This is a genomic window from Megamonas sp. Calf98-2, from assembly GCF_900110235.1.
In the GTDB taxonomy this organism is placed as follows: Bacteria; Bacillota; Negativicutes; order Selenomonadales; family Selenomonadaceae; genus Megamonas; species Megamonas funiformis.
Genome location: NZ_FOCY01000002.1, coordinates 1 through 57,671, shown reverse-complemented (window position 1 = coordinate 57,671; position 57,671 = coordinate 1). Strand labels below are relative to the sequence as shown.

The window sequence follows — 57,671 nt, the reverse complement described above, 5'->3', positions numbered from 1 at the left end:
AGTACCTATCTTTCAAAGAAATTATAGTTGGCAAAAAAGCCAATATGAACAATTGTGGTTTGATATTTTACGTGCTAGTAAATTTAAAGAAAAACAAAATCATTTTATTGGCTCTATTGTATATATTGATATGGGGACACCAGCGGGACGACCTCAACAATTATTATTGATTGATGGTCAACAACGTTTGACGACAATTTCTATTTTATTATGTGCAATAAAAGATTATGTGCAGAAATTTAATTTAGAAACTAAACTCATCAATTTAGCAAAGATAAAAAATCAATTTTTATATAATAGCGATGAAATAGATGAAGACAAATACAAATTATTATTGAATGTACAAGATAAGGAAACGTATATAAAATTAATAGATAATACGATATTTACAGTGAATAAGCCTGCTACAAATATCATTAAATGTTATGAATTTTTTTATGAACATATAGAAGATTTTATAAAACAAGATGGGCAAATTGATGAAATTTATGCAGGTATTTTTAAATTGAGTTTAGTGTCAATATCTTTGGATAAAGATAGCGACAATCCTCAAATGATTTTTGAAAGTATGAATTCCACAGGTAAAGATTTATCGCAGACGGATTTGTTGCGCAATTATTTATTGATGGATTTGACTCCAGAAAAGCAAACTAGATTGTATAAAACATATTGGAAACCTATGGAAGAATTATTTGGTGAAGATATTTATAAAAATGATGTAAATAAATTTGATTATTTTATACGTGATTTTTTAATTTTAAAGAGTGATACAGGTCATATTTGCAAGATAAATAATGTATATGAGAATTTTAAGCGTTATTATTTAGATAATAATTGTGAGAAATTCGCAGTTTTGAAGGATTTATTTACTTATGCCAAATATTATGCTTGCATTGATTTATTGCAAGAAAATGATAATGAGCTTAAACTATATTGGCAAGAATTTAAGAAACTAGATAATCATGTAGTATATCCATTTTTATTGAAATTGTATGATGATTATAGTCGTCAGATATTGATTAAAGAAGATTTTAAAAAGATTTTGCAAGTAGTGATAAGTTATTTATGGCGTAGAGCTATTTGTGAAATACCGACAAATTCACTTAGCAAAACTTTTGCCACTTTATATCAAGCTGTGGATAAAGAAGATTATGTAAATAGTATTATCAAGGCTTTTGTATTTAAATCAAGTTATAAACGATTTCCATCTGATTATGAAGTTCGAGAAAAATTGCAAACGAAGGATATATATCATTTTCGCTTGCGTAAATATTTATTAGAAGCGTTAGAAAATTATTATCATAAAGAGCCCATTGATTTAAATACAGCAAATTACACAATAGAACATATTATGCCTCAAAATATAGAACATAATCTGTCATGGCAACAAATGTTAGGCGAAGATTGGCAAGAGGTGCATAGCTTGTATTTGCATAGCTTGGGCAATTTGACGATAACGGGATATAATGCAGAAATGAGCAATAAATCTTTTGGGGAAAAAGTAAATGGTGAAAGTGGATTTAAGCATAGTCATTTAAAATTAAATGAAAGCATTGCTCAATGTGATGTATGGAATAAAAAAGCTATTCAACGAAGAACAAATATATTGACGGATATAATTTTAAAAATATGGAAATATCCAGAGTTTTGAAGTATTGTTAAGATAAATATTGATTTAAATAAATTAATGAGGTGATTTTATGAAATATTGTCCATACTGTAATCAAATGGTTTCTCCAGTGAAAAGACCATCATGGTTTTTATTTATATTTTTATCAGTAATTACTGGTGGCAGTTGGATTTTTATCTATGCTATATATTATTTTTTGTTTAAAAAAGAACAATGCCCTATTTGTGGTGGAAAAGATTTAAGGAAGAGATAGAATATATAAGCCCTAGAAACTTTTATTTATTAGATTTTGGGGCTTATTATTTTTAGAAGGTGAAATGATGCATGACATATGGAATCCATGGCATGGCTGTCTTAAATATAGTGAAGGCTGTAAAAATTGTTATATGTATTATCTAGATAAGATAAGAGGTAATAGTGGAGCCTACATCTATAAAGTAAAGGCAAATTTTTATTATCCATTAGCTAAAAATAGACAAGGCGAATATAAGATAAAAAGTGGTGAACAAATAAGGGTTTGTATGACATCAGATTTTTTCTTAAAAGAAGCTGATGAGTGGCGAGAAGAAGCATGGAGAATAATAAAAGCTAGAAGTGATGTTATATTTATATTGATAACAAAAAGAGCAGAAAGAATAAGAGCATGTTTACCTAAAAATTGGGGCGATGGTTGGGAAAATGTGTTTTTGCATGTAACTTGTGAAAATCAAAAGCGTGCAGATGAGAGGATACCTATATTATTGAATTTGCCATTTAAACATAAAGGGATAATTGTTGCTCCATTTTTGGAAAATGTAAGTATAGAAAAATATTTAAAAGATGGAGAAATTGAACAGGTAATTTGTGGCGGAGAAAATTATAATGGTGCTAGAGTTTGTAATTTCGATTGGGTGAAAAACTTGCGACAAGAATGTGTAAAAGCAAATATTACATTTTGTTTTATAGAAACAGGAACAGTTTTTATGAAGGATAAAAAAATATACAATTTGCCTTCAAAGGAATTACAAAGTAAGATGGCTTTTAAATCTAAAATGAATTATCAAGGTAAAGAAATAGTATTTAAATTATATGACCAATTTGGGAGATTATTAGACAAGGAAAAGCTGTATAAAAGAAGTTTCAAACTAAAATGTAATGAATGTGCTAGTAAACTTATCTGTAATGGTTGTAGTGAGTGCAAGCAAGATTGTAAATAAAAAACCTAATCTCTAGAATAATTAGAGATTAGGTTTTAAATTAATGACTTTTTTCGTATTCAGTTAAAACTTGTTCAAGAATTTCAGCTGTAGCTTTTACTGTATTTAAACAATGTACTTCTTGAGAATAATGTTTTGCTTTAATTTGACAGCAAAGTCTTGAAGAAAAATGATTTTGAAATGCTCTAACTAAGTTTAACATTATAGGCTTTAAGTGAGTAGTTTCATGAGCTCTTGTTTCAATATATTTACTTGAGATAACACATGCTGAACCACTTAAAGCTCCACATACATCACCAACATGAAAACCACCGCCAAATGCGCCTGTCATCTTTAGAGCATTTTCATCAAGATTTAAACTATAATATTCATTGCCTGCACGAATAAGACTTTCTGCACAATTATAACCTTGTATGTAATATTTTTCTGCTATGTCTTTTAACATAATATGATTTTTTCTCCTTTATTAAAGATATATAATACTATATTATAACATATATTTTTAAATACTAGCAAAATAGTATATAATAGGCATATAAAATGAAGTGAGGTCGTAAAATGGATAGAATAATTGAAATTTGTTGTGGCAGTTATGAAGATGCCATAAATGCTTATAGAGGTGGAGCAAAAAGAATAGAATTAAATTCAGCTTTGTATTTAGGAGGACTTACGCCAAGTATAGCTACTTTAGAATTGATTAAAAGAAATACAGATTTAGAAGTTATTTGTATGGTAAGGCCAAGAGGTGCTGGTTTTTGCTATAGTGATTTAGAAAAAAAACAGATTTTTGCCGAAGCAGAAGCTTTATTAGAGCGTGGTGCTGATGGATTAGCTTTTGGCTTTTTAACTGAAGATAGAACAATTGATTTAGAATGTACACAAAAAATGGTAAATATAGTACATTCCTATGAGAAGACAGCAGTATTTCATAGAGCCTTTGATTGTGTAAAAGATGAAAAAACAGCGATAAATGAATTAATAAAATTAAACGTAAATAGAGTATTAACTAGTGGATTGAAAGCAACAGCTATAGAAGGCAAAGAACTGATTAGAAGTTTACAAGAAACAGTAGGAGCAAAAATAGAGATTTTAGCAGGTAGTGGTATTAATAAAGATAATGCAAAAGATTTAATAGAATATACAAAAATAAAGCAGATACATTCATCTTGTAGGGCATGGCAAGAAGATAAAACGACTTTTGGTGATTTTGTGAATTATGCATTTGCTCAAGGTGAAAATAAAGCTTGTTATGATTATGTAGATGAAAATTTAGTGAAAAATTTAATTAAAGCTGTTAATGAATAATTTTTTTAAGTTAGGAGAATGATTTTGCAGTTAAAATGGGAGAGTTTTAATTATAATTTGAAGAGAGATTTCAAATTATTTATTTTTGTTTGGTTATATTTAAATTTATTACGTGTAATTTCATTGATAACGATGAAAAGTTATGCTGGTGATATAAATTTAAATGATATTTTGTTGACTATCTATTATGGGGCAAGAATTAGCTTAAAAACGGCAGGCGTACTTATGCTATTTACATTTATTTTTGTTACATTAATAGGTTGGTTGATAAATAAGCATTTAGATAAATTGAGATTAGGATTATCAGCAGTATTTTTATTTATATTGAATTTTTTATTTGTAGCAAAATATTTTTATTATAGGGAATTTCATACTAATTTTAATGAAATGGTATTTAATGCTGTAAATGATGATGTAAAAGCTTTATTTTATACAATGATAGAGCAGTATTATTTATTGGAAGGTACAGTAATCATTATTTTATTTACAGCTATGGTTGTATATATATTGAAAAAGTATCTTGCTTGGCAGTGGATAAAAAAATCTTTTAAATTTGAAAAAAGTTTTGTATTTAAAATATCAGCGATAGTATTTACCTTAGTTTTTGCTTTATTTGTACGCTTTGGTGCTAGTTTTTCTTATGCAAAATCTATTCATTGGGAAAACTGTGCAAAGACAAAGGATACTTTTCTTAATGAGATAATTTTAGATGATATGCAGGCTATCTATCGAGGATATTCTATAAAAAAACGTATTGATAATGGCATGATTTATGGCGTGCATAAGGAAAATATTGCTCAGAATTTAGAGTTTTTAGCGAAAAATAGTGATGCTTATCGTCTGCAAAAACAAGACTTAAGTCAAATTGATAGTAATTTAGTATATCAAGCTCATGGTAATATAATTGATAAGAAACAGCATATATTTATTATAATCGGTGAAAGTTTTGCTCAATGGCCATTATTAGATGAATATGCAAATCTGCAATTAGGCGAAAATGTGCGAGCTATTATGCAAAAAGATAATGCAACATATACACATAATTTTATGCCTAATGGTGCATTTACACCTATGGCAGTAAATGCTATTATTTGTGGTTTATCTGATGTAAATATATATCCTAATCATCAATATGAATCATATAAGCAGGTATATGCTACATCTTTCGCACCACAGATAAAAAAATTAGGATATAAAACACAGTTTTGGTATGCTGGTTTTAGTGGTTGGGAAAGAATAAAAGATTTTGCTTTGGCACAAGGATTTGATGAATTCCATTGTGCTTCAGATTATCAATATCCATCAGGTAATGTATGGGGTTGTGATGACGAATTTATTTTTGATAAGTTAAAGCAAGAAGTAGCTCAAAATGATGAACCTACAGTATATGTGATTTTATCTGTATCAAATCATGCGCCTTATAGCGTAGATTTAGCAAAAGCAGGTTTTCCAAAAGAAGAAGTGCGAGCTAAATTACCTGCAGATGTACAAAATAATGAAGATTTATTGAATAAATTAGGTCATTATTGGTATACAGATAAAGTGATTGGCAATTTTGTTGAAGATATTGAAACAACATATCCTAAAGAAAATCTATTTGTGATTACTGGTGACCATGCTGATAGAACAAATATAGAAGCAAAACCAACATTATTTAATAGATATACTGTACCATGTATCATTTATGGTGATGGTATTACAAAGAATATATTATCAGATGAAGTGGCTGGCGGTCATATTAATATTGGGGCAACTATATTTGAATTGATAGCGCCACAAGGTTTTGAATACTATAGTTTAGGTAAATCATTAACAAGAGGAGCAAATGTAGGCTTTAATGATAGTGTTTGGCTTAATACTGTAGATATAGGTAAATTAGATGGAAATGAACCAATAGAAGTAGAAAAAACTTTAGAAGCATATAGAACAATTTCATGGTGGAGAAGTATAAAAGGTAATTTAATTCCATAAAAAATAGCCATTTTCCAAATTTCTAAATGAGAGATAAGGGAAATGGCTATTTTTATTCAATGAGAAGACCTTTATTTTTATATTTTTCTTTTAATATTGGTGAAATATTATCATCTGTTAATAATAAATCAACATTATCTAAATTTAATACTTTTTGTTTTGAACGTTTGCCAATCTTACTAGAATCCATTATGGCAATTACTTTTTCTGAACGTTGAGATAATAATTTAATAATACCTATTTCAGACATGCGAAAATCGGTGAAGCCATCTTTATAATTTATAGCATTAATAGATAAAAAGGCAATATCAGGAAAATATTGACCAAATTCTTGTTCGCAAGTAGTACCATAAGTTGATTTTTCTTGAGAATCAATAATTCCGCCAATAGAAACAATTTTTATTGCTGGATTTTGAATTAAAATATTAATGGCTGCTAAATTATTAGTAATGACAGTGATATTATCTTTTTTAAAAACTAATTCTTGGGCTAATATAGTATTAGTTGTTCCGGAATTTAAAGCAATGATTGCATTGGGTTTAATATAAGCTAATGCTTTTCTTGCAGCTTCTCGCTTTAATTTTATATTGAGAACTTCCCTACCGGTAAAATTGGATAAAGACGGCAATGAATCAGGTAAACAAGCACCGCCACGTATACATTTTATTAGACCACTTTGTTCCATAGTTTTTAAATCACGGCGAACAGTATCAACAGAAACATTTAATAAATCTTTTAAATCATTGATTTTTACAATAGCTTGTAATTGTACTTGTTGCAAGATTAATTCTACACGTTCATTATAAAGCATGAAATAATCACCACTTAAGATAAAATAAGATTTTGCTCAAATAAATATAAATAAATTATTTTAAAGTACGTTGTTTTAAGACTTCATAAGCTAAGATAGCAGCAGCATTGGAAGCATTTAAAGAGTTTACTTTGCCACGCATTGGGATTTTGACGATGAAATCGCAAGCATTTTTTGTAAGACGGCTAACACCACGACCTTCACTGCCAATAACTAAAACGAGAGGGCCTGTCATATTAGCATCATAATAATTTTCTGTACCGTCCATATCTGCTCCAGCTACCCAAAGACCTTTTTGTTTTAATTCTTCTAAAGTTTGTACTACATTACCAATGCGAGCTACAGGAACATATTCTAAAGCTCCAGCAGAAGTTTTAGCTACGATAGAAGATAATGGGCAACTGCGATGTTTAGGAATTAAAATACCATGAGCACCAACAGCGTCAGCAGTACGTAAGATTGCACCGAGATTGTGAGGGTCTTCTAATTCATCTAATAAGATGATGAATGGATCTTCATTGCGTTCTTTAGCAAGATTTAAAATATCGTCAAGTTCTACATAATCAACGGGAGCTGCATAAGCTGCAATACCTTGATGACGTTGACCGCCACAGATTTGGTCAAGTTTTTCAGTATTTACATTTTGTACAATGATACGGCGTTCTCTAGCAAGTGTCATGATTTCAGGCATAGAACCACCATGTGCGCTATCTGCAATTAAGATGCGATTGATAGAACGACCACTTTTTAAAGCTTCGCGAACAGCATTGCGACCAAGTAAGATATCTTCACTGATTTCTACTTTTTTAGGTTTAATTTGTTTTGTATCATTTATTTTTTTCTTCGGACGAGGACTTACTACAAATTTATTTTTTTTATCTTTTTTAGGTTTATTTTTTGTTGGACGCATGATAATCTCCTTTTTATTAATATTTTATAAATTATTCTTCACGTAATTTAAGCATTTCTTTAAATTTACCACAAGTCATAGCACCTTCAGGGCAACGACCAGTGCGAACACAAGTTGCACCTGCATTTTTGAATAAAAGTGGAGCTACTTTTTTAACTTCAGCAAGCATTAAATATGCCATTTGACGAATTTCCCATTGAGCACGATTACAGCAACGAAGAGAGAAGAAATTGAGAAGAGAACGAGCATTAAATGTTGCTAAAACTTTTGTTTCTGTAGCATTAGCTAAAACATAACGAGCATCTTCTTTAGGAACATCCATAGCTACTAATTCATCATAAGTTTGGCGAATTGTATGCATTAGATTTTCAAATTTTGCCTTAGCTTCATCATTTTCAGCGATTGATGGCGGTAAAATATATTCAAAATCATGTTCACTTACATAACGCTGAGATTGTTGAGAATAAGAAGCAATACGATGGCGCACTAATTGATGAGTGAGCACGCGAGAAATACCTTCAATAGCAAATGTAAAAGTAACATGTTCCATAGTGGAAGCATGACCCATGCTGATAATTTTTTCTACAAGTTTAGTAACTTGTTCATCAGTCATTTTTTCGGATAATTCCTCTGCACCAGCAGGAGAATAACAAAGACGAGCTGCCATAGCTACAGTACGCTCTGGTTCAGCAGTATATTTCATAAGTTTAACTTTAATCAAAGTAAAGCACTCTCCTAATATAAATTAAGTAAATTAATTATAACTAGTTTTAAAAATTTTCACAAGTAAAATGCAGTAAAAAAAGAGCAATACTAATAATTTACATTTAACAATTAGTATTGCTCTTTGAGTATAGAATTAAATTCCGTTTAAATAATCTGTTACAGATTTAATAGCATTGGCACCATCAGAAGCAGCAGTTAAAACTTGACGTAAATCTTTTGTACGTAAATCACCAGCCACAAAAAATCCTTTAGCATTTGTTTTACCTGTTTCATCAGCAATGACATAACCAGCATCATCAGTATTGACAAAATCAGGTACTAATTGATTATTAGGTATCATGCCCACTGCTACGAAAATTCCATCTACAGGAATATCTACAATTTCGCCAGTCTTTTTATATTCGATTTCAATAGCAGAAACTTTTTTATCCCCTTTGATAGATTTTGGCAAAGCAGATTTTACAAATTCTACATTTGGCATAGCAAAAATTTTCTCTTGGGAATGTTTATCTCCACGCAATTCATCACGACGATGGATTAAATAAACTTTTTCACAGATTTTGGCAAGGAATAAAACATCTTCAAGAGCAGTATTTCCGCCACCGATAACAGCAGTTGTTTTATTGCGATAAAAAGCACCATCACAAGTAGCACAATAATAAACACCACGACTTAAATATTGTTGTTCTCCAGGAACATTCAAAGTGCGAGGATTAGCACCAGTAGCCAAAACGACAGATTTAGTTAAAATAGGTTCTTGACCTTCGATTTCTACAGTATATGAATTATCCTCATTTTGTTTAATAGCAGTTACAGTTGCTTCTTTAATTTCAGCACCTAATTTTTCAGCATGTTCTTGAAGTGCCATAGAAAAAGAAGCCCCATCAATATTAGGCATACCAGGATAATTATCTAAATCATTAGTAGTAACAATCTGACCACCACTATAACCAGCCTTTTCCAAAACAACATAATTCAAAGCCGCACGAGAAGCATATATAGCAGCAGCAAGACCAGCAGGACCACTGCCAATAATAACAGTATCTAACATAAAATCACCTACAATACAAAATCAATATTTCTTATAAAATAATAATTATTATCCATTAATTAAATTATAATATAAAAAACAACAAAATGTCTACAAAAATATTGCAGAAAAAAGAACAATAATATATAGTAAAAGGAAGAGATAGAAGTAAATAAGCAAGCTTAGCAAATGTCTAGATGAAAGAAAGGAATAAAAAATGAAAAAAAAATCTCCTCGCCTACAATTAAATATAAGATTAACCCCAGAACAAAATGAACTAATAAAACAAAAATTAGAACAAACACAAATATCAAAAACTCAGCTAATAATAGACAGCATAAACAACAACCCAATATACATAATACCCAACCTAGAACAAACAATATCGCAAATAAAATACCTAGGAAATAAAGTAAACGAATTATCTAATAAAATAGAAACAAAAGATGAAAATACAGAAAAACTACTACAAGAAATCCAGCAAGGATGTGATGAATTTTGGCAATTATTAAAGTCGTTAAAGCAGGAAAAACAAAAGCGAGTCTAAAATCAGCTCTAAATTATATTGCTAATGAAGAAAAAATAACCACAATAACAGGGAAAAAATTAATAACTCCATTGAATTGTTGGGGTTCATTAAAAAATATATATGATACAATGATAGCAACAAAAGAGCTATATCGAAAAGCAGTAGATAATAAAAATAGTGAAATGTATAAACATTTTCAGCAATCATTTAAGCCAAATGAAATAACTCCAGAAAAAGCCCATGAAATAGGAAAAAAATGGGCAATGCAAAATTTTGCTCAAAATGGTTTTGAAGTATGTATATGTACACACCTAGATACAAAACATATACATAATCACTTTATCATCAATTCAGTAAATGCTATAACAGGAAAGACAATAGAAATACATGCCAATAAAACTTTAGAAAAATTAAAATATAGTTCTGATGAATTATGTAGAAAATATAATTTATCAGTTATTGAAAGAGATATATTTGCTCAAAATAAAAATCATGAATATAATATGCGTAAAAAATATAGCTTTTTAAGAGAACAATTTAGAGATTTAACGTGGCAGAAAACAGTTTATGATAAAATAATAGATATTTTAAATAAAAGTAGAAATAAAGACTTTAAATATTTTGAGCAGGAATTATTAAAAGTTGGCATAAAACTGGAGCATGAACGTTTAAAGAAAGATTTTATCTTTAATTATATTGATGAAAATAGAAAAGTTAGTGATAAAACTTTAGCTAAAACTTTTCATGATGATAAAATTCTACGTAGTAATATTGAAATGATATGGGGAAAAACTCTTCAATATGATTTAGATAAAAAAATATATTTATCCGAAAAAAAACAAGGATTTTATAATTTGATAGAGAATTTAATAAAAATAATTGATAATATAAATAAATTAAATATAAAAACTAAAATAGAGTTTTATATATTTATGGAAAAACAAGGTTGGTTAATAAAAGAAACTCAAACAGGTAAAGCTTTTTATAATCAAGAACATGATAGGTATTTATACGATAATACTATTTATAAAATTTTAGAAAATAAAGCGTATTGTTTGAAATATATAGAACAAAATTTAATGTAAAAGGGGCTTTACTAATGGGAGTAGCAATGAAAGGTCATTTATTGGCACTATTTACAATCATCTGTTGGGGAACAACATTTATATCCACTAAAATATTATTAGTAGATTTTTCGCCAATTGAAATATTATTAACAAGGTTTGTAATCGGTCTTAGTATTTTATATATAATCAGACCAGAACCTTTGAAGTTAAGGCATGAAGAACATCGTTTATATTTGGTAGTGGCAGCATTATCAGGAATTACTTTATATTATTTGATGGAAAATATTGCATTGACATATACATATGCTTCAAATGTTGGAATTATTTCATCAACAGCTCCTTTTTTTGCTGCTATTTTAGCTAGTTTTACATTGCGAAAACATGCAATAACAGGGCCTTTTATTGTAGGATTTATAATTTCAATGATAGGTATAGTATTTATTGCCTTAGAAGAAAGTAGTTTGAATATCAATCATAAAGGCGATATCTTAGCTTTAGGAGCTGCTGTTTTATGGGCTGTTTATGCTGTAGTATTAAAGAAAATTTGTGCATTTGGCTATGATATGATAGTTATCACAAGAGAAATTTTTCTTTATGGCGTAATTTTAATGATACCACCAGTTATTTTTATGGGTTTTAATATTGACTTAATTTATTTATTGGAACCAGTAAATTTAGCAAATATGTTGTATTTAGGAATTGGTGCTTCAGCAATTTGTTTTTTGACATGGAATTTCGCTACGAAGTATTTAGGTGTGGTAAAGACTACAGTATATATATATGCTAGCCCAGTGGTAACAGTAATTACTGCTTATTTAGTATTAAATGAGCCAATAACTTTATATAAATTAATAGGTATGATATTGGCTATTGTTGGCTTAGTCATATCACAAAGATGAAGAAAGCTCTCAGATATTCTGAGAGCTTTTTATTATAAGCCTAGATTTTCGCCTACTAGGATAACTTTTATTTTTTTTTCTGGACGACAAATACGAGTAGTAACTATATAAGCACAGCAACTATCACTATATAAGCAATCATGACAAGAACCAGTTTGATTACATGGTGTTTTAGCATTAGGAAAACGTTGCACAACGCTAGGAGCAGCTATATTTCTAGCACGAGCATAAGCATCATCTAGAGTTTTTACTACTTTATTCATACCGGCAATTATAATTACATTTTTAGGTCCATAAATCATGGCAGCAACACGATTGCCGTTACCGTCGATATTTACTAATTGAGCATCTTCACTGATAGCATTAGAGCTCATAAGGAAAGTATCACAAAGTAGAGCTTTACGCATGAGGTCAAGTCGTTCTTCTGGTGATTTGGCACTATCGCGGTCAATTACTTGATAATGTTCTTTTACATAGGATAATAAATTAATTTCATCAATAGAAATAGAGCCTCCCCATGAAACAACATCTTTTTTAGGGATTAATTTAATTGCTTGGGCTAAAGCTTCTTCTTTGGTGCTACAGTAATAAGCTTCAAAATGACGTTTAGTTAGAGCTTTTACTACATTAGGGCCTAGTTTGTCATAACGCAATTGTTGAGGTAAATTTCTAGCCATAAAATCATCTCCAATATAAATAGTATTTACTTATATTATAATATAAAATTTCTTTATCAAGGATATATAATAATGAAGAAAAATAAGTACTTAATTAAATTGATATTTACAAAAGAGATTTAAATCTATATTATATTAAATATATAAATATTAATAATAAAGTTTATTAGTAATAGATTGCGGAGGTTAATTATGGGTAAAATTATTTTAACAGGAGATAGACCTACTGGTCGTTTACATATTGGTCATTATGTAGGTTCTTTAAAAAGACGTGTAGAATTGCAAAATTCTGGAGAATTTGAAAAGATTTTCATTATGATTGCTGATGCTCAAGCACTTACAGATAATGCAGATAATCCAGAAAAAGTTCGTCAGAATGTATTAGAAGTAGCTTTGGATTATTTAGCTTGTGGCATTGACCCTAAAAAATCTACAATTTTTGTGCAATCACAAATCCCACAGCTTTGTGAATTGACATGTTATTATATGAACCTTGTTACTGTATCTCGTTTACAGAGAAACCCTACAGTTAAATCTGAAATTCAAATGCGTAATTTTGAAGCAAGTATTCCTGTTGGCTTTTTAGCTTATCCAGTAAGTCAGGCTTCTGATATTACAGCTTTTAAAGCAACAACTGTACCAGTTGGTGAAGACCAAGAGCCAATGATTGAACAGACAAGAGAAATTGTTCGTCGCTTTAATATGTTATACAATACAGAAACTTTAGTAGAACCAGATATCTTACTTCCAGATAACAAAGCTTGTTTACGTCTTCCTGGTATTGATGGTAAAGCTAAAATGAGTAAATCTTTAGGAAACTGTATTTATTTATCTGATGAAGCTAATGTCATTAAACAAAAAGTAATGAGCATGTATACAGACCCTGATCATATTAAAGTTTCTGATCCAGGAAAAATAGAAGGTAATATAGTATTTATTTACTTAGATGCATTTTGCAAAGATGAATATTTTGCTAAATATTTACCTGATTACAATAATTTAGATGAATTAAAAACTCATTATCAACGTGGTGGTCTTGGTGATGTTAAAGTTAAAAAATTCTTGAATGCTGTATTACAAGAAGAATTTGAACCAATTAGAAATCGTCGTAAAGAATATCAAAAAGATATTGCTTATGTATATCAGATTTTAAAAGAAGGTTCTGAAGTAGCTCGTGAAGTGGCTCAACAAACGTTGCATGAAGTAAAAGATGCTATGAAAATAAATTATTTTGATGATATTGAATTATTAAATCAACAGATTGATAAATACAAAGAAGTTAAATAATTATTTTAGGAAAACTTCCCATAGAATTTTATTTTTTAGATTTTATGGGGAGTTTTTTATTTTTAATAGCAATAAAATAACTTTAATAATAAATGCATATTTTTTCATTTTTTTCGATAATAAATTTAAAGTATTACTAAAATATAATAAAATAAGAATGTCTTTTAACAGAGTACTAGATTGTAAAATATAACTTTACATTAAGTTTATGCTGTTAATGGATATAAATAAATTGTTAACTTGTGAAATTGATATTTTCTTCTTAATATGGACATTATGATAAATAAAAATATAATTTTTAAGAAAATAATCTGTATTTATTAGATTTTTGTTTGCTTTATATAAAATTTTAGTAAAAACAAGAGCTTTTTACGTAATTTATGTAAAAATAAAAATGTTTTTAATGTGTATTTAGTATTGCACTTTGTACAATACTATTGTACAATATATCATGATTTTATAAAAAAGGAGATTTTATTTATGAAAAATCATGATTTCATGAGCCATGAATTAAAATTGCCTGAACTTACACTTAGAGGGGTTATACTTGGTTTATTTATAACAATAGTATTTACTGCATCTAATGTGTATCTAGGATTGAAAGTAGGACTTACATTTTCTTCTGCTATTCCAGCTGCAATTATTTCTATGGCTATCTTGCGTATGTGCAAGGATTCTAATATCTTAGAAAATAACCTTGTACAGACTCAAGCATCTGCTGCTGGTACATTATCCGCAGTAATTTTCGTTATTCCTGGTTTATTGATGATTGGTTATTGGCAAGGCTTCCAATTTTGGCAAACTTTAATGATTTGCGCATGTGGTGGATGCTTAGGGGTATTATTCACTATTCCACTTCGTCGTGCAATGGTAGTTAATACAGATTTGCCTTATCCAGAAGGTCGTGCTGCTGCTGAAATTTTGAAAGTTGGTAGTGCTAGCGAGAAAAAAGGCGTTACTGGCATGAAAGATATTGTAAGTGGTGGTGTTGTCGCTGCACTTATCAATCTATTTTCTAGTGGATTTGGATATCTTTCCGCTGAAATGATGAATTGGATTCATTTGGGCAAAAATGTAGTAACTTGTCTTCCATTAGGTTTTTCTCCTGCTTTATTAGGTGCAGGTTACCTTATTGGTCTTGCTAGTGGTTTAGCAATTTTATTTGGTTTAGTTGTTACTTGGTTAGGTTTTGTACCATATTTCATGTCTATATCTGATATTCCAGTTGGTGTAGATATCGGTGAAGTAGCTACTAGCATTTGGTCTTCTAAAATTCGTTTTATGGGTGCAGGTACAATTGGTATTGCTGCTATTTGGACTTTAATTACTTTATTAAAACCTATTTTAGATGGTATTAAAATGTCTATTAAAGCTGTATCTGATAATAGTGTATCTAACGATAATTTACATCGTATGGATACTGATATGACACCAAAAAGTATTGGTATTGTATTCGTATTAATTATTATTGGTTTAATAGGTGTATTCTATTCTTTCTTAGCTGGTGGCAATTTATCCACAGGTATGACTTTGTTGTACATAGTAGTTGGTATTATTGTTGCTGTAGGTATGGGTTTTTTCGTAGCTGCTGCTTGCGGTTACATGGCAGGTCTTATCGGTACTTCTTCCAGTCCAATTTCTGGTATTGGTATTTTAGGTATCATTGTTTCTTCCCTTGTAGTATTAGCATTAGGTAACCTTGCAGGTTTATTCAGCTCTGAATATGGTACTTTATTTGCTACTGCATTTGCTATTTTTATCACAAGTGTTATTACAAGTATTGCTGCTATTTCCAATGATAACTTACAGGATTTAAAAACTGGTTTACTTGTTGGTGCAACTCCATGGAAACAGCAGGTAGCTTTATTAATCGGTTGTATCGCTGGTGCGATCGCTATTGCTCCTGTACTCAACTTACTTTATGAAGCATATGGTTTCCCAGGTGCAATGCCTCGTCCTGATATGGATCCCAATCAGGTATTGTCTGCTCCACAGGCTACTTTGATGGCAACAATTGCTAAAGGTATTTTCAATAATAGCATGGATTGGTCATATATTCTTTATGGTGTAATCTTTGGTATTATTATTATCATCATTGATGTATTCTTGAAAAAATCTACAAAAAATCTTAGCTTACCACCTCTTGCTGTAGGTATGGGTATATATCTTCCTCCAACTTTACAGATGCCACTTGTAGTAGGTGCTGTACTTTCTTATGTAGTAAATCGTTATTTACGTAAACGTGCAGAAGTTCGTAGCCCTCAGAATGTTGCTAATGATGTAGATACATGCAATCGTCGTGGTATCTTATTTGCCTCTGGTATGATCGTTGGTGAATCTTTAATGGGTGTATTACTTGCTGGTGTTATCGTTGTTTCTGTAACATCTGGTGGTAGTGAAGCTCCACTTCGTATGGTAAGCGATAGCTTTGGTGATACAGCTCAATGGCTCGGCTTATTAGTAAATATTTTATTAATTATTGAATTTGCTCGTCGTGTTATCACTGCGAAATTAAATAAATAATTAGTGTAATAAAAAACGACATCTATGATAATTTGAGTAGAAGTCGTTTTTTTATTGTTTAATTGTAGGATTTCTTTTATAATGTTTATATGTATTTTTTAGAATTTTAGGGAGCAAAGAAGATGAATTTTGATTGTAAAAATACGATTATACGACATAGAATATTTAAGAAATGTTATAATGAGATAGCTAAAGAGGAAACAAATCGTATTTTTTGCCGACATGATATGGGTCATTTTTTAGATGTGGCTAGATTGATGATGATTTTAAATGTAAAAGAAGATTTAAAAATTAGCGATGATATGATTTATGCGACAGCTTTACTACATGATATTGGTCGTCATATTCAATATCGTCAAGGAATTGGTCATGAAATATCTAGTGCGCAGATTGCTCCTTTAATTTTAGATGATTGCGATTTCACTGTAGAAGAAAAAAATCAAATCATTGAAGCTATTTTAAAACATAGAGATAGTAAAACTAGTGAAGAAAAGAATTTAAATGGGTTATTATATCGAGCTGATAAAATGAGCAGGGCTTGTTTTTGTTGTCAAGTTGAGCCTATTTGTAATTGGAAAGATGAAAAGAAAAATTTAAAATTAAAATATTAATTATTTGAGGTATTTTTTATGAAAATTGGTAGTAGAGAGTTTGATTTTGGTAGACATACTTATATTATGGGAATTTTGAATGTAACACCTGATTCATTTTCTGATGGCGGTAGATTTAATTCTTTAGATAAAGCTTTATTTCATGCGCAAGAAATGATAAAAGAAGGTGTAGATATCATAGATGTTGGCGGAGAGTCAACAAGACCTGGTGGATATACGCTTTTAAGTGATGATGAAGAAATATCACGTATTGTTCCTGTTATTGAAAATTTAAAAAAAGAGTTTGATGTGCCAATATCTTTAGATACATATAAGGGAAATGTAGCTAAAGAAGGAATAAAAGCAGGTGCTGATTTAATCAATGATATTTGGGGCTTAAAATATGATGATATTTTAGCAACAGTTATAGCAGAAAATAATGTAACTTGCTGTTTGATGCATAATCGCAAAGATACAAATTATAAAGATTTTTTGACTGATGTAGTGAAGGATTTACAAGAAACTATAGATATTGCTCAAAATGCTGGAATAAAAGAAGATAAGATAATTTTAGATCCTGGTATTGGTTTTGCTAAAACATATGAGCAAAATTTAATTATGTTAAAAAATTTATCTAGTCTACACAAATTGAATTTTCCTTTATTATTAGGAGCTTCAAGAAAATCTGTGGTGGGATTAACTTTGGACTTACCTGCTGATGAGAGAGTAGAAGGTACAATTACTACATCTATTATGGCAGTGTTAGCAGATTATGATTTTGTACGAGTTCATGATATAAAAGAAAATTTAAGAGCTATAAAAATGGCAGAAGCTATAAAATATGCTGGAGGTAATTTTTGATGGATATAATTCGCATTGATAATTTAGAAGTATATGCTTATCATGGAGTATATGATGAAGAAAAAGAAAAAGGTCAGTATTTTTATGTTAATGCTGAATTATATACAAATACAAGAAAAGCTGGCATGAATGACGATTTAGACGCTTCTACTAATTATGGAACAGTATGTGATTTTATTCATGATTTTATGACTAAGCATACTTATGATTTGATTGAAACTGTAGCTGAACAATTAGCACAGGCATTATTATTAGAATTTAAATTAGTAAAAAGTATTTTATTGGAAATTAGAAAACCACATGCACCTATCGAAAAGGAATTTGAGTCCGTATCTGTAGAAATTGAACGTGGTTGGCATGAAGCTTTTGTAGCGTTTGGCTCTAATTTAGGAGATAAAGAGAAATTTATAGATGAAGCTATTGAAGCTTTGAGCAATTTACCACAGATAAATATAGTAGCTATTTCAGATAAAATTGTTACAAAACCATATGGAAATGTGGAACAAGATGTATTTTTAAATGGTGTTATGAAGATAGAAACACTTTTACCAGCAGATGAATTGTTACAGATTTTGCAAAAAGTAGAGGAACATGCAGGTAGAGAACGTAAAATACATTGGGGACCTAGAACTTTAGACTTAGATATAATTTTTTATGATGATGATATTATAAGTGAAGATGATTTGATAGTTCCGCATCCAGATATGAAAAATCGTGATTTTGTATTAAAACCATTAATGCAGATTGCTCCGTATAAATTACATTCGGTATATAGAAAAACTATCAGTGATATGTATGCTGAATTGATGGCTAAAAAACAATAGTAATAAAAAAGTTGTAATCAAATGATATATAATCAAGTGATTACAACTTTTTTGTTATTTAATAAATTGTTTAATTGTTTGTTCGACTAATTCTAAGTCTACAGTGGTATTATAACAAGGACCATTAGGTCGGATATTTAAAACTCCAGCAGCTGGTAGCGGATATACGTCTTGTATGCCACTTGTTAAATCACGTTCACAAGCAATAGCTAATAACATTTTAGGGCGGAGTTCTTTGGCGATTTTACGAGCTAAAGTTCCACCTGTTGCCACACGGAAATGAAAACCCATTCTATTTGCCATATCGATTAATGGTCCAATAGTACATTGATTGCAATGCTTACAATTATTGATATCATGAGTTATTTTGTGTGGGCAAGTTGCGAGTTGTAGACAGTGTGGGGAGATAACTAATAAGTCTTTAGCTTCTACTTTGATGTTTTTATGTGTGAGTATATAGTTATTTAAGGCAATAAAAGAACGTTCAATTTCACGTCGTCCTATGCCGAAGATTTTTCCCCACAATATGATAATAGGGAAAAGAAAATTGATAAAATTGAAGATATATTTATCAAGAAAAGAAAAGACTTTTATATTTGCTATGTTGAAAATCATATTTAGAATGAATAGACAACAGAAAATAAATAAAATGCTAACAAAGGTAAAGGCAATAAAAGCTAAGTCTAAGACAACTAGGCGTGGATAACATAGCCAGATAATTAAATAGGCGAGAAACATTATACTAAATAAGCTAATAGTAGCTAATTTTATAAATAAGCGTTTTTTAGTATTTTTTAAAATATCATTATACATATAGTTTATCCTAATCTTTCGTGTAGTGTAAAATTGGTAAAAATTAGTAAGAAAGCGAAAATAGCTAGGCTACTTTCGCTTGTTACGTTTAGATAAAAGATACATTATTTTCAAGTTCTTGTTTATGACCGTTTATATATGAACTTGCTGGCATTTTTGCTTTATTAGGTGGTTGGATTTCAAGAAGTTCAATAGCACCTTCACCTGTAGCCACAATAATACTTTGTTTAGTTAATTTTATGATTTGACCAGGATTTCCAGTTCCTGTAGTTACTCTTGTTTGCCAGATTTTAAATTTCTTATTGTTTAAAGTAGTATAAGCGACTGGCCAAGAATTCAATCCGCGTACTAAATTATGGATATCTTGGGCAGATTTTGTCCAATCAATGCGACAATTATCATTGTTTAACATTTTAGCATAGCAAGATAAATTGTCATCTTGTTTTTCACGAGGAGTTTTATTTTCTTCGATTAATTGAACTGTTTGCAATAATAAATCAGCACCTTGAACCATTAATTTGTCATGAAGTTGTTCTGTAGTCATATCTGGAGTGATTTCAGTAGTAGCTTTTAATATCATATCGCCAGTATCTAAACCAACGTCCATATACATAGTAGTGATACCAGTTTCTTTATCGCCACTGATGATTGACCAGTGGATTGGAGCTGCACCGCGCCAACGAGGTAATAATGAACCATGTACATTTACACAGCCAAGTGGCGGTATATCAAGTATTTCTTTAGAAAGAATTTGACCAAAAGCAACAACGATAATTAAATCAGGCTTTAATTCGCGAAGCTTGGCTACACATTCTGGTGTTTTGATTTTTTCTGGCTGATATACTGGTAAATTATGTTTTAGAGCATATTCTTTGACAGGGGACATAGCTAATTTTTGACCACGTCCTTTTGGTCTGTCTGGTTGTGTATATACAGCAGTTACATTGTAGTGTTGATTTAAAATATCTAAGCAAGGTACAGCAAATTCTGGAGTACCCATGAAAACAATATTTTTTATTGGCATGGAAAACACCTCTTATTTTTGAGCTTTATGAAGATTATTGGCAATATCGATAAATAATCTTCCATGTAAATGGTCTATTTCGTGTTGAAGGCAACGTGCAAGAAGTCCTGTAGCAGTAATGCGATGACGTTTTCCACGACGATTTAAATATTCAACGCTTACTTTAGCAGCACGTTCTACTTCACCATAAATTTCTGGTACACTTAAACAGCCTTCAGTGTCTATCTCAGTGCCTTCTTTGCGAATAATAGTAGGGTTGATGAGTTCTAAAAGTCCTTCACCTACATCTATAACTACTACTTGGATAGATTGACCAACTTGTGGTGCAGCAAGACCTACACCATTAGCTTTATACATAGTTTCTGCCATATCATCAAGTAAAGTACGGATTGTTTTATCAATTCTTTCAATTGGTTGAGCTTGTTGTTTTAAAACAAGGTCACCAGCTTTTTTTATATCTAAAATAGCCACGAAAATTCCTCCTATAAATTCAAAATTAACTGATATAAATTTTAACATAGGAAAGAGTATAAAGCAAAGATAATAGTATTTATGGTATAATAAGAAATGTCAAAAAATTGAATTGGAGAATAATAGCTTATGAATAGAAGTAGAACATATTTGACACCAAATCGACATGAAAAATACATGGTAGTAGATGGCTATAATATAATAAATGCATGGGAAAGTTTAAAGAAATTCATCAATGATGATTTAGATTTTGCTAGAGAAAAATTAATTCATCTTTTAATGGAATATGGACAATATGAAAAATATGATATTACTATAGTTTTTGATGCACAATATACTAATGCGGAAGAAAATGTTGAAGAAAAATCTAAACATTGTAAAGTAGTTTATACAAAGGAAAAAGAAACAGCTGATAGTTATATTGAACGCAGTGTATATGAAGCTACTAAATATTATGGTAGAGAAGTATATGTAGTAACTTCTGATGGAGCAGAGCAGTCTTTGATTTTAGGAGCAGGAGCATATCGTATTTCTGCAAATGAATTATGGCGAAGAATAAAACATAGCAAAAAAAATATTCGCGATGAATATACAGGTGAGCATGTATTGCCATTGAGAAGAAGTGAAATCGGCTCAAGAATAAATGATGAAGTTATGGCAAAATTAGATGAACTCAGAAAAAGAAAAAGTTAAATGAAATAATTTAGATTTAATAATATGATGATAAGTTATTGTAAATAGTAGAAATTATTTTATAGAGATATTTTTTGTATAAATGTATAAAATCTTGCATAGATAAATTTTCTATGCTATACTAGTTAAAGAAGTTAATTTGATTATTCCTTAAAGAGTGGGTAGACGCCCACTCTTTACTTTATATTGGGGATAATATTACAGGAGGTGTTTCGATGGCAAATCGTGTGGAAGAAGCAGTTGAAAAAATTGCTGAAGAAATTTTAGCTAATACTGATTATGAACTTGTTGATGTAGAGTATGTAAAAGAACGTGATTGGTTTTTACGTGTATACATCGATAAAGAAGGTGGCATTGGCCTTGATGATTGTCAGGAAGTAAGCGGCCTACTGGATGAAAAGCTTGAAGAATTAAATATTATCAATGACCGCTATATTTTGGAAGTGTCTTCACCAGGACTTGACCGTGCGTTGAAAAAAGAAAAAGATTTTAAACGCGAAATGGGCAAATTGGTGGATATTACATTATATAAGGCTATTGATGGTGAAAAAATGATAACTGGTAAATTAACTGGTTATACAAAAGATATTATTACTATTGATGAAACTAGAGAAATAGCATTAAAAGATATTGCTTTAGTTAGATTGCATATTGATTTTTAAATTAAGATTAAGGAGTAAATGTAATTAAATGGCAACCAAAGATAAAGGCTTTTTAGATGCGTTAAAAGAAGTTGGACAGGAGAAAGGCATAGCACCAGAAGTATTATTTGAAGCAGTTGAAGCAGCATTAGTATCTGCTTATAAAAGAAATTTCAACACTGCTTCTAATGTGCGTGTGTATTTAGAAAGAGCAACTGGCGAATTTCATGTATACGCTCAGAAAAAAGTTGTAGAAAAAGTGGAAAATAAAGTTACAGAGATTTCTTTATTACAAGCTCAAAAACAATTTGGCGAAAGCATTGTTTTAGATGATGTAGTAGAAGTAGAAGTAACACCTGCTAACTTTGGACGCATTGCAGCTCAAACTGCAAAACAAGTAGTAGTACAGCGTATTAGAGAAGCAGAACGTGGTATTATTTATGAGGAATATTCTAACCGTTCTAGTGATATTTTAACTGGTACTGTACAGAGAATGGAAGGTCATAACGTATTTATTGACCTTGGTAAAACAGAAGCTGTACTTGCACCATCTGAACAGATCAGCACAGAACAATATAAACATAATGATCGCATTAAAGTTTATGTAGTAGAAGTAAAAAGAACTTCCAAAGGTCCTCAGATTTTAGTATCTCGTACACATCCTGGCTTATTGAAAAGATTATTTGAACTTGAAGTACCTGAAATTCAAGAAGGTACAGTTGAAATTAAATCTGTAGCTCGTGAACCAGGTATGCGTTCCAAAATAGCGGTATTTTCTGCAAATGAAGAAATCGATCCAGTTGGTTCTTGTGTAGGTCAAAAAGGTTTACGTGTTCAAGCTGTAGTAGATGAACTTCGTGGCGAAAAAATTGATATTGTAAAATGGAATGAAGATCCAGCAAAATATATAGCAAATTCTTTAAGCCCTGCAAAAGTTGTATCTGTTGCAGTAAATGAAGAAAAGAAAATGTCTAGAGTAATCGTACCAGATTATCAATTATCTTTAGCTATTGGTAAAGAAGGACAAAACGCTAGATTGGCTGCAAAACTCACTGGTTGGAAAATTGACATTAAGAGCGAAACTCAAGCTGCAGAAGAAGGTTTTGATTCAGACGATATGAACATGGTTAATGTTGTAAGTGAAGAATCTTTTTCTGTAGATTAATAATAGGGAGCGATAAGTAATGAAAAAACTTCCTGTTCGTTTATGTGTGGGTTGTCAAGAACCTCATAATAAACGTGAAATGATTCGTATAGTTAAAAGTCCAGAAGGTGAATTCAGTGTAGATTTCACAGGTAAAAAATCTGGACGTGGTGCTTATATTTGTAAGAATATTGAATGTCTAAATACAGCAGTGAAACAGCGTCGTTTAGAAAAATCTTTTAAATGTCAGATAGATAATTCAGTATATGAACAGCTAAAAGAGGAATTTGCCAAACTTGATGAATAATAAGGTTAAATTAATAAATATTGTAAGCATTGCATGTCGTGCTGGTAAAGTTATGTCTGGAGAATTTGTCATTGAAAAAGCTTTAAGTAGTAAAAATAATATTAAATTGATATTATTGGCAAATGATGTTGCTGATGCGACAAAAGCTAAATATGAAAAAATGGCAAAAAATAGTAAAGTTTTGTTGAGATATACAGAACTTACAAAAGATGAGATGGCAAATTCTATTGGGAAAACTGATAGAGCAGCTATAGCGATTTGTGATGAAGGCTTTAAGAAAGCCATTTTAAAGATATTGGATAATTGAAAACCCTGGGGGTGGCTTAATGTCCAAATATAGAATTTATCAATTAGCTAAAGAGTTTTCTTTAGATAGTAAAAAAATAATTGATATTTTAAATAAAAATAATGTTAATGTTAGTAACAACCTAAACTTGGTTGGCGAGAAAGAACGTGAGGTTATAGCTAGTATCGTGAATAATAAAGATAATAATAAACAACAAACAGCAAAAAAAAATAATCAGCAGAATGTAAATCATAAAAATAATAATTCTGCAAATAATAATAACAACAATAATAAAAACAAAAACAATCAGAATAATACACATCAGAACAATAATCGCAATAATACTAGAAATAATGCTAGTGCAAATGAACATAAAACAAAAAATACTCCAGTAAATAATACTGCTAATAATAAAAATCGTAACAATAAAAATAATCGTCCACAAAATAACGATAAAAACAACAATCGCAATAACAATAAGAAAAATAATAACAACAATAATAATTTTAATAATAAATTTGCTGGCAATAAAAAGAATAAAGGCAAAAATACTAAGCCTGTAGTGGAAAACAAACCACAAGAAATCATTCGTCCAAAACATATTAAAGTTGGCGAAACAATTACAGTTAAAGAATTAGCTAGTAAAATGACATACCCTGTAACAGATGTTATCAAAAAATTAATGTTACTCGGTACAATGGCTACAATCAATCAGGAACTTGATTTTGAAACAGCTTCTTTGATTGCAGAAGAATTTGGTATTGCTGTAGAAGAACTTCCACCTGAAGTTGATTTAACAGAAATCCCAGAATTTGAAGATGACCCTAAAAACTTAGCACTTCGTCCTCCTGTTGTAACAGTAATGGGACATGTTGACCATGGTAAAACTTCTTTACTTGATGCTATTCGTAAAACATCTGTAACATCAAATGAAGCAGGTGGTATCACTCAGCATATCGGTGCGTATCAAGTTATGTGTAATGGTCAAAAAATTGTATTCTTAGATACACCAGGTCATGAAGCTTTCACAGCTATGCGTGCTCGTGGTGCTCAGGTTACAGATATAGCTGTACTTGTAGTTGCAGCTGATGATGGTGTTATGCCTCAGACTTTAGAAGCTATCAACCATGCTAAGGCAGCAAAAGTGCCAATCGTTGTAGCTATCAATAAAATGGATAAACCAGGTGCAAATCCTGACCATGTAAAACAACAGCTTGCTGAACATGAACTCATTCCAGAAGAATGGGGCGGTACTACAATCATGGTACCTGTTTCCGCGAAGAAAAAAGAAGGTATTAATGACCTTTTAGAAATGATCTTATTAGTAGCAGAAGTACAGGAACTCAAAGCTAATGCTAATCGCGAAGCTCGTGGTGTAGTAATCGAAGCACGTCTTGATAAAGGTCGTGGCCCTGTAGCTTCTGTACTTGTACAAAATGGTACACTTCATATCGGTGATTTTATTATTGCAGGTACTGCTTGTGGTAAAGTTCGTGCAATGATCAATGACCGTGGTGAAAAAGTTAAAAAAGCTGGTCCTTCTATGCCAGTAGAAATCTTAGGTCTTGCTGATGTTCCAGAAGCTGGGGACGAACTTGCAGCATTAGATGAAAAACTTGCTAAAACTATTGCTGAAAAACGTATTGAAAAACAGCGTAATGAACTTATGCGTTCTAAGAAAGTTTCTTTAGATGATTTATTCAATCAGATTAACGAAGGCGATATCAAAGAATTAAATATCTTGATTAAAGCTGACGTTCAAGGTTCTGTAGAAGCAGTATCTTCTTCACTTTTAGGTCTTAATAAAAATGAAAGCGAAGTTCGTGTAAGTATCGTTCACTCTGGCGTTGGTGCTGTAACTGAATCTGACGTAATGCTCGCTTCTGCAGCAAATGCTTTAATTATTGCATTTAACGTACGTCCAGATGCAAATGCACGTAAATTAGCTGATACTGAAAAAATTGATATTCATACTTATCGCGTAATTTATGAAGCTATCGATGATATTCAGGCAGCTATGAAAGGTATGCTTGCACCTAAATATAAAGAAGTAATTCAAGGTAAAGTAGAAATTCGTCAAGTTATGAAATTCTCCAAAGCTTTAGTTGCTGGTTCTTATGTACTTGAAGGTAAAGTATGTAACAACTCTAAAATCCGTATTATTCGTGATAATATTGTATTATACGAAGGTCAGATTGAATCTTTACGTCGTTTCAAAGATGATGTAAAAGAAGTAGCAACTGGTTATGAATGCGGTATTACTATTGATAATTATCGTGACTTTAAAGAAGGCGATATCCTTGAAGTATATGATATGGAAGAAATTCCACAGAAATAAGGAGTATATTAATGGGAAGCGTTCGTATAGAAAAAGTACAAGAATTGATTAAACAAGAAGCTAGTGAAATCATCATGAGAGAATTGAAAGACCCTCGTATCGGTTTTGTAACTATTACAGAAGTTGATGTATCTAGTGATTTACACAATGCTAAATTATATGTAAGTATTTTAGGCAGTGATAAACAAATCGAAGATACATGGAAGGGCTTAAATTCTTCCTTAGGTTTCATTCGCAGAGAATTAGCGCATCGTATTCGTTTAAAATTTATTCCAGAAATTAAATTTTTCATGGATACTTCACTTCAATATAGTGCACATATTCAAGAATTATTGATAAAAGTGCAAAAAGATGAGGAGCAAAAATAATGGAAGTAACACTAAAACAAGCTGGTGAATTAATTGAAAAAGCTAATAAAATAGTGTTATCTTCTCATGTAAATCCTGATGGTGATAATGTTGGTTCAACTTTAGGGCTATATCATGCCCTAAAGGGAACTAATAAAGATATAAAAATTTTATTAGATGATGATTTACCAGATAATCTCGGTATGATGGAAGGTTTAGATTTATATCAAAAACCTCAAGATGGTGAGATTATAGAGTGTGATTTACTTGTGATTTTAGATGTTGATGTTGACCGTATCGGCAGAGTAAAAGATGTAGTAAAAGCACCTATTTTGAATTTAGACCATCATATATCTAATACAAAAGTATCTGATTATTGCTATGTTGATGCTAAAGCGGCAGCTACAGCTCAAATTGTCTATAGTTTAATAAAAAAAATGAATTGGCAATTTAATTTAGAAGCAGCTACATGTATTTATACAGGTCTTTGTTCTGATACAGGATTTTTCTGTTATAGCAATACGACACCGTATACATTAAAAGCTGCTGCGGAATTATTAGAAATTGGTGTAAAACCAGATAAAATTTCTGAAGTATTTTACCAACGTTCTTTTTCTAGTGTAAAGGCAGCTGGAAGAGCTATAGATACTATTGAGTTATATCATGATGGCAAAATTGCTTTGATGATTATTGATAAGGCTTTAAAAGAGTCTGCTGATAATACAGAGGGCTTTGTTAATTTTGCTAGAAATATTCGTGGTGTAGATGTAGCTGTAATGATTAAATATGCTGATGATGGAGTAACTAGAGTAAGTATGCGTTCAAAATCAGTAAATGTCAGTGAGATTGCTCAATCTATTGGCGGTGGCGGTCATATTCGTGCAGCTGGTGCGACTGTATATAAAAATCTTATGGAAGCAAAAGATATCGTACTTAATGCTATTATCAAAGGAATGAATAAAGAAAATGCCTAATGGATTTGTAAATGTTTTGAAGGCACCAGGAATAACTTCACATGATATTGTATCTCATTTACGTAAAGTTTATGGATTGAAAAAAGTTGGTCATGCTGGGACTTTAGACCCTGCTGCTGCTGGAGTTTTGCCAGTGGCACTTGGAAAAGCTACAAGAATGCTTGAGTATATGGACGATGTAGATAAGTCCTATAAAGTAGAAGTAACTTTTGGTCTAAGTACTGATACTGGTGATGACACTGGAAAAATCATTGAAACGATGGAAAATTATATTATGCCTACAGATGAAAAAGTAAAAGAGGCATTAGAAACATTTCGTGGTGAAATAAAACAAAGACCACCAATGTATTCAGCTATTAGAATTAATGGTGAAAAAGCGTATAATTTGGCTCGTAAAAATATAGAAGTAGAAATGCCAGAAAGAGATGTTGTCATTCATGATATTAAATTTCAAGAGATGACACAAAATGGTTTTATTTTTGAAGTAGTTTGTTCTAAAGGTACTTATATTCGCAGTTTATGTATGGATATTGGTAAATATTTAGGAATACCTACAGTGATGAGTTTCTTAATTCGCACTCATGTGGGAGCATTTAAATTAGAAGATGCATTTACTACGGAAGAAATAGGTTTATTACCACATATGGCGCTATTATCAATAGATTTTCCGATAAAGCATTTACCAAAATATGTTATTTCTGATGAAGAAGCAGTAATGATTAAACAAGGTAAACAAATTGCTGTTAAAGAAGATGAAGAAGTAACAGAAAAATTTATTCGTTTATATAAAGATAAAGAGTTTGCTGGTATAGGTCGTTATGTATTTAGCGAACATAAGATAGCACCACATAAGGTAGTAGTATAAAATGAGAAATATAAGAGTATGAATGATAAGAAATTCATACTCTTTTTTCATAAAGATGATATTTATTATATGATATAATCTGATATAGATAATAAAATATAAGGAGAATTATTTTGCAAGAAAGATTACAAAAATTTTTAGCTCGTACAGGGATTGCTTCTCGTCGTGGAGCAGAAAAATTAATTACAGATGGTAAAATCCGCGTCAATGGGGTAGTTGTTACTGAATTAGGTACGAAAGTTGACCCAGTGAAAGATAAAGTTTCTTATAATGGAAAAATGCTTAAAGTAGAAGCAAAAAAAGTTTATTATATGCTCAATAAACCAAAAGGGTATATCTCTAGTGTAAAAGATGAAAAAGGTAGAAAAACAGTTGTAGATATTTTATCTGATGTAGAAGAAAGAATTTTCCCTATTGGTCGTTTGGATTATAATACAGAAGGTTTATTATTACTCACAAATGATGGCGAATTTATGAATAAATTATTGCACCCTAAGTATGAAATTGGCAAAACTTATGTTGCAAGAATAGATGGCATTATTAATATGGAAGATTTGGATAAATTAGCAAATGGTGTGAAATTGGAAGATGGTAAGACTGCACCTGCTGATGTGTATTTAGATTCCATAAATAAAACTTTGAAAGAATCTCGTGTGGAAATCACTATTTATGAAGGGAAAAATCGTCAAGTTCGTCGAATGTTCAAGGCTTTAGGATATGAAGTTAAAGCTTTAAAACGCATAGCTTTTGCAGGTCTTACTTTGAGTAAATTAAAACGTGGAGAATATAGAAAATTAACTGAAACTGAATTATTGCGTTTGCGTAAAAAAATAGGAGATAAATAATGCGTAAAGTTATTGTTGTTGGCGGTGGTGCTGCTGGACTCATGGCGGCTGTCAGTGCTGCACAAAATGGTGCAGAAGTGATGTTATTGGAAAAAAATAATCGCTTGGGTAAAAAATTATTAATTACTGGTAAAGGTCGTTGTAATGTAACAAATACAGCACTATTGCAAGAGTTTGTAAAAAATATTCCTGGTAATGGTAGATTTTTATATAGTGTATTTAGCAAATTCTTTAATTGGGATATCAGAAGCTTTTTTGAAGAATTAGATGTGCCATTAAAAGAAGAACGCGGTGGACGAATTTTTCCTGTAAGTGATAAAGCCATTGATATTGTAAATGCTTTTGAAAAGATATTGCATAGATTAGCTGTACAGATAAAGTTAAATGAAAGTGTAAAATTTTTAAAAGTAGATAATAATAAAGTAACAGGTGTAATCACTGAAGAAGATAAATTATATGAAGCCGATGCTGTTATTTTAGCTACAGGTGGCTCATCTTTCCCTGGAACAGGTTCAACAGGTGATGGTTATCGCATGGCAAAACAGATTGGGCATACTATTGAAGATTTATTTCCAGCACTTGTACCTTTAGAATGTGAAGAAGATTGGGTAAAAGATTTCCAAGGCTTATCACTTCGCAATGTAAATTTAAAGGTATTAGTTGATGGTGATGTAAAAAAAGAAATGTTTGGTGAAATGTTATTCACTCATTTTGGTGTAAGTGGGCCAATTATTTTGACTTTAAGTCGTGATATTGCTAAATGGTTAAGAGAAGGAAAAACTGTAGAATTATCTTTAAATCTTAAACCTGCTTTGACAAAAGAACAGCTTGATAAACGAATTTGTAGAGATTTTGAAAAATATAGTAGAAAACAAATAAAAAATGCTTTAGGCGATTTATTGCCAAGCAAGATGATTAGTACAGTGATTGATTTAGCCTTTATTGATGAAAATAAATTTGTAAATCAAATAAGCAAGGCTGAACGTGAAAGATTGGTTGACTTATTGCAAGATATGGTGATGACTGTTACAAAGACAAGACCTCTTAGCGAAGCTATTGTAACAGCTGGCGGTATTTCTACAAAAGAAATAAATCCTAAAACTATGGAGTCAAAACTAATTAAAGATTTGTATTGTGTTGGCGAAGTAGTAGATGTGGACGCTTTTACAGGTGGATATAATTTGCAAGCAGCTTTTTCTATGGGCTTTGTTGCTGGTGAAGCTAGTAGTTTAGAGTAATATTTTTTAGTAAATAGTTTTTTTGAAAAAAATTTCATGCTATACTATAAATTAGATAGGATTTATTTAATTTTATAGTAAGGTGGGATTGAAGCTCGATGAAAATATCAACTAAAGGTAGATATGCATTGCGATTGATGTTAGATATCGCATTAAATGATGCAAAAACACCGGTTCGAATAAAGGATATTGCTGAACGACAGCAGATTTCAGATAAGTATCTGGAACAAATAGTATCTAGTTTAAATAAGGCAGGATTTGTAAAAAGCTTGCGTGGACCGCAGGGCGGATATCGACTGACTAAAAAACCAGAAGAGTATACAGTAGGCATGATTTTACGTTTGATAGAGGGAAGTTTAGCCCCAGTAGCTTGCCTTGATGATGATATCAATAATTGTACACGTGCAGATAGATGTCCAACATTAATTCTTTGGGAAAAATTATATGATGCTATAAGTGAAGTTGTGGATAATATTACTTTGGCGGATTTAATTAGTTGGCAAAAAAATATGAAGTAGAGGAAAAAGATTAATTAATATGCCTACTAAGGTAAATTAATTAATCTTTTTTTGTAATTAATTTTATTGTGGAGAATAAGGAGGGTATCTTAATGTATGATGAATATATAGAAAAACAATTGGTAGAAATCAGTAAATGGGAACAGCAAAAACCCAGCGTAGTCAATACTGGCATGAATAAGATTTTTTCGCCTATGAGTAAATTTACAAGAAAAGTAATTCCAGAGGTGGTAGTGGAAAAGGCAATATATCATGCTCATGATATTGGTCAAAAATTGGCAAGTAAAAATGATATTTTGAAAAATGCTGGTGTAAATACTATCGAAGAATTACGTCATAAGGATTTGGCTTTATCTGATAAGTTAGCTAGTAATGTGCATAAATGGGCGATAGGTTTTGCTGGTTCTGAAGGGTTTGCTACTGGGCTTGGCGGTACAGCAACAATGGTAGCTGATGTGGGGGCTGTTATAGTTTTAGCTTTTAGAACTATTCATAAGATTGCTATGTGTTATGGATATGAAGTGAAATCAGCTGAAGATAAAGAATTTGTGTTGAATATTTTGTCTGTATCAGGTGCTAATGATATGAAGGAGAAAAAGGAAGCATTATTAGCATTGAAATCAGATTTTTTACAAAAGAAAATAATTGAAGAAGTTTTAATGAGTAATTTAGTCAAAAAAGTCGCTAAACAATTGGGTATTAATTTGACTAAACGTAAGTTGATGCAGATAATGCCGATTATAGGAGCAGGCATAGGTGCAGCAGTTAATGTTTCATATATAAATGATATTGCATGGACAGCTCGTCGTTCGTATCAATTAAAATGGCTTGCTGATAATGAATATATAGATGCTAATAATTTGAATAATATTTAAGGAGTTTTAATTTAATGAAACAGATGAAAGTTGGTATTGTAGGAACAGGTTTAATCGCTTCTTTGATGGCAAAAACTTTGAATGGATTAAATGATGAAAATATAAAAAATTATGCAGTAGCTTCAAGAACTTTGACTAAGGCAAAAGCATTTGCAGATGAATATAAAATAGAAAAAGCATATGGTTCTTACATGGAATTAATTCAAGATGAAGATATTGATTTAATCTATATTGCTGTACCACATAATGAGCATTATCGCATAGCTAAATTATGTATAGAAAATAAAAAGAATGTTTTGTGTGAAAAACCTTTTACTGTAAATGCAGAAGAAACAAAGGATTTATTAGCTTTAGCTAAAGAAAATAATGTACTTATTACAGAGGCAATTTGGACAAGATATATGCCTTCACGAAAATTAATAAATGATGTCATTGCTTCTGGAATTATAGGGCAAGTAGATTCAATTCAGGCAAATTTAGGTTATCCACTTAAAGATGTGAAACGTATGATTTCTCCAGAACTTGCTGGCGGTGCTTTGCTTGATGTAGGTGTTTATACCGTTAACTTTGCCTTGATGGTATTTGGCAATGATATAAAAGATATTTTTGCAAAAGCTGTGATCTCAGATAAAGGTGTAGATTTGACAGATAGTATAACAATCACTTGGAATGATGGGAAAATGGCAGTTCTTCATGCTTCTATGATGACACCAACAGATAGATGTGGTTTTATTTATGGAGAAAAAGGTTATATTTGTGTAACTAATATCAATAATCCTGAAGCGATAAAAATTTATGATGTAGAACATAATTTAATCAAAGAAGTAGAAATACCAAAACAATTAACAGGATATGAATATGAAGTTTTAGCTTGTGCTAAAGCGATTGATAAAAATGAATTAGAATGTGAAGCAATGCCACATAAAGAAACTATTTTCGTCATGGAAATATTAGATAAGATACGCAATCAATGGAATATGAAATATCCTTTTGAAAAATAAATAAGTAGAAAAAGAAAACGCCTTATGATTAAGGCGTTTTTACATTGATAAATAATTTTAATGATAATTTAATCAAACTAGGTGAGTAAGTTTATTGAGCTTAAGATAGATAATTTGTATAATAGAGTTTAGATAGGGTATAGATTTAAGAGGTGAAAATATGATGGATAAAATTATAGATTGTCATATGCATTTTTCAGCTAAAGGGATATTTAATAAAACAGCTGAAAATATTGGTTTAAAATGTACCTTAGAAGAAGTACAAAATGAATTTAAGAAAAATAATATAGTTTTAGGTATTGGTATGGGTGTGGATATTTGCGAAGAAAATAATCTTAGTAATCCACAGATAATATATCATGGAAAAGAAAAATTTCCGCCTTTTTTAGCACAATGTTTAGGTATTAATGCATTGGCTATTAATAAGGAAAATCTTAAAGATACATTAGATAGTTTTAAGCAAAAATTAGAAGAAAATTCAACGGTTGGATTAAAGATTTATACAGGATATCAACCATATTTGGCTACAGATAAGAAATATAGAGATTTTTATAAATTAGCACAAAAATATGATGTACCAGTGGTTTTTCATATGGGCGATACAGCAAATTCAATGGGAAAATTAAAATATTCACAGCCTTTGATTATAGATGAAGTAGCGGTTGATTTTCCTAAGGTGAAATTTGTAATTGCTCATTGTGGAACTCCATGGGTGGCTGATGCAGTGGAAGTAGTAGCTAAAAATAAAAATGTATATATGGATTTATCAGGCTTGATGGAAGGCAAATTTAAAGCTAAAAAGCAGATAAAAGAATTTAAACCATATTTAAATATATTTAGGACATGGTTTAATTATTTACATGATTATCAAAAATTGATGTATGGCTCTGATTGGCCTTTAGTAAATATGAAAGAGTATATTAAAGTAATACAATCAATAATACCTAAAAAGGCTTATGATGACGTATTTTATCATAATGCTTTGAAGGTTTTTGATAGATTACCAGAATATTTAAAGAAACAGGAGAAAAAAATTTATGATTAAATTAAAGCTTTTAATGAAATCAATGTTTTTAGTTTGTGTATTGATGTTATCTATGGTAGGAGTATCTAGTGCAAGTGTATCCGTAACATCTGATAGCAAGTATTTTGATATTTCCTCAGGTTGTTTTGCACTTGAAGGAAATGTTTTAGTAAAGACTGATACAAGAACTATAGGAGCAGATAAAGCTCGTGTCAATTTAGTAACTAAAGAAGTATGGGCAAATGGCAATGTATATGTGGAAGAACCTCAAGAAGAAATAAAATTTAAAGGTGGCAGTGTCTATGCTTCTGATGAATTAAAAACAGCGATTATAAAAGGCGATGCTATTTTAGAAAGACCAGATATAACTATTCAAGCAGAAAAATGTTCCTTCAATTGGCGAACTAAAATAGCAGAATTTAGTGGATTAGTAGAAGTACATCAAGATGGTAAAACAAATGTATATGATGTAATTCAATATGATGTAATTAATAATAAAATTATTGATGCAAAATAGTAAAAAATATATTTGATAAAAATAAAAGGCACTTATTAGTGCCTTTTTTTGTTAATTTAAATGTTCTTGATGATAAATTTCTAAATCCATGATAGCATCATAAACCATTTCATGAGTGATTTTGTATGGTACATGAACAATATCATTTGTAGTCATTACTTTATCTAATACAATATCGAGTTCTTCTTTAGTGCTGATTTCAATATCTTTTAGACAAGTTGGTAATTTAGCTTGGCGGTTAAATGCATAAACTTTTTCAAATTCAGTTTGTTGTTTATCTAAGAGTAACATTACAAGTACGCCATAGCTTACAAGCTCACCGTGAAGGTGTTTTTCTCCTTGAGGAAGCATAGTGCAACCATAATATATAGAGTGAGCAAGACAACTATTGTAATCATTTATAACAAGTACTGAAACAAGACCTGTACTTACGATTATAGTTAATACTACTTGTTCTAAAGCTTCACTTACTTGATGATTTTTAGCAGAAGTCAAAGCTTCAAGACCATATTGTAATAGAGTATCAGAACAATTTTTGCTGATTTGTACACCTAAAGCATTTGTATGGCTCATTTCATCATTACGAGAGGAAAAGCCAGTTTCATATTGTTTGGATAAAGCATCACCGATACCAGCCCAGATATATTCATAAGGAGCTTCAGTGATTATTTTTGTATTGATAAAGCTATGTAGAGGGCTTTTTTGAGGAAAATATAATTCTTTGAAGCCATGAGTTTCATCATCATAAATTACGCAAACAGCTGTTACAGGAGAGCAGTTAGAAGCTATTGTTGGAAAGGAAAAAACAGGCTTATTTTCCATATCGCAAAGAGTTTTACAAGTATCAATAGCACGACCACCGCCTACAGCAAAAACCATATCTGCTTTTTGAAATTGAGGATTTTGGGCAAGTTTTTTTATATTAGCATAAGTAGAGTCGCCACCGTACCAGATAAAATCAATTATTTCAATATTAGAATTATGTACTCCAGCTAAAAGAGCATCTTTAGCTTTAGAAATTGCTGTTTTACCACCGATAACTACAGATGTTTTGCCATAAGCACCACAAACTTTTGGAATTTGATTGTAAACATCACTGCCTACACTATATGAAGGTAAAAATACTGTATTCATAAATAAAACCACCTTATAATATAAATAATATCTTTAATATTATTATTTAAAACTTTTTGTATTTGCAAAGTGATTAATAGTTTATAACTAAAAAATAAAATTGTCAAGTTGTAAATTATATAATTAAAAAAATAAGTATGATATAATAATATAAAAAATTATATTAGGCGGTGATTTTATGGGTAAGGATAAAGGTTTGGAAAAATTTTTAAAAGAAGCAGAAGTTTTATTTGATGGTAATACATATAAGTTGAATATAGAAGAAAAAAATCAGATACAAGAAGCATTAGAAATGGCTTTTTGGGACGCAAAAGAAAGAAATAAACGAAAGAAAAAATAAATTATGCGAAAAAATATAAAATTAAGAGTGAAAAATTTAGTTAATAAATATCAAACAGCAGATCCATTTGCATTGGCAAAGGAATTAGATGTAAATATTTTATATGTGCCACTTCCTGAAAAGATACGTGGAATATTGGTGCGTGTTTTGCGAAAAAAGACTATTTTATTGAATGATAAATTGAATTATGAAGCTCAAAAAATTGTAATTTGTCATGAACTTGGTCATGTGCGTATGCATTGGCATGCAGGTTATTTTTTTCAACATGAAGGAATATATTATTCTCCTGCTCGTTATGAATGTGAAGCAAATGAGTTTGCTATTCATTTGTTGAATTATTCTAGTGATTTTATTTATGATAAAGATTATATATTAGAAGTATTGGCTAAGGAAAATCCTAATCCATATGAAGTGCATAAAATCATCAATGCTTTGATGCAAATTGAAAATATTTAAAAATACTAGCTAAAATGATAGCTGGTATTTTATTTATCAGATGATTATTAAATAGATTTTCCTAAATCTTCAGCTTGTTTTAATTGCTCTGGTTTATTTAAAATATCGCCAATATTCATATTTCCTCCAGCATAGACAATGCCTAGATTTTTCCAACCTAAATGAGATATTAATCCTTCATAAAAAGCTTTAACTGGTGTAAAATTATCAGAGGTAATTCCTTCTGAAGCCATAAGTAAAATACATTCTTTTTGTGGATTTTCATAATTTGGATTTAATTCGGCTATAGCGAATAAACGATCAAAAGCACATTTTAGTTGAATTGTGATGTCCCAATAATACATAGGAGAGGCTAAGACTATGATGTCTGATGTCTTGCATACAGGATAGATTTGCGACATATCATCTTTTTGTACACAAGGAGAGTCTTCGTTTTTATCTCCATTACAACAACCAAGACAGTCATGAATATTCATTTTTTGTAAATCAAAGCAAGTAACTTCATGACCTACAGTTTCTGCTCCTTTAGTAAAATATTTGATGAGTTCTTTTGTATTACCATTTATTCTGGGACTTCCATTTAAAATACAGATTTTTTATGCATAAATTTACACCTCCAATGTTTATATTTATAATTATAACAGTGTAGATTATTTGCTTGAAGTACGCACATTTTTGTTAGATACTAACCAAAAGGAGAGTTTTGATGTTTAAAAATTATATTGAAAATGCTAATTTTGAAGATACAGGTTTTAGTTATACATTATCATTAATACGAGCCATTATCAAGAAGTGTAGTAATATTACTTATAACGTTTTAGTTATACATTATCATTAATACGAGGCAAGTATAAAATGGTTATTTTATATTGTTTGATGGAATTTAATATTGTCAGATACAATGAATTAAAAAGATATATATAAACCATCTCACATAAAACACTTGCAGTATCTTTGAAAGAATTGGAAAAGATGGCTTGATAATACGAAAAGAATATCCACAAATGCCACCTAAAGTAGAATATAGTTTATCAGATAGTGGAAAATCGCTTATGGAAATTTTAGATAGATTATGTGTATGGGGAGAAATACATAAAAATAATTTCTATACATAGAAGGTGAAATAGAAAGCTCGGTAGTTATTAAAAGACTACGGGCTTTTTTTAGTTTTAGTTGCATTATATATTGTTTCAGTGATAAATGAAATTTTTCGTGAAATATGCGAGTTAGATAATTAGGATGAATGCAAAATTTTTTAGCGATAGCTTTTAGGATTAATTTTTCTGCATAGTTGACAAATTTTAAATCATTAGCAAGAGATTTAGTTTGCATTTGATTTTCAGATAGATTAATATCCTCAAATAGTTGTGCGAGAATGAGGAACAAGAGGCTATTGGCTTTTAAATAATGAATGACATTATTTTCTTGAAGATTAATAATTTCATCAATTAGTGTTTTATATTTTGTTATATCTAAATTGTGAATGATGTAAATATCATCAGTTTTTATCATCATTTGATAGATATAGTTTTGAGAATTAATCCCTAAAAAACTAATCCATGTATAGCACCAGGGATTAGTAGCTGAAGCTTTGTAATAAGAAATTTTTCCTGAAGGAATTAAAAAAGCATCTCCTTGTTTTAGATTAAATGTTTGTTCATTGATATGAGGTGTGCCTTCACCACTGAGGACAAAATGGATTAATTGGTAGTTTCTGTATTTGGGACCATAACTGTAACTATGTTTACATTTTTCATAACCAGCACTATAAAATGATAAATCTGATAAAGATTTATAGTGTATACTATGTTGAGTTTCTTTATATTCTTTCATAGATAATATTATAAAATAACGTATTGCGAATAGAAGAAGGAACATATTTTTGGTATAAAGGTTGAATAAATTTGTACCAATTTAATAAATGGGATTGAAATTTTAAAGTATTTAGCTTACAATGAGATTGGTTCAACATTAGATACACTTCTTTGTGATGAAATACTTAGAAATGTACTCTTGTTGAACTTTTTTTGCAAGTAAAAATTTTAACTAGCACAATACGTTAAAATATAGCAAAATAAAAAGATAGAATACTTTGGTGAATTACACTTTTGTATTCTATCTTTTTTATTTAGATTAAAAAATAATATTAATTTTATTTAGCAAGTAGCGCCACCGACTAAATGTTTTTGTGCTTTTAAGTTTTCTTGCTTACGAGATAAGAGGTCATCTGCTAACAATTGTGCTTCTACGTTAGCAAAACCTAATCTATCAATTGTATCGGAGAAACGTTCGCCAGTGATACCTTGTTCACGGAATAAAAGAATAGCTTTTTCGACAATGGCTAAAACTTCTTCTTTAGATGTGAAGATTTTGGATAATGGTTGACCTTCTTTTACGCGTTTGCCCCAACGACCACCGATATAAACGCGATAGCCATCTGTATAATTATCAAAGCAATGGAATGGGCATTTATTTACGCAAAGACCACAATGATTGCAATGTTTTTCATCAATAGTTATTTTTTTGTCTACGACATTTAATGTTTTCATTGGGCATCTATTCATTGGTTGACAAATTTTACAACCATGACATTTTGCATAATCAATTTGAGGAACGCGTTGACCGATGATACCAATATCATTTAGATTTGGTTTTACACAGTTATTAGGACAGCCCCCAACTGCAATTTTGAATTTATGAGGGAGTTTTACATCTCTATATCCTTTATAGAAACGTTGATGAATTTCTTCAGATAAAGCAAATGTATCAATTAAGCCATATTGGCAAGTAGTACCTTTACAAGAAACTACAGGGCGAACTTTTGAGCCTGTACCACCTGTTTCAAGTCCTGCATTTTGCATTAGATATTCGCGTAATGGTTCAATATTATCATATGGAACGCCTTGAATTTCCACAGTTAATCGGGAAGTCATTGTTATTTCGCCACTGCCAAATTTATCTGCTGCTTCAGCTATAACTTTACTTTCTTGAGCTGTAATTTTACCATTTCTAGTAATTACACGACCATTGAATTTATCTTCTGTATTTTTGTCTTGAAGGAAACCTAGAGCTTTTACAGCTTTTATTTCTTCAGGTGTTAATTTAGATGTAGTTTTTACTTTTACATCATTGAAGAAAAGACCACCTTCAAGGGAAAGTGTATTTGTATAACCTAGATGTCTTAAGCGATTTTGTAAGAAATATGCACGTTTACCTTTAGCACATACTAAAAGGAGTTTTTCGTCTTTGCCGATACCTTCTATAGGTGCATTTACTTTTGCTAAATCTACATACTTAGCACCACGAATACTAGGAGCTAAACCAGCATCAATTACACGATAATCTTTTGCTTTGCCAGCTAGATATTCAGCAGGAGTGATACTGATTAATTTATTGCTTAATTTATTTTGCATAATATGAATTGTTTGTACAAATGGATGAATAGCTGTGGAGAATGGAGGAGCATAACAGAAATCCATACATTCACATTGTTCAATAGTAGCATCTAAGGAAATAGCTGTTACAGCGATATCTACCATTTTGTCTACAGCACCGCTTCCAAGTGCTTGGAAACCTAAGATTTTATGTGTGGATTTATCTACGATTAATTTGGTGATGAAAGAGCTTGCATCTGGATAATAATGAGCTTTATCATCAACGACTGCCATTACAGTTTCTACATCGTAACCAGCATCACGAGCAACTTTTTCACTAAGACCTGTTCTTGCACAGTTTAGTTCTGGAAGTTTTACAATACCTGTGCCTAATACACCAGGATAATTTTTAGGTGTATTATTTAAAATTTGAGCTAAGAGTCTGCCTTCTAAGTTGGCACTAGAACCCATCGGAGACCATTGAGCAGAATGCGTCATTCTGTTGGAAACCATAGCACAATCGCCAATAGCGTAGATATCAGGTAAATTTGTTTGTAATTGTTCATTTACAAGAATAGTTCCTTTGAACATTTCCATACCTGTGTCATTTAAAAAGGCAGTATTTGGTCTGATACCAACAGATAAGATTACTAAATCTGCACTTAATTCACCAGCGGAGGTTTTGAGTGCAGAAACTTTATCATCACCTAAAACTTCTTGAGCAGCAACGCCAGTTAATACGCGAATACCATGTTTTTGTAAATGTTTTTGTACATAACTAGCAATTTCGGGGTCAATAACATTAGGCATGATTTGTGGAGCAAAATCGATAACTGTTACATCAACTTTTTGAGCTAGAAGATTTTCAGCAACTTCAAGACCGATAAAGCCACCACCAACAATAACAGCTTTTTTTACTTGATTGTTAGTAACATAATCTCTTATATTTACAGCATCATTAGGAAGGCGCAAAGAGAATACACCTTGTTTTTTTATACCTTCAATAGGTGGAGTGATAGGTGAAGCACCAGTAGCAATAATTAATTTATCATAAGCATAAGAAGCTTCTTCATTAGTGATTAAATTTTTAGCGATAACAGTATGATTATTATTATCCACAGCAATAGCTTCTACATTAGTTAAGACGTTTACACCTGTCATAGCAGCATATTTTTGTGGAGTATTAACAATTAGACTAGAGCGGTCTTCGATAAATCCTCCAATATAATATGGTAAACCGCAACCAGCATAAGAAATATCACCATCTTTAGCAATGATTGTGATATCTAAATCACGATTTTCTCGTTTTAATTTTGCAGCTGCTTTCGTTCCGGCTGCAACACCGCCGATAATTAGTATTTTCATAAGCGGATACCTCCAATAGAATATATACAATTTATTCTAAAATATAGATAGATTAAATTATATTTATTTTAGCACTTATATAAGTAAAAGTATATGAAATTATTTTAAAATTTATAAAATTTTTGTTAAAAGTAAAAGACATAAATATTATGCCTTTATAGATAGTAATCATTTTTATTTAATTTTGGTGATGAATTGTTCAGGTATATAATTTAATAAACGACTAGGTCTACCTGAACTGGAGAGAAATAAAGCTTTTTTGGCACGAGTGATGGCTACATAGAAAAGACGTTTTTCTTCTTCAGTAATAGAGCCATTGCGTGTGCTGAAATATGATGGAAAAATATCATCATTCATGCCAGCTAAAAATTCATAATCAAATTCTAAGCCCTTTGCCTGATGAATAGTTATAATAGGAATTTTAGGGTGAGAAGAAGTAAGAGCATCTAAATCCGTATTAGATAAACTAGCATATTGTAATAATTCTTTGATGCCATTTGTTCCTCGATGTGAGTTGAGTTCTGCTTTGGCTAATCTAAATAAATTGCGAATGTTTTCTAAGCGAACAGCTCCATCTTGAGTTGCATTAGCTTTATAGATATTCACTAAATTAAATTCTTCAACGATTTGAGCGATTAGATTTTCTAAAAGTAGATTGTCATTTAAAATATTATGCAGTTTTTGGAAAATTTGAGCTACATGAATGAATTTATTTTTTTGTTTATTGATTAATTCACTACGTTTTTTAGCTGTAGGAATAATTTTATCTTCGAGTAATCTGTGTAATAATTCCCATGTGGCAAAAACATCATCTAAAGAATTATGATTAGATTTTGTTTCAAATTGAAAATGATTACTCAGAAATTCAAGTTTATGATTAAGTAGATTAGGATAAAAACGACGAACTAAATCTAAGGTATCAAAATTTATATTAGAGAAATTTACAGGTTTTAAGTTATGTTTTAATAGATTTTGATTGAGAATATCCATATCATAACCGCGAATATTATGACCTGTGATGATAGCATCTTGGATAAATTGACAAAATTCTTGAAGGACAAGCTTAGGATTTTCGCCATGAGTTTGTAAATATTTATCAGAAATATGATGTACTTTTTCAGAGTCGCCAACAGGTTTATCTGATTTTAGATAACGATTGAATTCAGCTATTTTTTTCCCTTTGCGAATTTTGATGGCAGATAATTGAATTATATTGTCTGCAAAAATATCTGTCCCTGTACCTTCAATATCAAAAACTATGATGTCTTTGGATAAGTAAGCTGAAATCAAGTCAGAAAAAGGTTCATAGTTTGGATTTTGGAAATTTGCATTGATGAAGTCAGATAAACGCAATCCATTTTGAAGATATTCAGCAGAAGATATTTGCTTGATAGTGCGAATACCAATATTAGGGATTAAATTTATTAATATGCGTTGTAGGCTAAGGTAATCATTAGGATTGATGAGATATTTCATAATGGATAGAACATCTTTTATTTCTTGACGTTTGAAAAAGCGGATATTATCTATTTGAATGAAATGAATAGGTTCTTCTTGATTTTTTTGATTATAAATATTGGCTAGATAATTTAGATGTAATGTTAAGTTTTGTAGATAATTGTTTTGACGAACTAAAATAGCTATTTGCGTAGGTGTTTTTACTAAAGGTAATAAATTTACGATATTTTGAAAAATCCATTGGGCTTCGTTAGCTAGAGAGTTTGCTTGTTTTAATTCTATTTTATGACCGAGTTCACTACTTTTAGAAAGTAGATTTTTGGCATAGGAATGAAGGATAGTTTCTTTGCAAAAAAGATTTATCAAGGTATTGTATGCCATTTCTAAAAGTAATTTTGTAGAGCGATAATTTTCATTGAAATTAATAATTAAGGGGTTATATTTTTCAGTGAAGGCAGTTAAGATTTTTTGAGGATTAGAGCCACGCCATTCATAAATAGTTTGAAATTCATCGCCACAGAGCATGATATTATTAGCAGGAAAGAGCTTTTCAAGCATAGTATATTCAAAAGAACTAGTGTCTTGCATTTCATCAATCATGATATATTTGTAGCGTTTTCGCCATGATGAGCATATATTTTCGTCTTGAAATAAGCGATAAGCATTGGCGATTAAATCTTTATAATCTAAACCGTGCATTTGTTGTAGAGCCAATTCATAGTTGATGATTATATTTAAACCATCAAATTGAAAAAATTTCGTTAAATTATCATTTTGTTGTTGATTGAATGTTTTATTGAACTTCAAATGCTGATGATAAATAGTAGTATAATCGGCTTCGATATCTTCAGTATAGATATGCTTTAAAGCTCGTTCTTGCTTTAATTGCTCAATGCAATTTACGATATATTGAATATCTAAGGCTCTAGTTTTAGGAAAATTGGTGATAGTTTGTCTGATTAGTGTTTTTTGGTCTTCATCATCAAAGATGACAAATTCTTTAAATATTGTTTGTGCTTTTTTGGCGGTAGTGGTAATCACTTGGTAAGCAAAGCCATGAATGGTGCGAATGGTGATTTTATTTGCTGTTTCAAAATCTAATTGCGAAGTGATGCGATTTTTTAATTCTCGACAAGCTTTATTAGTGAAAGTTAAGCAGAGAATTTCGTCGGCATTGGCACGATTTTTATTTAAAATATTAGCTACACGATAAGAAAGTACATTTGTCTTGCCTGTGCCAGCTCCTGCACTTAAGAGTATATTTTGATTTAATTCATTGATTACTTGTTGTTGTTTTTTATTGAAAGTAATAGACATGATAGACTCCTGATAAATTTATGTATATCTGTAGTTTAACATAAACAAAACCCCTTAGCATAATAATACTAAGAGGTTTTTAATTACATAGTTAAATTTCTATAATATGAAGTTATAAAGATACTAAATCCAATGATACCGGAAATAGAACCTATATACCAATAATATTTTATTTTACTAAGTGTAGTCAATGAAGATAATAAAATACCTATTTGCAAAAAGATTAAAGCATTACCAAAGTTAGTAGAAATCTCTTTTGTCAATAAATGACGTTGTTCTGCTTCCTGAGCTTTAGCTGTTAAAGTGATTTCTTCTTGCTTATATTGAGCAATTTCTTGTTCATAGATAGATTTTTTAGCTAAAAGTTCAGTTTTTAAAGCATTATCTGTATCTTTAAGTTTAGCAAGTTCAATTTCAATAGTATAAAGTTCAGTTTCTAAAGTTGTTTTCTTAATCGTTTTTGCTTGGTAGTTTGACCAGTGGTTAAAAGCTTCATTTTGAGTAGTTACTACTTGGTTGCCTAGACTTGCAGCTTTGAAAGAAGCTAATGTGCCAACAGCGGCTAAAATCAAGGTTGTAATTGCTACTAATAATTTTAAAGTTTTTGACCATGGCTTGTGGATAACTTCTTGTTTATATTCTGCTATAAAGTTATCATCTTCATCATTTAAATTAGTTTGTTGTTTCCTATCGGGGTCCATAAATCATCTCTTTCTTTTGTTTATAAATTTAATACATAGTTAATTATAACTTAAAACGATAAGAAATAGCAATGTTTTTATTTGTTTATAATTTAATTTTAATTTATTTACTTAATAATTTTTTTTCGGCAGGAATAATGATTTCTTCATAACGGTCTACTTTTTTATTTAAACGTTCTATTACTATATTCATAGCATCAATTTGTTTTTGTAAGCGGTCGCGTTGTTCAATTAAGATATCTTTGCGAGCTTCTGCTGTGTTTTCTTGATAAAAGAGGTGAACATAATCAATCAATGCTTCGATTTGAACGCCAGCAGAACGCATACATTTTATGAATTCAATCCAATTACATGATTCTTGGTCAAAATCACGAATACCATTTGGTTTGCGTGGTACAGGTGGAATTAAACCAATACGTTCATAATAACGAATAGTATCGGGGCTGAGATCGTATTTTTGACTTACTTCTTTAATAGTCATATTATCACGTCCTTGTTAAGTTTTATACTTAAGAATATAATAGCATTTGAAGTAAACTCTAAGTCAATAATTTTTACCTTGAAAGGAAGTTTTTTATTTTTCTAGGTGTCGCACTTCATTATACAATCTATCATAAAAAAATGATAGTGATAGTGTAAAAGAAAAAGCCTAGTGAAAATTCACTAGGCTTAATTTGTTTATTTAATTTTGTTTAATATGAGATGTTAAATTACATCATACCAGGCATTCCGCCGCCCATGCCAGCACCAGCCATAGCAGCAGGATCAGCTTTTTCAGGTTTATCAGCAACGATTGTTTCAGTTGTGAGAACCATAGCAGCGATACTTGCAGCATTTTGTAATGCACTACGAGTAACTTTTGCAGGGTCAACGATACCAGCAGCAATCATATCCATGTATTCGCCAACTAAAGCATTGTAACCAACGCCTACACCAGCGGATTTTACATGTTCAACAACTACAGAACCTTCAAGACCAGCATTGTTTGCGATCTGACGAACTGGTTCTTCAATAGCACGTTTTACGATTTCAACACCAGTTTTTACATCGCCTTCAGCTTCAATGTTTTCAAGAGCAGGTTGAATATCGATGAAAGTAGTACCACCACCAGCAACGATACCTTCTTCAACAGCAGCACGAGTAGCATTTAAAGCATCTTCGATACGGAGTTTTTTATCTTTCATTTCAACTTCTGTAGCAGCACCGATTTCAATTACAGCTACGCCACCAGATAATTTAGCAAGACGTTCTTGTAATTTTTCTTTATCGAAATCGGAAGAAGTTTCAGCGATTTGTTTTTTGATGATTTCAGCACGAGCTGCGATTTCAGCTTTGTCGCCAAAACCGTCAACAATTGTAGTTTCTTCTTTGGAAGCACGTACTTGACGAGCACGACCGAGGTCTTCAAGTTCTACGCTATCAAGTTTACGGCCAAGTTCTTCACTGATTACATTACCACCAGTTAAGATTGCGATATCTTCGAGCATAGCTTTACGACGATCACCAAAACCAGGAGCTTTAACAGCAAGAGCTTTGAATGTACCACGAAGTTTGTTAACTACGATAGTAGCAAGAGCTTCACCGTCGATATCTTCAGCGATGATAACGAGTTCTTTACCTTGTTTTACAACTTTTTCAAGGATTGGGAGAATGTCTGCGATTGCAGAGATTTTGCGGTCAGTGATAAGAATGAAAGGATCATCCATAACAGCTTCCATTTTATCTGTATCAGTAACCATGTATGGAGAAATGTATCCACGGTCGAATTGCATACCTTCTACAACAGAAAGGTTAGTCTGCATACCTTTGGATTCTTCAACAGTGATAACACCGTCTTTACCAACTTTTTCCATAGCGTCAGCAATTAATGCACCAGTTTCTTCATCAGCGGAAGATACGGAAGCAACTTGAGCGATAGCTTCTTTACCTTCAACTTTTTGAGCTTTTGCTTTGATTTCTTCAACTAATGCAGCAACAGCTTTTTCAATACCTTTTTTGAGAACCATTGGGTTTGCACCAGCAGCTACGTTTCTCATACCTTCACGAATCATAGCCTGAGCAAGTAATGTAGCAGTAGTTGTACCGTCACCAGCGATATCGTTAGTTTTTGTAGCAACTTCTTTTACAAGCTGAGCACCCATATTTTCGAATGGATCTTCAAGTTCAATATCACGAGCGATAGTAACACCATCGTTTGTAATAGTTGGAGCACCAAATTTTTTATCTAAAACAACATTTCTGCCTTTTGGGCCAAGTGTAACTTTAACAGCGTTAGCGAGTGCATCAACGCCTCTACCAAGAGCTTGACGAGCTTCTTCGCCAAATAATACTTGTTTAGCCATTTATAAAGAACCTCCTAGGATTATACATTAAAATTGTAATTAATTAGTTTCTGTTAATTATTCAACAACAGCTAAGATATCGCTATCTCTAACGATTAAATAATCAGTACCATCAAATTTTACATCAGTACCAGCATATTTAGAGAAGATTACTTTGTCGCCTACTTTTACATCAAGAGCAACTTTTTTACCTTCTACATATTTACCTTCGCTAACTGCAACAACAGTACCTTCTTGTGGTTTTTCTTTTGCTGTATCTGGTAAAACGATACCACTTGCAGTTTTAATATCGCCTTCAGAAACTTTAATAACAACTCTGTCGCCTAATGGCTTAATCATTGTATATTCCTCCTATGCGTAAATAGATTTTATAACTAATTTTATATTGTTAGCACTCTTTATTAGTGAGTGCTAACTCACAATTCATATAATAAACAATTTTACAGAAAAAATCAATAGTTTTTGCGAAAAAATTTGATTTTTTGTCTTATTTAATTTATGTTATAATTTATTTTATCTATTTGTATTATAAGGTGGTTAGGGTATGGCTAGTATTAGAGATGTGGCTAAATTAGCACAGGTAGCTCCAAGTACAGTATCGTTGGTATTGAACAATAAAGGGTATGTGTCAGATGCTTCGAGAAAAAAAGTATTAGATGCAATAAAAAAATTAAATTATGTACCTAATGAATTAGCAAGAAATTTATATCGTAATAGTACAAATATAATTGGTATTATTGTACCTGATGTAGCACATCCTTTTTTTGGGGCTTTTATTGGTGCATTAGAGATAGCACTTTATAAATATAATTATAAAATAATGGTTTGTTCAACGATTGAAAGAGAGAATGCGGAACATGAAATTGTAGACATGTTAAGAAGACAAATGATAGATGGTATTATTATGGGTTGCCATTCTTTAGAAGTTGATTTATATGATAATGTCAATAAACCTATTGTGGCTTTTGATAGAATTATTAATAATAAAATACCGATTATTCGTTCAGATCATGAGAAAGGTGGAAGATTAGCAGCTCAAGCAATGTTAAAGGCTGGTTGTAAGTATCCTCTACAAATAACAGGTATAAAAAATACTTCAATGTCAGCATATTTACATCATAGTGCATTTAAAGATGAATTATCTAGAAATGGAATTGAAGTGATAAATTATGAAATGGAATGGAATAAATTTGACATGAACTATTTTAAGAGAGTTGCTGTCGATGTATTTGAAAAATATCCCCATATTGATGGTGTATATGGTGCTGATATGGTGGTTTGTGCATGCTTAGGTGAAGCACGTAAGCGAAAATTAGACATACCAAAAGATATAAAATTTATAGCATATGATGGAACTTTTATAACAGAAAGTAGTTTTTATAATATAACTGCTATTGTTCAACCTATAAATATATTAGCTCAAAAAACTGCACAAATGATAGTTTCTTTGATAAAAAACGAAAATATAGAAAAAGAGGTAATTATGCCAATATCTATACGATATGGTGATACTTGCTAAGATAAAAGGAATAAATCCTTTTATCAATATAAATATCAGAAAATAAATTCTTTTTTGTTGTTTTAAAAAAATGTTGATTTTTTAAAAAGATAGTGATATTATTATTTCAGTAAATATAAAACGCGTTTGATATAGAGTAGATTTTTATATTTCCAAATATTTTTAATCAAAAATCGAATCGGTTTTATAAGATTGTTATAATAGGAGTGAAAAAATTGAAACATACTGAAGCATTATTAAAAGCTGAGAAATTTCAACAAAAAATGGAGAAAATTGCACAAAATGATTATTGGAGACCACAATATCATATAGCTGCACCAGCAAATTGGATAAATGATCCTAATGGATTTTGTTTTTATAAAGGTGAATATCATTTATTTTATCAATATCATCCATATTCTAGTCAATGGGGTCCTATGCATTGGGGTCATGTAGCTAGTAAAGATTTGGCAGATTGGGAGCATAGACCAATTGCTCTTGCACCTACTGATGAATATGATAAAGATGGTTGTTTTTCTGGTAGTGCAATTGAAAATGATGGTAAATTATATTTATTATATACAGGTCATGTAGACTTAGATAATAGTAATGGTGGCAATGATAGAATTGAAACACAGTGTTTAGCTGTTAGTGACGATGGAAAGCATTTTGAAAAAGTAGAAAATAATCCTGTAATTAAAGCTTTACCTGAAAATTTAAATATAAGAACAGAACATTTTCGTGATCCTAAAGTTTGGAAACATGGAGATTGGTATTACACTGTAGTAGGCGTGCAAACTAAAGAGGAAAGTGGGCAAGTAGTTGTATATAAATCTCAAGATTTAATTAATTGGGAATTTTTGAATATTATGGCTACATCTAGTGTAAAAGAAAATTTAGGATTTATGTGGGAATGTCCAAATTTTGCAGAAGTTAATGGTCATGAGGCGTTAATTTTGTCTCCACAAGGTGTGAAATCAGAAGGTAATAAATTTTTAAATGTACATCAATCTGGATATTTCTTAGGAAAGATGGATTATCAAACAGGTATATTCCATAGAGATAGTAAGTTTGATTTATTAGATTATGGTTTTGATTTTTATGCACCACAGATAATGCAAGATGAAAAAAATAATCGTTGTTTAATGATTGCTTGGCTCGATATGTGGGAAAGTAATATGCCAGAACAAGAAAATCATTGGGCTGGTATGATGAGTATACCACGTGTATTAAAAGTAGAAAATAATATGATTTATAGTAAACCTGCTGATGAATTAAGTAAATTGCATAAATCAAAAGTTCATCATGAGCAAATAATAAAAGAAGCTACTTCCTTTGATGATGTAAATGGCGATTGTTATCAATTAGATATAGATTTTGATTTAGAAAAGGCTCAAGGATTTATATTAAAATTACGAGTTTCAAATACAGAAGAGACGGTAATTTCATATGATAAAGATACTAAAATATTTAAATTAAATCGTGATAAATCTGGTTGTGGAGTTAAAGGTGAACGTGAAGTTTCCATCGAACCGGTTAGAGAAAAGATGAATTTACAAATTTTCAGTGATCGTTCATCATTGGAAATCTTTATTAATGGTGGTAAACGAGTTTTAAGTTCCAGAATTTATCCATCTAAGGAAGCAAAAGGAATCGTATTTATACCAAATGGAAACATAAAAACAAATGTAGATTTTTATGAAATTTAAGGAGCGTTTATAATGAAAAATTTAATTTATTGGAAATTAAGTGCATTCTTCTTCGTATATTTTTTCTCATGGTTAGTATTTTTTGCATTTTTACCAATATGGTTTGGTCAAAAAATTCAGTTAACTGGTATGCAAATAGGTACAATTTATGCAGGTAATGCTATCTTTAGTATGGTATTACAGCCTTTTTATGGATATCTTTCAGATAAAATAGGAATGAAAAGATATTTACTATTTTTCATTGTTATTTTAGTTGCTTTAACAGGTCCATTCTTTGTGTTTGTCTATGAACCATTGTTAAAAAATAACTTTTATGTTGGTGCAGTTATCGGTTCTTTTGTATTAAGTCTTGCTTATTATGCAGGTGTTGCAGTTATTGAATCTTTTATTGAAAAATGCGGTCGTATCTATAATTTTGAATTTGGTCGTGCTCGTGCGTGGGGTTCTCTTGGTGCTGCTGTTGGTGTATTTTGTGCAGGTCGTGCATTTAACTATGATCCTGATCTAATTTTCTGGATGGCTTCTTGTGGAGCAATTGTTTTACTTTTAATATTGTTAACGGTACGTATTGATGAAAGTAAGGCTGATTTCATAAAATCTGAACCAATTAATTTAGCAAATGTAAAACACTTATTCAGTATCAAAGATGTATGGCTCTTTATGATTTTCATTTTAGGTTCTGCTTGTGTATATGGCGTATTTGACCAACAATTTGCTATTTATTATGCTTCTTTATTCCCAACTGTTGAACAAGGTAATGAAACTTTTGGCTATTTAAATTCCTTACAGATATTCCTTGAAGCTGGCGGTATGTGTATAGCACCTTTTATTGTTAATAAAATTGGTCCAAAACATGGTTTGATTTTAGCAGGTTCTATCATGACTTTTAGAATGATAGGCTCTGGACTTGCAAATGACCCAATTAGTATTTCGATAATTAAATTATTACACGCTATTGAATTATCTATCTTATTAGTATCTGTATTTAAATATTTGGCTAAGAACTTTGATACAAGATTGTCTTCTGTATTGTATTTAGTAGGTTATCAATTATCAAACCAATTAGGTTCAGCTATTTTATCTCCAATTGTAGGAAATCTTTATGATACTGTTGGTTTCAAAGTGGCATATCTATTCTTAGGTGCTGTTGTAGGTGTATTTACTGTATTCGGTGCATTTGTATTGATTTCAGATAAAAGAATACCAAAAGAAAAACAAAGTGAATTAAAAGAATATATTCAAAATGAAGGATAGGTGAATTGGATTGGATAAGAATATTGTTATCAGCATTAGTCGTAAATACGGCTGTGGTGGTCGTGAATTAGCACAAATATTAGCTGAAAAATTAAATATTAAATTGTATGATAGAAAAATCGTGCATATTGCAGCAGCTAAATTGGAAACTGATGATTTAAATGAAAATGATTTATTAGAATTAGAAAATACTGTTAATCCATTAACTATGGCATTTTTTCCATTTCGTTCATTTGGTATTAATTTAGGTGAAGCAAGTAGAGGTATATTTTTGTCTGAAGCAAAAGCTATTAGAAGATTAGCTAATAGTGGAAGTTGTGTCATCTTAGGAAGATGTGCTGATTTTGTACTTGATGATTTGCCAAATCATTTTTCTATATTTGTTACTGCTGATGATGAGTTTAGAATAGAAAGAGGAAAAAATGTCTATGGCGGTAAAACTCTAAAAGAATTAAATATTGAAGATAAAAAAAGAGGAAGATATTACAATTATTATACAGGTAAAGAATGGGGAGATCCTACAAACTATAATTTAGTTGTAAATGTAAGTAAGTTTTCATTAGATGATGTTGCTGAAGCGATTATAAAATATATTGAAGAAGTTCAAGTAAATAGAACAAAATGATTTTTAGTGATTTTATTTTGAGCAAAAACTTTATTTTAAATAAAAATTTTATATTTTAGGAGAGAATTTATTATGTTTAACAAATCTACATTAACTATTACAACATCTGCTTTGGTTTTAATGAGTACGGGAGTAGCAGGAGCTGCTAGCAACCCATTTAGTGATGTTCCTCAAGATAGCTGGGCTTATGATGCAGTGGCAACACTTGCTGCTGATGGCGTAATTGATGGTTTCCCAGATGGAACATACCAGGGCAACAAAACAATGACACGTTATGAAATGGCTCAGATTGTAGCTCGTGTGTTATGGAGGATGCAACAAGAAAGATAAAAGAAGCGAAAGGGATAATTCTACATTCAGACCAAGGATGGTAATATCAAAATAAATAGAGGTATCAGAAGTTATTAAAAGAAAAAGGCATTATCCAAAGCATGAGCCAAAAAGGCAATTGCTTAGATAATGCCGTAATAGAAAATTTCTTTGGTTTGCTAAAAAAGCGAATTATTCTATTTAAAAAAATTCAAATCCGTTGAAGATTTTATAAAAGAGTTAAAATCCTATATAAAATATTATAATACAAAACGGATAAAGATAAAACTAAAACTAAAAGGACTTAGTCCTGTAGAATACAGAATTAAGTTTCAATTAGTAGCCTAATTAATATGTCCAATATTTTGGGTGCACATCACTTTTTGTTTGATTTATTTGCTATTTTCGGCTAATTCTTCTAAATATGCCCAACGTTCCATTAAATAATCTAATTTTTCTTGAAGAGCAGTTTCTTCTTTAGTTAGTTCATTTAATTTGCCATAATCAGAAGCATTTTGGCTCATTTGAAGTTGTACTACTTTTAGTTTTCCTTCTGTTTCAGCAATTATGGCTTCAATTTCAGCATATTCTTTTTGTTCTTTAAAAGAAAGTTTTTTTACTGGCTCAGTTTTAATTGTGATATTTTTAGATGTTTTTTCTGTATCAGAAATGGTGTTTTTTGTTTCAGTATTTTTTCCTTTTTCTAATGTAGCCAATTCTTTTTCTTCAATACCTTTGTAATAAGAATAGCCACCAGGATATTGACGAAGAGAGCCATCTTGTTGATAAACAAAGACTTTATCTGCTAAGCGGTCAATGAAAAAGCGGTCATGGGATACAAATATAATAGCACCATTAAAATTATCAATAAATTCTTCTAAAATAGACATGGTTTGTAAATCTAAATCATTTGTAGGTTCGTCTAGTAATAAAACGTTAGGAGAACTCATTAAAACTCGTAATAGGAATAAACGACGTTTTTCACCACCAGATAATTTGCTGATAGGAGTCCATTGTAATGTACCTGGGAATAAAAATCTTTCCATTAATTGAGATGCACTTAGTTGTGTACCATCAGCTAATGTTATGTGATGAGCAACTTCTTTGATATATTCAATAGGGCGAAGTCTTTCGTCCATATCAATATTTTTTTGAGCAAAATATCCAATTTTTACAGTTTGACCAATATTTACATTTCCTGTTGTTGGTGGCAAAATGCCAGCTATTATATTTAATAAGGTAGTTTTACCAGAACCATTAGGTCCTAAAATACCTATGCGGTCATTTCGTAAGACTGTATAAGTGAAATCTTTAATGATTGTTTTATTATCTACAGTATAATTTACATTTTCTAATTCAATTACAGTGCGACCTAGACGAGAGCCTGCAAGTCCCATTTCAATTTTGCTATTATCAATATTTACTTTTTGATTTTTTACTTCTTCAAATCGTTGTATTCTTGCTCTTTGTTTAGTAGAACGAGCTTGAGCACCACGACGTATCCATTTTAATTCATTGCGTAAAAAGTTTTGACGTTTTTGTTCTGAAGCTTCTTCGCGTTCTTCTCTGGCAGTTTTTAATTCTAAAAATTGAGTGTAGTTACCTGTATAAACATAAGATTTGCCTTTATCCAATTCTAAAATTTTAGTAGCAACAGAATCAAGGAAATATCTATCATGTGTTACCATGATTAAAGCACATTTCAATTTTTGAAGGTATTCTTCAAGCCATGCGATAGTTTCACTGTCTAAATGGTTAGTAGGTTCGTCAAGCAATAATAAATCACATGGTTGAATTAATGCTGTAGCTAAAGCTAATCGTTTTTGTTGTCCTCCAGATAAGGTTTTTATTTGGGCAGAAAAATCCATAATACCTAATTTAGTTAGAATGGTTTTAGCATCACTTTCTAATTGCCAGCCATTTAATTCATCAATTTTACTAGTTAATTTAATGATTTTTTCTTGTAATTTATGATCATGAGGATTTTTTTGACTTTGAGCTAGAGTAATTTCATAGTCATAAAGTACTTGCATAATAGGTTGATTACCTTGAAATACTTCCATTAGAATTGTATTTTCAGGATTGAAAATTTTATCTTGTGATAGATATTCAATTTTTATATTTTTGCCAGCGATGATATTACCACTATCTTGAGGAATAAGACCTGCAATAACTTTGATAAAAGTAGATTTACCCGTTCCATTGACACCAACAATACCTATTTTATCACCTGAAGATAGGCTGAAGTTTACATTTTCAAATAAGACTTTTTCTCCATAAGTTTTACATAAATTTTCTATTGTTAAAATCATAATAAAAACACACTCACTTTAAATGTTTTATTGTTTGTATATTATATCATAATTTATTTAGCTAAATAAAATTTTTAATTAAGTGAAAAAGAACAACATAGATACAATTTTTAGAAACATAAAACATTGATTTTATTTTTTATAAATATTATAATATTAAGCAAGAAAAGCGAAAACGTTTACAGATTTATTTGTATTGAATTTTGCAAAAAATCTTAGCATTTTTAATTTAGTTATTAATACAAGAAGTTTTTTAATTCAAGGAGGATAAAAGATGATTTTATTTAACCAAGAAACAAAGACATTTCATTTAAAAACTTTTAAAACAAGTTATTTGATGAAAGTCTTAGAAACAGGGCATTTACTCCATCTTTATTGGGGGCGTCCTTTAAAATCTGAAAATCTTGATTATACTGTATGTAGAAAAGATTGGTTTAGCTTTGTTGCTAATACAGATAATATAGATGCTTTCCATTTAGAATCTAAAGAACAAGAATATCCTGGATATGGTTCTACAGACTTACGTAGTCCTGCTATTGAACTTGAATTTGCTGATGGTACAAGTGCTACAGATTTTAGATATGTAGATTATAAAATTGTTGATGGCAAACCTACATTAGAAGGTTTACCTGCAACATATGTGGAAGCAGATAAAGAAGCTCAAACTTTAATTATTACATTAACTGATAAAGTAAAAAATGTTGATGTAGAATTATCCTTTACTGTTTTTGAAGAATATAATGCTATCGCTCGTAGTGTTAAAGTAATAAATAAAAGTGCTGATGATGTAAAAATTCAACGTGTATTGAGTGCAAACGTTGATTTTAAAGACAGTAAATTTGAAATGATTCAGCTTTCTGGCTCTTGGGCTAGAGAACGTCATATTATTCGTACACCACTTCGCATCGGTGGACAATGTGTAGAAAGTCGTCGTGGTGCAAGTAGTCATGCGCAAAATCCATTTATGGCTCTTGTTCGTAAAGATGCTACTGAAACAAATGGCGATGTTTATGCTATGAGTTTAGTATATAGTGGTAACTTCTTAGCTAATACAGAAGTTGATATGTATAGCAAAGCTAGAATACAAATTGGTATTAATCCATTTGATTTCACATGGTTGTTAAAAGCTGGAGAAGAATTCCAAGCACCTGAAGCTGTACTTGTTTACTCAAATGAAGGTTTAACAGGCATGAGTCATACTTATCAGAATTTATATGGTAAACGCTTAATGCGTGGTGTATGGCGTGATAAAGCTCGTCCTGTTCTTATTAATAACTGGGAAGCAACATATTTTGATTTCAATGAAACTAAAATCAAAGAAATCGCTAAACAAGCTAGTGAATTCGGCATTGAATTATTCGTTTTAGATGACGGTTGGTTTGGTGAAAGAAATAATGATGACCGCTCTTTAGGTGATTGGTTCGTAAATGAAAATAAAATCCGTGGCGGTTTGAAAAAACTTGTTGATGAAATCAATGGTATGGGCATGAAATTTGGTTTATGGTTTGAACCAGAAATGGTATGTCCTATCAGTAAATTATATGAAGCACATCCTGATTGGTGCTTGCATATAGAAGGTCGTACACGTTCTACAGCACGTCGTCAGTTGATTTTAGATCTTTCTCGTAAAGAAGTTTGCGATTATATTATTAAATCTGTATCTGATGTACTTGCTAGTGCAAATATCGAATATGTAAAATGGGATATGAATCGTAATATGACAGAAATTGGTTCTGCTGTATTACCAGCAGAACGTCAACGCGAAGTAGCTCATCGTTATATGCTTGGTTTATATCATGTAATGGATGAAATTACTAGTCGTTTCCCTAATATTTTATTTGAATCTTGCTCTGGTGGTGGCGGTCGTTTTGACCCAGGTATTTTATACTACATGCCACAGACTTGGACAAGTGATGATACTGATGCTATTGAACGTTTGAAAATTCAATATGGTACATCTATGGTTTATCCTAATGTTGCTATGGGTTGCCATGTTTCAGCAGTACCAAATCATCAGGTAGCTAGAATCACACCATTTGCTACTCGTGGTATTTCTGCAATGTGTGGTAATTTTGGTTATGAACTTGATTTAACAAAATTAACTGATGAAGAAAAAGCTCAAACTAAAGCTCAAGTAGCATTTTATAAAGAAGTTAGAGAACTTATCCAATTTGGTGATTTCTATAGAATTCAAAGTCCATTTGAAAATAATGAAACAGCATGGAGCTTTGTAGCTAAAGATAAATCAGAAGCAGTTGTAAGCTTCTTTAGAACTTTAGCAGTGCCAAATGATAATTTAGCAACTATTTGTGCTGTAGATTTAGATGCTGATGCTATTTATGAAGATATGCGTACTGGTAAACTTTATGGCGGAGATGAATTAATGTATGTAGGCATTAATGTTCCAGATAAAGTTGTTGGTGGTATAGCTGAAGAAGGTAAAGAATTATTTGCAGGCATGCCAAGCTCTGTTATTGAAGGCGATTATGCTGCATTTATATGGCACTTCAAAAAAGTTAATAAATAAAATAAATTATATAAATAAATTTACTAGAGATTGAGATTTTATCAATCTCTAGTAAATAAAAGATAAATGATTGAATATTTTTAATATTATTTTTATAGGCAAAAACTTTATTTTAAATAAAAATTTTATATTTTAGGAGAGAATTTATTATGTTTAACAAATCTACATTAACTATTACAACATCTGCTTTGGT

General features: G+C 30.7%; 55 protein-coding genes and 3 pseudogenes (1 of these 58 running past the window's edge). 39 read left to right on the top strand and 19 right to left on the bottom strand.

The genetic code is table 11. From position 1 onward, the window contains the following. The 3 genes from BMX03_RS00930 to BMX03_RS00920 form a co-directional block, all read left to right on the top strand. Positions 1-1,651 carry the 3' portion of a DUF262 domain-containing protein gene (locus tag BMX03_RS00930; protein ID WP_255361382.1) on the top strand. Its footprint begins 56 nt before the window's first position, so 1,651 of the gene's 1,707 nt are visible here — the last part of the coding sequence; its start codon lies off the left edge, out of view; the stop codon is at positions 1,649-1,651. A 49-nt stretch (positions 1,652-1,700) separates the two neighbouring features. After that, positions 1,701-1,883, top strand: a complete 183-nt coding sequence (locus BMX03_RS00925; protein ID WP_018999014.1) for a hypothetical protein — start codon at positions 1,701-1,703, stop codon at positions 1,881-1,883. 67 nt (positions 1,884-1,950) lie between these two features. Beyond that, positions 1,951-2,826 (top strand): DUF5131 family protein, encoded by an 876-nt coding sequence (locus BMX03_RS00920; protein ID WP_022227872.1) that lies wholly within the window; start codon positions 1,951-1,953, stop codon positions 2,824-2,826. Between the two features lie 40 nt (positions 2,827-2,866). Here BMX03_RS00920 and BMX03_RS00915 read toward each other — a convergent pair whose 3' ends face one another. Next, the gene (locus tag BMX03_RS00915; RefSeq protein WP_091693248.1) at positions 2,867-3,271 is read right to left on the bottom strand and encodes a C-GCAxxG-C-C family protein; all 405 of its coding nucleotides are present in this window, start codon (positions 3,269-3,271) and stop codon (positions 2,867-2,869) included. A gap of 113 nt (positions 3,272-3,384) precedes the next feature. Between BMX03_RS00915 and BMX03_RS00910 the strand changes: the two genes are divergently transcribed. Beyond that, complete coding sequence (locus BMX03_RS00910) at positions 3,385-4,131, top strand: copper homeostasis protein CutC (protein ID WP_022227871.1); 747 nt, start codon at positions 3,385-3,387, stop codon at positions 4,129-4,131. A 24-nt stretch (positions 4,132-4,155) separates the two neighbouring features. After that, complete coding sequence (locus BMX03_RS00905; RefSeq protein ID WP_091693246.1) at positions 4,156-6,102, top strand: LTA synthase family protein; 1,947 nt, start codon at positions 4,156-4,158, stop codon at positions 6,100-6,102. A gap of 52 nt (positions 6,103-6,154) precedes the next feature. On the opposite strand, the gene BMX03_RS00900 is transcribed toward BMX03_RS00905, so the two are convergent. The 4 genes from BMX03_RS00900 to BMX03_RS00885 all read right to left on the bottom strand — a co-directional run bounded on the left by BMX03_RS00900 (position 6,155) and on the right by BMX03_RS00885 (position 9,600). Further along, complete coding sequence (locus BMX03_RS00900; RefSeq protein WP_022227658.1) at positions 6,155-6,913, bottom strand: DeoR/GlpR family DNA-binding transcription regulator; 759 nt, start codon at positions 6,911-6,913, stop codon at positions 6,155-6,157. A 55-nt stretch (positions 6,914-6,968) separates the two neighbouring features. Beyond that, a complete protein-coding gene (gene rlmB / locus BMX03_RS00895; RefSeq protein WP_008538099.1) occupies positions 6,969-7,823 on the bottom strand; it encodes a 23S rRNA (guanosine(2251)-2'-O)-methyltransferase RlmB in 855 nt (284 codons plus the stop codon). A gap of 31 nt (positions 7,824-7,854) precedes the next feature. Continuing rightward, complete coding sequence (gene thyX, locus BMX03_RS00890; protein ID WP_026296914.1) at positions 7,855-8,541, bottom strand: FAD-dependent thymidylate synthase; 687 nt, start codon at positions 8,539-8,541, stop codon at positions 7,855-7,857. A 141-nt stretch (positions 8,542-8,682) separates the two neighbouring features. Next, complete coding sequence (locus tag BMX03_RS00885; protein WP_075554551.1) at positions 8,683-9,600, bottom strand: NAD(P)/FAD-dependent oxidoreductase; 918 nt, start codon at positions 9,598-9,600, stop codon at positions 8,683-8,685. A gap of 196 nt (positions 9,601-9,796) precedes the next feature. On the opposite strand from BMX03_RS00885, the gene BMX03_RS00880 reads away from it, so the two are divergent. From BMX03_RS00880 to BMX03_RS00870, 3 genes are read left to right on the top strand one after another with little or no spacing between them, the layout of a single operon-like run. Further along, positions 9,797-10,126 carry a plasmid mobilization protein gene (locus tag BMX03_RS00880; protein WP_022227656.1) on the top strand — a complete coding sequence of 110 codons (330 nt, stop codon included), beginning with the start codon at positions 9,797-9,799 and terminating at the stop codon, positions 10,124-10,126. Further along, positions 10,078-11,193: a relaxase/mobilization nuclease domain-containing protein gene (locus tag BMX03_RS00875; RefSeq protein WP_091693243.1), complete on the top strand. Its 1,116-nt coding sequence runs from the start codon at positions 10,078-10,080 to the stop codon at positions 11,191-11,193. The genes BMX03_RS00880 and BMX03_RS00875 overlap by 49 nt, the downstream gene beginning before the upstream one ends. 14 nt (positions 11,194-11,207) lie before the next feature. After that, positions 11,208-12,074 (top strand): DMT family transporter, encoded by an 867-nt coding sequence (locus tag BMX03_RS00870; protein ID WP_075555453.1) that lies wholly within the window; start codon positions 11,208-11,210, stop codon positions 12,072-12,074. A 32-nt stretch (positions 12,075-12,106) separates the two neighbouring features. Here BMX03_RS00870 and BMX03_RS00865 read toward each other — a convergent pair whose 3' ends face one another. Beyond that, complete coding sequence (locus tag BMX03_RS00865) at positions 12,107-12,751, bottom strand: lactate utilization protein (protein ID WP_091693239.1); 645 nt, start codon at positions 12,749-12,751, stop codon at positions 12,107-12,109. 192 nt (positions 12,752-12,943) lie between these two features. Between BMX03_RS00865 and trpS the strand changes: the two genes are divergently transcribed. From trpS to folK, 5 genes are all read left to right on the top strand, one after another. Continuing rightward, positions 12,944-14,038 carry a tryptophan--tRNA ligase gene (gene trpS / locus BMX03_RS00860; RefSeq protein ID WP_091693236.1) on the top strand — a complete coding sequence of 365 codons (1,095 nt, stop codon included), beginning with the start codon at positions 12,944-12,946 and terminating at the stop codon, positions 14,036-14,038. Between the two features lie 480 nt (positions 14,039-14,518). After that, entirely contained in the window at positions 14,519-16,561 is a 2,043-nt protein-coding gene (locus BMX03_RS00855; RefSeq protein WP_091693233.1) for an OPT family oligopeptide transporter, read from the top strand. Between the two features lie 122 nt (positions 16,562-16,683). Continuing rightward, positions 16,684-17,172, top strand: coding sequence for an HD domain-containing protein (locus tag BMX03_RS00850; RefSeq protein ID WP_022227650.1), 489 nt, complete (start codon positions 16,684-16,686; stop codon positions 17,170-17,172). Between the two features lie 18 nt (positions 17,173-17,190). Continuing rightward, on the top strand, positions 17,191-18,012 hold the full coding sequence (folP, locus tag BMX03_RS00845; RefSeq protein WP_022227649.1) for a dihydropteroate synthase: 822 nt from the start codon (positions 17,191-17,193) through the stop codon (positions 18,010-18,012). Further along, positions 18,012-18,836, top strand: coding sequence for a 2-amino-4-hydroxy-6-hydroxymethyldihydropteridine diphosphokinase (gene folK / locus BMX03_RS00840; protein WP_091693230.1), 825 nt, complete (start codon positions 18,012-18,014; stop codon positions 18,834-18,836). Before folP ends, folK begins: the two co-directional genes overlap by 1 nt. Positions 18,837-18,890: 54 nt before the next feature. Here folK and BMX03_RS00835 read toward each other — a convergent pair whose 3' ends face one another. The 3 genes from BMX03_RS00835 to def all read right to left on the bottom strand — a co-directional run bounded on the left by BMX03_RS00835 (position 18,891) and on the right by def (position 21,144). Further along, complete coding sequence (locus tag BMX03_RS00835; RefSeq protein ID WP_091693227.1) at positions 18,891-19,649, bottom strand: DUF116 domain-containing protein; 759 nt, start codon at positions 19,647-19,649, stop codon at positions 18,891-18,893. Positions 19,650-19,737: 88 nt separating this feature from the next. Further along, positions 19,738-20,673, bottom strand: a complete 936-nt coding sequence (gene fmt, locus BMX03_RS00830) for a methionyl-tRNA formyltransferase (protein ID WP_091693225.1) — start codon at positions 20,671-20,673, stop codon at positions 19,738-19,740. Positions 20,674-20,685: 12 nt separating this feature from the next. After that, on the bottom strand, positions 20,686-21,144 hold the full coding sequence (gene def / locus BMX03_RS00825; protein ID WP_018999030.1) for a peptide deformylase: 459 nt from the start codon (positions 21,142-21,144) through the stop codon (positions 20,686-20,688). Between the two features lie 129 nt (positions 21,145-21,273). On the opposite strand from def, the gene BMX03_RS00820 reads away from it, so the two are divergent. The 16 genes from BMX03_RS00820 to BMX03_RS00745 all read left to right on the top strand — a co-directional run bounded on the left by BMX03_RS00820 (position 21,274) and on the right by BMX03_RS00745 (position 34,757). Continuing rightward, complete coding sequence (locus BMX03_RS00820; protein WP_018999031.1) at positions 21,274-21,837, top strand: NYN domain-containing protein; 564 nt, start codon at positions 21,274-21,276, stop codon at positions 21,835-21,837. A 215-nt stretch (positions 21,838-22,052) separates the two neighbouring features. Further along, positions 22,053-22,499, top strand: a complete 447-nt coding sequence (gene rimP / locus BMX03_RS00815) for a ribosome maturation factor RimP (RefSeq protein WP_008538081.1) — start codon at positions 22,053-22,055, stop codon at positions 22,497-22,499. Positions 22,500-22,527: 28 nt separating this feature from the next. After that, a complete protein-coding gene (gene nusA / locus BMX03_RS00810; protein WP_008538080.1) occupies positions 22,528-23,643 on the top strand; it encodes a transcription termination factor NusA in 1,116 nt (371 codons plus the stop codon). A 19-nt stretch (positions 23,644-23,662) separates the two neighbouring features. Further along, positions 23,663-23,929: an RNase P modulator RnpM gene (gene rnpM, locus BMX03_RS00805; RefSeq protein WP_018999033.1), complete on the top strand. Its 267-nt coding sequence runs from the start codon at positions 23,663-23,665 to the stop codon at positions 23,927-23,929. Further along, positions 23,922-24,236 (top strand): L7Ae/L30e/S12e/Gadd45 family ribosomal protein, encoded by a 315-nt coding sequence (locus BMX03_RS00800; protein ID WP_018999034.1) that lies wholly within the window; start codon positions 23,922-23,924, stop codon positions 24,234-24,236. Before rnpM ends, BMX03_RS00800 begins: the two co-directional genes overlap by 8 nt. A gap of 19 nt (positions 24,237-24,255) precedes the next feature. Further along, complete coding sequence (gene infB / locus BMX03_RS00795) at positions 24,256-26,553, top strand: translation initiation factor IF-2 (RefSeq protein WP_022227644.1); 2,298 nt, start codon at positions 24,256-24,258, stop codon at positions 26,551-26,553. A gap of 11 nt (positions 26,554-26,564) precedes the next feature. Beyond that, the gene (gene rbfA, locus BMX03_RS00790) at positions 26,565-26,921 is read left to right on the top strand and encodes a 30S ribosome-binding factor RbfA (protein WP_008538075.1); all 357 of its coding nucleotides are present in this window, start codon (positions 26,565-26,567) and stop codon (positions 26,919-26,921) included. Beyond that, positions 26,921-27,874 carry a DHH family phosphoesterase gene (locus BMX03_RS00785; RefSeq protein WP_091693222.1) on the top strand — a complete coding sequence of 318 codons (954 nt, stop codon included), beginning with the start codon at positions 26,921-26,923 and terminating at the stop codon, positions 27,872-27,874. The genes rbfA and BMX03_RS00785 overlap by 1 nt, the downstream gene beginning before the upstream one ends. Next, a complete protein-coding gene (gene truB / locus BMX03_RS00780; RefSeq protein WP_091693219.1) occupies positions 27,867-28,739 on the top strand; it encodes a tRNA pseudouridine(55) synthase TruB in 873 nt (290 codons plus the stop codon). Before BMX03_RS00785 ends, truB begins: the two co-directional genes overlap by 8 nt. 113 nt (positions 28,740-28,852) lie before the next feature. Continuing rightward, positions 28,853-29,584 carry a pseudouridine synthase gene (locus BMX03_RS00775; protein ID WP_018999038.1) on the top strand — a complete coding sequence of 244 codons (732 nt, stop codon included), beginning with the start codon at positions 28,853-28,855 and terminating at the stop codon, positions 29,582-29,584. Then, positions 29,584-30,822 (top strand): BaiN/RdsA family NAD(P)/FAD-dependent oxidoreductase, encoded by a 1,239-nt coding sequence (locus BMX03_RS00770; protein WP_091693215.1) that lies wholly within the window; start codon positions 29,584-29,586, stop codon positions 30,820-30,822. The genes BMX03_RS00775 and BMX03_RS00770 overlap by 1 nt, the downstream gene beginning before the upstream one ends. A 98-nt stretch (positions 30,823-30,920) precedes the next feature. Then, positions 30,921-31,340: an RrF2 family transcriptional regulator gene (locus BMX03_RS00765; protein WP_008538069.1), complete on the top strand. Its 420-nt coding sequence runs from the start codon at positions 30,921-30,923 to the stop codon at positions 31,338-31,340. Between the two features lie 92 nt (positions 31,341-31,432). Further along, positions 31,433-32,215, top strand: coding sequence for an EcsC family protein (locus BMX03_RS00760; protein ID WP_091693213.1), 783 nt, complete (start codon positions 31,433-31,435; stop codon positions 32,213-32,215). A 14-nt stretch (positions 32,216-32,229) separates the two neighbouring features. After that, positions 32,230-33,216, top strand: coding sequence for a Gfo/Idh/MocA family protein (locus BMX03_RS00755; protein WP_091693210.1), 987 nt, complete (start codon positions 32,230-32,232; stop codon positions 33,214-33,216). 160 nt (positions 33,217-33,376) lie between these two features. Further along, positions 33,377-34,261: an amidohydrolase family protein gene (locus BMX03_RS00750; protein ID WP_091693209.1), complete on the top strand. Its 885-nt coding sequence runs from the start codon at positions 33,377-33,379 to the stop codon at positions 34,259-34,261. Then, the gene (locus tag BMX03_RS00745) at positions 34,254-34,757 is read left to right on the top strand and encodes an LptA/OstA family protein (RefSeq protein WP_022227637.1); all 504 of its coding nucleotides are present in this window, start codon (positions 34,254-34,256) and stop codon (positions 34,755-34,757) included. The genes BMX03_RS00750 and BMX03_RS00745 overlap by 8 nt, the downstream gene beginning before the upstream one ends. Before the next feature lie 51 nt (positions 34,758-34,808). Here the strand turns inward: BMX03_RS00745 and BMX03_RS00740 are convergent, their stop codons facing one another. Continuing rightward, complete coding sequence (locus BMX03_RS00740; protein ID WP_091693206.1) at positions 34,809-35,891, bottom strand: iron-containing alcohol dehydrogenase family protein; 1,083 nt, start codon at positions 35,889-35,891, stop codon at positions 34,809-34,811. Positions 35,892-36,069: 178 nt separating this feature from the next. On the opposite strand from BMX03_RS00740, the gene BMX03_RS00735 reads away from it, so the two are divergent. Continuing rightward, positions 36,070-36,231 (top strand): hypothetical protein, encoded by a 162-nt coding sequence (locus BMX03_RS00735; protein WP_008538063.1) that lies wholly within the window; start codon positions 36,070-36,072, stop codon positions 36,229-36,231. 3 nt (positions 36,232-36,234) lie between these two features. Further along, on the top strand, positions 36,235-36,687 hold the full coding sequence (locus tag BMX03_RS00730; RefSeq protein WP_022227635.1) for an ImmA/IrrE family metallo-endopeptidase: 453 nt from the start codon (positions 36,235-36,237) through the stop codon (positions 36,685-36,687). 47 nt (positions 36,688-36,734) lie between these two features. Here the strand turns inward: BMX03_RS00730 and BMX03_RS00725 are convergent, their stop codons facing one another. Further along, a complete protein-coding gene (locus BMX03_RS00725) occupies positions 36,735-37,229 on the bottom strand; it encodes a flavodoxin family protein (RefSeq protein ID WP_255361384.1) in 495 nt (164 codons plus the stop codon). A gap of 164 nt (positions 37,230-37,393) precedes the next feature. On the opposite strand from BMX03_RS00725, the pseudogene BMX03_RS11505 reads away from it, so the two are divergent. Beyond that, a pseudogene (locus BMX03_RS11505) lies at positions 37,394-37,802 on the top strand (winged helix-turn-helix transcriptional regulator). On the opposite strand, the gene BMX03_RS00715 reads toward BMX03_RS11505, so the two are convergent. The 7 genes from BMX03_RS00715 to groES form a co-directional block, all read right to left on the bottom strand. Next, complete coding sequence (locus tag BMX03_RS00715) at positions 37,738-38,520, bottom strand: AraC family ligand binding domain-containing protein (protein WP_255361381.1); 783 nt, start codon at positions 38,518-38,520, stop codon at positions 37,738-37,740. The pseudogene BMX03_RS11505 and the gene BMX03_RS00715 overlap by 65 nt on opposite strands. Before the next feature lie 323 nt (positions 38,521-38,843). Beyond that, positions 38,844-41,426, bottom strand: coding sequence for an FAD-dependent oxidoreductase (locus BMX03_RS00710; protein WP_091693200.1), 2,583 nt, complete (start codon positions 41,424-41,426; stop codon positions 38,844-38,846). A gap of 174 nt (positions 41,427-41,600) precedes the next feature. Next, positions 41,601-44,201, bottom strand: coding sequence for a 3'-5' exonuclease (locus BMX03_RS00705; protein WP_091693197.1), 2,601 nt, complete (start codon positions 44,199-44,201; stop codon positions 41,601-41,603). An 83-nt stretch (positions 44,202-44,284) separates the two neighbouring features. Next, complete coding sequence (locus BMX03_RS00700; protein WP_015562322.1) at positions 44,285-44,902, bottom strand: DUF4337 domain-containing protein; 618 nt, start codon at positions 44,900-44,902, stop codon at positions 44,285-44,287. A 103-nt stretch (positions 44,903-45,005) separates the two neighbouring features. After that, entirely contained in the window at positions 45,006-45,383 is a 378-nt protein-coding gene (locus BMX03_RS00695; RefSeq protein ID WP_018999465.1) for a MerR family transcriptional regulator, read from the bottom strand. Between the two features lie 229 nt (positions 45,384-45,612). Beyond that, positions 45,613-47,244 (bottom strand): chaperonin GroEL, encoded by a 1,632-nt coding sequence (groL, locus tag BMX03_RS00690; RefSeq protein WP_022228501.1) that lies wholly within the window; start codon positions 47,242-47,244, stop codon positions 45,613-45,615. Between the two features lie 57 nt (positions 47,245-47,301). Further along, entirely contained in the window at positions 47,302-47,583 is a 282-nt protein-coding gene (gene groES / locus BMX03_RS00685) for a co-chaperone GroES (protein ID WP_015562319.1), read from the bottom strand. 205 nt (positions 47,584-47,788) lie between these two features. On the opposite strand from groES, the gene BMX03_RS00680 reads away from it, so the two are divergent. From BMX03_RS00680 to BMX03_RS00655, 6 genes and pseudogenes are all read left to right on the top strand, one after another. Continuing rightward, complete coding sequence (locus BMX03_RS00680) at positions 47,789-48,763, top strand: LacI family DNA-binding transcriptional regulator (protein WP_075554533.1); 975 nt, start codon at positions 47,789-47,791, stop codon at positions 48,761-48,763. A gap of 206 nt (positions 48,764-48,969) precedes the next feature. After that, entirely contained in the window at positions 48,970-50,451 is a 1,482-nt protein-coding gene (locus BMX03_RS00675; protein WP_278933819.1) for a glycoside hydrolase family 32 protein, read from the top strand. Between the two features lie 12 nt (positions 50,452-50,463). Next, positions 50,464-51,705: an oligosaccharide MFS transporter gene (locus tag BMX03_RS00670; RefSeq protein WP_022228504.1), complete on the top strand. Its 1,242-nt coding sequence runs from the start codon at positions 50,464-50,466 to the stop codon at positions 51,703-51,705. A gap of 10 nt (positions 51,706-51,715) precedes the next feature. Further along, positions 51,716-52,330, top strand: coding sequence for a cytidylate kinase-like family protein (locus BMX03_RS00665; RefSeq protein WP_075554532.1), 615 nt, complete (start codon positions 51,716-51,718; stop codon positions 52,328-52,330). A gap of 72 nt (positions 52,331-52,402) precedes the next feature. Next, a pseudogene (locus BMX03_RS00660) lies at positions 52,403-52,657 on the top strand (S-layer homology domain-containing protein); the annotation flags it as partial. A 17-nt stretch (positions 52,658-52,674) separates the two neighbouring features. Beyond that, positions 52,675-52,987: pseudogene (locus BMX03_RS00655) on the top strand (transposase); the annotation flags it as partial. A 44-nt stretch (positions 52,988-53,031) separates the two neighbouring features. Here the strand turns inward: BMX03_RS00655 and BMX03_RS00650 are convergent. After that, complete coding sequence (locus BMX03_RS00650; RefSeq protein ID WP_091693192.1) at positions 53,032-54,951, bottom strand: ABC-F family ATP-binding cassette domain-containing protein; 1,920 nt, start codon at positions 54,949-54,951, stop codon at positions 53,032-53,034. 274 nt (positions 54,952-55,225) lie between these two features. Here BMX03_RS00650 and BMX03_RS00645 point away from each other — a divergent pair, with 274 nt between their 5' ends. Continuing rightward, positions 55,226-57,478: an alpha-galactosidase gene (locus BMX03_RS00645; protein WP_091693190.1), complete on the top strand. Its 2,253-nt coding sequence runs from the start codon at positions 55,226-55,228 to the stop codon at positions 57,476-57,478. The last annotated feature ends 193 nt before the right edge of the window (positions 57,479-57,671 follow it).

Coding starts and splice junctions, on each gene's coding strand:
- BMX03_RS00925 (WP_018999014.1), top strand. CDS start 1,701: ATGAAATATTGTCCATACTGTAATCAAATGGTTTCTCCAGTGAAAAGA.
- BMX03_RS00920 (WP_022227872.1), top strand. CDS start 1,951: ATGCATGACATATGGAATCCATGGCATGGCTGTCTTAAATATAGTGAA.
- BMX03_RS00915 (WP_091693248.1), bottom strand. CDS start 3,271: ATGTTAAAAGACATAGCAGAAAAATATTACATACAAGGTTATAATTGT.
- BMX03_RS00910 (WP_022227871.1), top strand. CDS start 3,385: ATGGATAGAATAATTGAAATTTGTTGTGGCAGTTATGAAGATGCCATA.
- BMX03_RS00900 (WP_022227658.1), bottom strand. CDS start 6,913: ATGCTTTATAATGAACGTGTAGAATTAATCTTGCAACAAGTACAATTA.
- rlmB (WP_008538099.1), bottom strand. CDS start 7,823: ATGCGTCCAACAAAAAATAAACCTAAAAAAGATAAAAAAAATAAATTT.
- BMX03_RS00885 (WP_075554551.1), bottom strand. CDS start 9,600: ATGTTAGATACTGTTATTATTGGCAGTGGTCCTGCTGGTCTTGCTGCT.
- BMX03_RS00880 (WP_022227656.1), top strand. CDS start 9,797: ATGAAAAAAAAATCTCCTCGCCTACAATTAAATATAAGATTAACCCCA.
- BMX03_RS00870 (WP_075555453.1), top strand. CDS start 11,208: ATGGGAGTAGCAATGAAAGGTCATTTATTGGCACTATTTACAATCATC.
- BMX03_RS00865 (WP_091693239.1), bottom strand. CDS start 12,751: ATGGCTAGAAATTTACCTCAACAATTGCGTTATGACAAACTAGGCCCT.
- trpS (WP_091693236.1), top strand. CDS start 12,944: ATGGGTAAAATTATTTTAACAGGAGATAGACCTACTGGTCGTTTACAT.
- BMX03_RS00855 (WP_091693233.1), top strand. CDS start 14,519: ATGAAAAATCATGATTTCATGAGCCATGAATTAAAATTGCCTGAACTT.
- BMX03_RS00850 (WP_022227650.1), top strand. CDS start 16,684: ATGAATTTTGATTGTAAAAATACGATTATACGACATAGAATATTTAAG.
- folP (WP_022227649.1), top strand. CDS start 17,191: ATGAAAATTGGTAGTAGAGAGTTTGATTTTGGTAGACATACTTATATT.
- folK (WP_091693230.1), top strand. CDS start 18,012: ATGGATATAATTCGCATTGATAATTTAGAAGTATATGCTTATCATGGA.
- BMX03_RS00835 (WP_091693227.1), bottom strand. CDS start 19,649: ATGTATAATGATATTTTAAAAAATACTAAAAAACGCTTATTTATAAAA.
- fmt (WP_091693225.1), bottom strand. CDS start 20,673: ATGCCAATAAAAAATATTGTTTTCATGGGTACTCCAGAATTTGCTGTA.
- BMX03_RS00820 (WP_018999031.1), top strand. CDS start 21,274: ATGAATAGAAGTAGAACATATTTGACACCAAATCGACATGAAAAATAC.
- rimP (WP_008538081.1), top strand. CDS start 22,053: ATGGCAAATCGTGTGGAAGAAGCAGTTGAAAAAATTGCTGAAGAAATT.
- nusA (WP_008538080.1), top strand. CDS start 22,528: ATGGCAACCAAAGATAAAGGCTTTTTAGATGCGTTAAAAGAAGTTGGA.
- rnpM (WP_018999033.1), top strand. CDS start 23,663: ATGAAAAAACTTCCTGTTCGTTTATGTGTGGGTTGTCAAGAACCTCAT.
- BMX03_RS00800 (WP_018999034.1), top strand. CDS start 23,922: ATGAATAATAAGGTTAAATTAATAAATATTGTAAGCATTGCATGTCGT.
- infB (WP_022227644.1), top strand. CDS start 24,256: ATGTCCAAATATAGAATTTATCAATTAGCTAAAGAGTTTTCTTTAGAT.
- rbfA (WP_008538075.1), top strand. CDS start 26,565: ATGGGAAGCGTTCGTATAGAAAAAGTACAAGAATTGATTAAACAAGAA.
- BMX03_RS00785 (WP_091693222.1), top strand. CDS start 26,921: ATGGAAGTAACACTAAAACAAGCTGGTGAATTAATTGAAAAAGCTAAT.
- truB (WP_091693219.1), top strand. CDS start 27,867: ATGCCTAATGGATTTGTAAATGTTTTGAAGGCACCAGGAATAACTTCA.
- BMX03_RS00770 (WP_091693215.1), top strand. CDS start 29,584: ATGCGTAAAGTTATTGTTGTTGGCGGTGGTGCTGCTGGACTCATGGCG.
- BMX03_RS00765 (WP_008538069.1), top strand. CDS start 30,921: ATGAAAATATCAACTAAAGGTAGATATGCATTGCGATTGATGTTAGAT.
- BMX03_RS00760 (WP_091693213.1), top strand. CDS start 31,433: ATGTATGATGAATATATAGAAAAACAATTGGTAGAAATCAGTAAATGG.
- BMX03_RS00755 (WP_091693210.1), top strand. CDS start 32,230: ATGAAACAGATGAAAGTTGGTATTGTAGGAACAGGTTTAATCGCTTCT.
- BMX03_RS00750 (WP_091693209.1), top strand. CDS start 33,377: ATGATGGATAAAATTATAGATTGTCATATGCATTTTTCAGCTAAAGGG.
- BMX03_RS00745 (WP_022227637.1), top strand. CDS start 34,254: ATGATTAAATTAAAGCTTTTAATGAAATCAATGTTTTTAGTTTGTGTA.
- BMX03_RS00740 (WP_091693206.1), bottom strand. CDS start 35,891: ATGAATACAGTATTTTTACCTTCATATAGTGTAGGCAGTGATGTTTAC.
- BMX03_RS00735 (WP_008538063.1), top strand. CDS start 36,070: ATGGGTAAGGATAAAGGTTTGGAAAAATTTTTAAAAGAAGCAGAAGTT.
- BMX03_RS00730 (WP_022227635.1), top strand. CDS start 36,235: ATGCGAAAAAATATAAAATTAAGAGTGAAAAATTTAGTTAATAAATAT.
- BMX03_RS00715 (WP_255361381.1), bottom strand. CDS start 38,520: ATGAAAGAATATAAAGAAACTCAACATAGTATACACTATAAATCTTTA.
- BMX03_RS00710 (WP_091693200.1), bottom strand. CDS start 41,426: ATGAAAATACTAATTATCGGCGGTGTTGCAGCCGGAACGAAAGCAGCT.
- BMX03_RS00705 (WP_091693197.1), bottom strand. CDS start 44,201: ATGTCTATTACTTTCAATAAAAAACAACAACAAGTAATCAATGAATTA.
- BMX03_RS00700 (WP_015562322.1), bottom strand. CDS start 44,902: ATGGACCCCGATAGGAAACAACAAACTAATTTAAATGATGAAGATGAT.
- BMX03_RS00695 (WP_018999465.1), bottom strand. CDS start 45,383: ATGACTATTAAAGAAGTAAGTCAAAAATACGATCTCAGCCCCGATACT.
- groL (WP_022228501.1), bottom strand. CDS start 47,244: ATGGCTAAACAAGTATTATTTGGCGAAGAAGCTCGTCAAGCTCTTGGT.
- groES (WP_015562319.1), bottom strand. CDS start 47,583: ATGATTAAGCCATTAGGCGACAGAGTTGTTATTAAAGTTTCTGAAGGC.
- BMX03_RS00680 (WP_075554533.1), top strand. CDS start 47,789: ATGGCTAGTATTAGAGATGTGGCTAAATTAGCACAGGTAGCTCCAAGT.
- BMX03_RS00670 (WP_022228504.1), top strand. CDS start 50,464: ATGAAAAATTTAATTTATTGGAAATTAAGTGCATTCTTCTTCGTATAT.
- BMX03_RS00650 (WP_091693192.1), bottom strand. CDS start 54,951: ATGATTTTAACAATAGAAAATTTATGTAAAACTTATGGAGAAAAAGTC.
- BMX03_RS00645 (WP_091693190.1), top strand. CDS start 55,226: ATGATTTTATTTAACCAAGAAACAAAGACATTTCATTTAAAAACTTTT.